Origin of the sequence: Bradyrhizobium sp. CSA112 (assembly GCF_029051645.1) — a bacterium.
Taxonomy (GTDB): domain Bacteria; phylum Pseudomonadota; class Alphaproteobacteria; order Rhizobiales; family Xanthobacteraceae; genus Bradyrhizobium.
On the sequence record NZ_JAACFS010000021.1, the window covers coordinates 1 to 57,671 of the forward strand.

Here is a 57,671-nt window from a genome sequence, read left to right on the forward strand (position 1 = left end):
CACGGGTGTTACCCAGGGGGTATCGGGCGACATCGCCGCGCGCTTTGGCCGGTGGCCACCGGCCAAAGCGCTCAGTCGCTTCCATCGCACATTTTGCTCAATGGGCAGATACAAGGGGGTACAGGTCCATCAACGGGCCGCAGCGCTCGCGGAGAGAGCCCCTCACCCCAACCCTCTCCCCGCAAGTGCGGGGCGAGGGAGAAGCCCTACCGCGCCCGCACCACCTTCGGCATCTTCACCACGCGGCCGCCTTCGCTTTCTTCCGCATAAGGCGCCAGAATATCCAGTAAATCGCGGCCACGCCGCGGCGCAGGGGCTACCAGCGCGCGGCTGGCCACCGAGTCCAGGTGGCTATGCATCAGGCTCATCACCTTGGCTTCGTCGCCCTTGACCAGCGCGGCGATGATCGCGCGGTGCTCGTTGATCGCGCATTCCGACGAATGCGGGCGGCTGTAAAGCGATAGCGTCAGGCAGCAACGATAGGCGACCTCGCTGACGTAACGCACCAGGATCGGGCTGTTCGTCATGTTGGCGAGCAGGATGTGGAATTCCGTCGCGAGCCTGATCGATACCGCATCCGAGCCGTCTCGGGCGTGGTCTTCGGCGTCGACATGGGCGTTCAGTTCGGCGACCTGGCTCTTGGTCAGCTTGCCGGCGAGCTGGCGCACCACCAGGCGTTCGAGCTCGATCCTGATATCGAAGGCATCGCGCGCTTCCTGCCAGCTCGGCGTCGCCACGACGGCAATCCGGTTGCGCCGAAGTTCGACGAGACCTTCCGCCGCCAGTTGTCCCAGCGCATGCCGCGCGATGGTGCGGCTGACGCCGAACCTCTCTCCAAGCGAATCCTCAGGCAGTTTGGCGCCGGGCTCCAGCGCCTGTTCGATGATGGCGCGGCGCAGCGCGCGGCAGATCACGCCGACCTTGTCGGACGGTACGGCTGACTTGCTGGCGGAGCGGGGCGCCATCGGCGAATCCTGGGGGAAGTGCTTCGGATGGCGTCTCTTATCACAATTGTGCACCGATTGAGCGCCTCAATTGCATGCAGTTTGACGGGCTAACTGCACAAAAGGAATCCGCGGATCTGGTGGGCTTGCCGCGATCCCATTGATTTAACAGGCGGGTTTTGCTGGCATCCGGCTTGCATGCACTTCCAGCCATGATGCGCATGCAACCATATTCCGAATTCCTGATATCGCCGGTTCCGGCTTCCGTCGCACCCATTGCCATCGAGCTCTCGGAGGCCTCGGTCACCTTCGGCCGCGGCCCCCGCGCGGTGCCGGCCCTTTCCACGACGACGCTGCGGATCGCCGACGGCGAGTTCGTCGCTCTTGTCGGGCCTTCCGGATGCGGCAAGTCCACCATCCTGCGGCTGGTCAGCGGCCTGGTGCAGCCGACATCGGGCGTGGTGATCGTCGGCGGACGGGAAGTGGCGGCGCGTGCATTGCGCGTCGGCATGGCGTTCCAGAATCCGACCATGCTGCCCTGGATGACGATCGAGCGGAACATCATGCTGCCGCTCAAGATCGTCGAACCGTTCCGCTCGCAATTCCGCAAGCTGCGCAAGAGCGAATTCCGCGACAAGGCCAATGCGCTGCTGGAGCAGGTCGGCCTCAAGGGGTTCGGCAACCGCTACCCCTGGCAGCTTTCCGGCGGCATGCTCCAGCGCGCCAATCTGTGCCGCGCGCTGATCCATGAGCCGCGCATGCTCTTGCTCGATGAGCCCTTCGGCGCGCTCGACCAGTTCACGCGGGAAGAGCTGTGGTCGATCCTGCAGGACCTCTGGATCGCCCACAAGCCGACCGTGCTGCTGGTGACGCACGACCTGCGCGAGGCGGCGTTTCTCGGCAGCCGCATCTGCGTGATGAGCGCGCGGCCCGGCCGCATCCTCGACGACAGCCGCGTCACCTTCGAGAGGCCGCGCACGGTCGCGATGACCTTCGAGCCGGATTTCGTGGCGCTCAATCAAAAACTGCGCGCGTTTATCGAGGATGCCCGAACAGCATCCAAGGACGCCTCGGCAGCACACGGAGCGGCCTGACATGCCCGAGCTCGATTATCGCCAAAAAGCCTGGTCGGCGGGACTGATCGTGCTGTTCTTCGTCGCCTGGGAATTGTTCTGCCTGATGACCGGGATGTCCGACCTGGTGTTGCCGCGCCCGTCACAGGTGTTCGTCACGCTGTTTGAGAAATTCCCGATCCTGTGGCCGCACATCCTGCAGACGCTGGCGACCACGATGATCGGTTTCGTGCTCGGGGTCGGCCTCGGCGTCGTGCTGGGCGCGGTGATCGGCGTTTCAAAGACAGCTTACGATACGGCCTATCCGTTGCTGGTGGGCTTTTCGTCGATCCCGAAAGTCGCCGTGGTGCCGATCTTCGTGCTGTGGTTCGGCTCCGGCACGGTGCCGGCGGTGCTGACTGCGCTGTCGATCTGCTTCTTCCCGATCGTGGTCAACATTGCGACCGGGCTCGCGACCACCGAACCCGAACTGGAGGACGTGCTGAAGGCGCTCGGCGCCAGCAAGCTCGACATCCTCTGGAACGTCGGGCTGCCCAGAACCATGCCGTTCTTCTTCGCCTCGCTGAAGGTCGCGATCTCCTACGCCTTTGTCGGTGCGGTGCTTTCAGAGACCGTGGCATCGAACCGCGGCATCGGCAACGTCATGATGACGGCGTCCTCGAATTTCAACGTGCCCTTGGTGTTCGCCGGCCTGTTTGTACTCGCAGGTCTTGGCGTCGCGCTCTACGTCGTTTTCTCAGCTATCGAGGGCCGCGTCACCGGCTGGGCCACCCGCAAGAACGACATGATCGCCACCTGAACGAAGATTTTTCCAACCGTCATTCAACCCTTATCGAGGAGACCCGCGATGTTAGCCAGAATAAGTGCCGCGCTGTTGGGAGCTGTCCTGTTTGCCGGCGCCGCCAACGCCCAGGAGACGACGATCAAGTTTACGCTGGGTTGGAAAACGCAAGGCAGCGATGCGGCGTTCTTCTATGCCAAGGACCACGGCTACTTCAAAGCGGAAGGCCTCAATGTGGTGATCGACCAGGGCGAGGGCTCGGGCGCGACCGTGACGCGCATCATGTCCGGCGCCTATGACGCGGGCTTCGGCGACGTCAACGCCATCATACAGAACGCTTCGACCAAGCCGCAGGACGCGCCGGTCATGGTCTACATGATCTGGAACCAGCCGCCGTTCGCGATCGTGACCAAGAAGACCAGCGGCATCAACACCATCAAGGATTTCGAGGGCCATACGCTCGGCGGCGCGCAGGGCACGCCGACGACGCGGCTGCTGCCGGTGTTTGCGCAAAAGAACAAGCTCGAGGGCGAGAAGATCAAGATTTCCAACATGGCGCCGAACCTGCAGGAGCCGATGCTGATCAAAGGCGATATCGACGCGGCGCTGGTGTTCAACATCACGAGCTACTTTAACCTCGTGCTGAACCGCCAGGATCCCGACAAGGATTACAAATGGTTCCAGTTCGGCGACTACGGGCTCGATCTTTATTCCAACGGCGTGATGGTCTCGCGCAAGCTATTGGCGTCCAATCCGAAGGCCGTCGCCGGTCTCGTCCGCGCCGTCAACAAGGGCATGATCGCGATCGCCAAGGATCAGAACGCCGGGATGAAGGCCGCGGTGAACTACGATAACCTGATTAACGTCGACGTCGAGAAGCGCCGTCTGCAATATTCCTTCGACAAGCTGATCGTCTCGCCCGAGATGAAGGAGATCGGCGTCGGCGACGTCAAGGACGAGCGCATGGCCCGCGCCATCGGTATCATCGTCGAAGGCTATCAGCTCGCCCGGGCGCCGACGCCGGCGGAGATTTTCTCGCGCGAGTTTTTGCCGCCGCGCACGGAAAGGGAGCTGGTGTATACGGCGAATTGAATGTTTCCGTCATTGCGAGCGAAGCGAAGCAATCCATTCTTTCTTTACGCTGCGGGATGGATTGCTTCGCTGCGCTCGCAATGACGGGGAGGGTGCGTCATGATCACGGACGTTGTTGCGTACAGCCTGTTCTCCGGCCCCGACCGCAGCCTGCTCGAAAACGTCGTGCTGCGGCACGACGGCGGAACCATAACCTCCATCTCCGCCGGAGTGCTTCCCGCCACAAGTCGGCGCTCCCTCATCCTTCCCGCCTTCGTCAATGCCCACGACCATGCGCGGCCGACCGCGTCATCGTTCGGCGCGGTCGGCATGCCGCTCGAAAGCTGGATCCTGCGCTCCGCGCTCGGTACGCCGGTCGATCCCTATCTGACCGCAGCTTCCGCGCTGGCGCGTTCGGCGCGCGCCGGCTGCGCTGCCATGATGATCCATTACACCCGCCCGAGCGGCACGATGCCGCTGGTGGAAGAGGCCGGCGCGATTGCGCGCGCGGCATCCGATGTCGGCATCCGCATTGCGTTTGCGCTCGCGGTCCGCGACCAGAATCCGGTCGTCTATGGCGATGAAGAACCCGTTCTCTCCGGCCTCTCCAAAGACGATCGCGGCACGATCGAGCAGATGTTCGTCCGCGCGCCGATGTCGCCGAAAGCCTATGTCGAGCTGACGGACGCGATCGCTACCGCCATCGCTGGTCCCAAGGTCGACGTGCAGCTCGGCCCGGCCGGCGTGCAGTGGTGCTCAAAGCCTCTGCTGGAGGCGGTCGCGGAGAATTCGGCACAGACCGGCCGGCGCATCCACATGCATCTGCTGGAGACCGTCTATCAGCGCGCCTGGGTGGACCGGCATTTTCCGGATGGTATCGTCCGTTATCTCCGTGATATCGGCTTCCTGTCGGAGCGGCTGACGCTGGCGCATTGCATCCATGCCCGCCCCGATGAAATCGAGATGATTGCCACTTCCGGCGCGCGCATCGTCACCAATTTCTCCTCCAATCTTCATTTGCGCTCCGGCCTCGCGCCGATCGCCGCCGCGCACCGATGCGGCTGCGCCATTGCGGTCGGCGTCGATGGGCTGGCGCTGGACGAGGACGACGACATATTGCGCGAGATGCGGCTGGTGCAGATGATGCACGGCGGCCTCGGCTTCCAGCGCACCTGGACCGCTTCCGAATTCCTCGCGCTCGCGATCGCCAACGGCCGGAAGGCGACCGGCGCGCCGGGAACGGGGGCGCTCATGTCAGGCGCGCCGGCCGATTTCGTCACCATCGATCTCGACGGGCTCGATCGCGACCAGATCATGCCGGTCGACCCCATCGATCTCCTGTTCGCGCGCGGCAATGCCTCTCTTCTGCGCGACGTGGTGGTGGATGGACGGCTGATCGCGAGGGACGGCCGCTGCACCGGCGTCGATCTCCCCGCGATCGAAACGGAGCTGCGCGGGATCTACCGCGCCGGCGCCAACAGGCTCTCCGGCTTTCAGCGTGTCTGGCCGCAGCTTTCGGGCTCGCTGCAAAGCTGGTTCGAAGCGCAACTGGACTGCCGGTAACGGTAGCGCGCCGCGCTGTCTGTGAATTCCGTAATGCGGGACGAAATTCCGCTTGCACAGAATCTCGGCAAGGGTTGTTGTCCAGCAACAAGAAACTGAGGCGGGCGGCCGCATCGTGCTGCCGATTGGGGTATGAGGAAGCAAGCGGGGCGAGGTGCGCCGATGGCCCATTCATTACGCTCTGACGTCCAAACGGAATCGTCCATGTCTTTCCACAAGCTGCTGATCGCCAACCGCGGCGAGATCGCCATCCGCATTGCGCGCGCGGCCGGAGATGCAGGCCTCGCCACCGTCGCGATCCATTCCGCCGACGATGCCCTTTCGCTGCATATCCGCGCCGCCGACGCGGCCCATGAAATTCCCGGGCGGGGCGCACGGGCCTATCTCGATATTGAGGCCGTGATATCGGCCGCCAAAGCGACCGGGTGCGACGCCGTGCATCCGGGCTATGGCTTCCTCAGCGAGAACGCCACGCTCGCCCGGCGCTGCATCGAGGAAAGCATCGTCTTTGTCGGGCCGTCGCCGGAAGCGCTCGACCTGTTCGGCGACAAGGCGCGGGCCAAGGCGCTGGCAAAACAGTGCGGCGTGCCTGTTATCGAGGGCACCAGCGGGCCGACCAGCCTGGAAGAGGCAAGGGCCTTCCTCGAATCGCTCGGCGAGCGCGGCGCCATCATGATCAAGGCCATCGCCGGCGGCGGCGGGCGCGGCATGCGCATCGTCGATGACGCGGGCAAGCTGGAGGAAGCCTATGCGCGCTGCCAGTCCGAGGCGATGGCGGCCTTCGGCAGCGACGGCGTCTATGTCGAGCGGCTGATCCGCAATGCCCGCCACATCGAGGTGCAGATCATCTGCGACCATTACGGCGCGATCAGCCATCTCTGGGAACGCGAATGCACCATCCAGCGCCGTAACCAGAAGCTGATCGAGATCGCACCGAGCCCGTCGCTGAACGACGCCTTGCGCGGGCGCATTATCGACGCCGCCAAGGAACTGGCTGCGGCTGCGAACTACGACAATCTCGGCACCTTCGAGTTTCTCGTCGATAACGACGCCAGGACGTCGGATAAGGCCTTTGCCTTCATCGAGGCCAATCCGCGGCTGCAGGTCGAACACACCGTCACCGAGCAGGTGCTCGGCCTTGATCTGGTGCAGTCGCAGCTTGCGGTCGCGGCCGGCGCCACGCTGGGCTCGCTCGGCCTCGCGCAAGGGTATATCCCCCGGCCGCGCGGCTTTGCGATGCAGCTCCGCGTCAACATGGAGGTGATGGACGAAACTGGTGCGACCCAGCCGACCGGCGGCTTACTCGCGATATTCGACCTGCCGTCCGGGCCCGGCGTTCGCGTCGATACGTTTGGATACTCCGGCTACCGGACCAGTGCCGCCTTCGATTCGCTGCTTGCCAAGGTCATTGTGCATTCGCCGGGCGGCAATTGGACCGACGTCGTGCACAAGGCCACGCGTACGCTGCGCGAGTTCCGGATCGGCGGCGTCGCCACCAACATCTCCTTCCTCGCGGCGATCCTGGCGCATCCGGATTTTGTCGAGAACCGCGTCAGCACGGGCTTCATAGAGGCTCATGTCGCTGATCTCGTCGGCGAAGCCAGGAGGACGGTCGAGGCGACCGCCGAGACGGCGTTGATCGAATCCGGCGCCGCGGCTGACGGCGGCGTGCCCACGGTCGAAGTTGAGACGGCCGGGCCTGAGGGTTCGGTCGCCGTGCCGGCGCCGCTGCAAGGCACGATCGTAGCTATTGACGTCAGGGAAGGGGACCTGGTCCGGCCCGGGCAGCAGATCGCCGTGCTCGAATCCATGAAGATGGAGCATCTGGTGGCCGCGCCTCATGGCGGCCGGGTGACGAAGGTCGCGGCTGAGGCCGGCGTGACGCTGATGCAGGACGAGGCGGTCCTCTATCTGGAGCCGGCCGAGATCGACGCCCATGATGTCGCCGAGGAAGAGGACGTCGATCTCGACCACATCCGCCCCGATCTGGCCGAGCTGATCGAGCGCCGCGCCATCACGCTGGATGAAAACCGCCCGGCTTCGGTCGAGCGCCGCCGCAAGACCAACCAGCGCACCGCGCGGGAGAACGTCGCCCATCTCGTCGATGACGGCTCGTTTGTCGAATACGGCTCGCTCGCCATCGCCGCCCAGCGCCGGCGGCGCACCGTCGATGACCTCATCCGCAACACGCCGGCCGACGGCCTGATCTCCGGCGTCGCTACCGTGAACGCCGAAAAATTCGGCGCGGAAGCCGCGCGCTGCATGGTGATCGCCTACGACTATACCGTGCTGGCCGGCACGCAAGGTCATATGAACCACAAGAAGATCGACCGCATGCTGAGCCTTGCCGAGCAATGGCGGCTGCCCCTGGTGTTCTATGCCGAAGGCGGCGGCGGCCGTCCCGGCGACACCGACCGGCTCGGCATGACCGGCCTCGACGGGCCGTCCTTCGTGCAGTTCGCAAAGCTCTCGGGGCTGGTGCCGGTCATCGGCGTCGTATCAGGCTATTGCTTTGCCGGTAACGCCGCGATGCTCGGCTGCTGCGACGTCATCATCGCTACCAGGAATGCCTCGATCGGCATGGGCGGCCCCGCCATGATCGAGGGGGGCGGCCTCGGCGTCTACCACCCGGCCGAAGTAGGCCCGGTGTCGTTCCAGTCGCCGAACGGCGTCATCGACATCCTGGTCGAGGACGAGGCGGAAGCGACGGCTGCGGCGCAGAAGTATCTGTCCTACTTCCAGGGCACGGTTGCCGACTGGAAAGCGCCGGACCAGCGGCTGCTGCGGCGGGCGATCCCGGAAAACCGCCTGCGGGTCTATGATATTCGAACCGTCATCGATCTTCTCGCGGACGAAGGCTCGGTTCTGGAGATACGTCGCGATTTCGGCGTCGGCATGATCACCGCCTTCATCCGCATCGAAGGAAAACCGTTTGGCCTGATCGCCAACAACCCAAAACACCTCGGCGGCGCGATCGATGCGCCGGCCGGCGACAAGGCCGCACGCTTCATGCAGCTCTGCGATGCCTTCGACATCCCGCTTCTGTCGCTGTGCGATACGCCGGGCTTCATGGTCGGCCCCGAAGCCGAAAAGACTGCGATCGTGCGCCATGTCGCGCGCATGTTCGTGACCGGTGCGAGCCTCACGGTGCCGCTGTTCGGCATCGTCCTGCGCAAGGGCTACGGCCTCGGCGCGCAGTCGATGATCGGCGGCGGCTTCCACGCCTCGTTCTTCACCGTGGCCTGGCCGACCGGCGAGTTCGGCGGCATGGGCCTGGAAGGCTATGTCCGGCTCGGCTTCCGCAAGGAGATGGAAGCGATCGAGGACCCGGACGAGCGCGAGGAGTACTACCAGGCCAAGGTCGCCGAACTCTACGCCAACGGCAAGGCGGTCTCGATCGCCTCGGTGCTGGAGATCGACGAGGTGATCGATCCCGCCGACACCCGGCACTGGATCATGTCCGGCCTGCGTTCGGTGCCGAAGCCGGAAGCCCGCACGACGAAGAAGCGGCCGTGTATCGATGCGTGGTAGTGAACTCTGGCCGTCATTCCGGGGCGCGCGAAGCGCGAACCCGGAATCCATTTCTCGACAAAGTATGCAGCACAATGGATTCCGGGCTCGATGCTGCGCATCGCCGCGGAATGACAGCGGCAAACTGCGACCAATTGGCACGACAGGCAAATCACCAAAAGCCTGTCCAGCCCCTTTTGCAAAAATATTCTGCTTTCGTTCTCACCCAAATCACCGGCATAACTCCGCCCGTCTCACGGCAGATGAGGGGCGCTCGCGATCGTCACGACCGTGCAGTGAGATGCAATGGACGCTGATGGCGCGCTAGACATACGCGCAGGAAGCGTACGGCGAAGTCGTGTGGTTCGGGCGCCGCGGTGCTGGCGCTAAGTCCTAGAGAAGCGAAGCTTCTCGGGGGCGACGGAGGCAAGAAAGCCGTTCTCCGGGAAGAGCACGAAGTAAGCCGTAAAGCCATTGCGCAGGGAAGGCCGGAATGCTCCAGCTGCCCTGTATGCTCGTGTGCATTTTTGTTTGCGCAAATCGCACGCGAGACCGCGGGTGCAGCAAGCACCCGGTCTTCCCTGCGCCCTCTGATTTCGAGGAGGGCAACGAAGATGCAAACCTCGGGCGAAATGCGCTGCGAGAACGAGAAGGCGCATCAGCTCTTTGAAGATTGAATCCGAAAGGTCTTCCGTCGTCCCTGCGAACGCAGGGACCCATAACCACCGGCCACAATTGCCTTGTGAGATCGTTGTTGTTTTGCCTTTTTCAACAACAAAAGCCGCGGAGTATGGGTCCCTGCGTTCGCAGGGACGACCGAGACAGTTCAAACCAGCCGCAACTCCGCATACCCCTTCGCCGCCACCTCGTCGCATCGCGCGCGGTACGCCGGTGCACTGCCGCTGTAGCGGGCGACGATACGGGTCTGCTTGCCTTCGACGTTGGAGTTGATGCCGGTCATCCAGGAATTGACCTCGTTGGACAGCAGTCCCTCGCCGAGCGCCTTGACGTGGTCGGTCCAGGATTTCATGCCCTCGGGCGTCGCCTCCAGCCGCGTCAGCTTGTTGTCTATCGCAAACCTGATAAGCCCGGTGACCCAGTCGACGCTGTACTCGATGCTGCGCGGAATGTTGCCGAGCGCGGTGTGCGGCCCCATCAGCATCAGCATGTTCGGAAATTCGTGGACCATGATGCCGAGATAGGTCTCCGGGCCGCTCTTCCATTTATCCTTGAGCCGCACACCGCCTGCGCCGCGAAAATCGATCTTGTCGAAGCTGCCGGTGATGGCATCGAAGCCGGTCGCATAGATGATGATGTCGAACGCGTATTCCCTGTCGCTGGTCCTGATGCCCCCAGGCGTGATCCGCTCGATCGGCGTTTCGTTGATATCGATCAGCTCGACATTGTCCCGGTTGTAGACCTCGTAATAGAAGGTCTCGAGCGGCAGCCGGCGGGTGCCAAAACCGTGATTTTTTGGGATCAGCTTCTCCGCCACCGCCTGATTCTTCACGCGCCCGCGGATCTTGCGCGCCACGAAGTCGGAAATCGTGGCGTTCGCCTTGCGATCGATCAGGATGTCGCGGAAATTGCCCTGCCAGATACCGAAGCCGCGCTCGGCATAGAGCTTTTCATAAAACGCCTCGCGCTCCTCGTCCGAAACCTCGAACGCGCCGCGCGGGTCCGGCGTATGCAGGAAGCAGGCAAAGGTCTCCTTGCAGCGGGCAAACATCTCGGGATAGCCCGCCTTGATCTTCACTTGCGTCGCGGCGTCTATCTTGCCGTTGTGCAGCGGTGCGCACCAGTTCGGCGTGCGCTGAAACACGGTGAGATGGCCGACCTGTCCCGCAATGGTCTGGATGGTCTGCACGCCGGTCGCGCCGGTGCCGATCACGGCGACGCGCTTGCCGGCGAAGTCGACGGGCTCCTTTGGCCATCGCGCAGTGTGGAAGGAAGCGCCCCTGAAATCGTCGCGTCCCTCGATCCTCGGCAGCGTCGGCGTCGAGAGAGGTCCGATCGCGGTGATCAGGAAACGCGTGTCGAAGCGGCTGCCGTCTTCGATCGTGATGGTCCAGCCTCGCAAGTCCTCGTCGTAGGCCGCGGCCGTCACCCGGCTGCGAAACTGGATATCGCGGCGCAGGTCGAACTTGTCGGCGACGTAATTGAGATAGCGCAGCGTTTCCGGCTGGCCGGCGAAATGCTCCGACCACTCCCATTCCTCCAGCACCTCCTTCGAAAACGAATAGCCGTAGGAATAGCTCTCGGAATCGAAGCGCGCGCCCGGATAGCGGTTCCAGTACCAGGTGCCGCCGACATCGGTTGCTGCCTCAAACACCCGCACGCGAAAACCCTGTTCGCGCAGCCGGTAGAGTTGGTACAGGCCCGACATGCCCGCGCCGACGATGATGGCGTCGAAATCCGGAATTGGCGTCGCTCCCAAGCGCATGTTTGGGAGCAAGGCTATCCCGTCTCGTGCCGGCGAACAAACCTGTATCAAGGCGCGGCAGGGTTGCAGGTTTGTCCCACCAAGCCCGCCTCGCTCAGCTTTACTGCGGGCCGCATCTGCCCCTATCGTGGAACACAGACCGCCCTTAAGGCGACGATAGTTCAGGGAGCGAAGCGAACCACAATGAACGATCCCGTTGACGTCCTGATCATCGGCGCCGGCGCGTCCGGCGCGGCGGTGGCATGGAGCCTGGCCGAAACCAAGATGCACATTCTCTGTCTCGACCAGGGCGGCTGGATGAAGCCGTCGGAATATCCGAGCACCGGGCGCGACTGGGAGGCCAAGTTCTACGGCGAGTGGTCGACCAGTCCGAACATCCGCGGCCGGCCCGAGGACTATCCGATCAACGACGATAATTCGCCGATCAAGGTCGTAAACTTCAACGGCGTCGGCGGCTCGACCGTGATGTACACCGCGCATTGGCCGCGGCTGCACCCCTCCGATTTCAAGGTGAAGACGCTCGATGGCGTCGCTGACGACTGGCCGATCGATTACGATGCACTGACCCCGTTCTTCGAAGAGAACGACCGGATCATGGGCGTCTCGGGCCTGTCGGGCGATCCGCTGTCGCCGCTGACGCATCCGCCAATGCCGCCGCAGCCGCTCGGACTCTCCGGCCCGCTGATCGGCAAGGCCATGAACAAGCTCGGCTGGCACTGGTGGCCGTCGGACACCACGGTCGCGACGATGGATTACGAGGGCCGGGCGCGCTGCATCAATCTCGGCCATTGCACGCCGGCCTGCGCGCAAGGCGCAAAGGCCTCGACGGATATTACCTATTGGCCGCAGGCAATCCGCGCCGGCGTCGAGCTCAAGACGCATTGCCGCGTGCGCGAGATACTGACCAACGAGCACGGCATGGCCTCCGGCGTCGTCTATTACGACAAGGATGGCGTCGAGCAGTTCCAGCCGGCCGAAGTCGTCATCATCGCCTGCAACGGCGTCGGCACGCCGCGGCTGCTCTTGAACTCGGTTTCCGGCCGCTTCCCGAATGGCCTGGCCAATTCATCAGGCCTGATCGGCAAGAACCTGATGTTCCATCCCTACGCGCAGATCTACGGCTTCGTGAAGGAGCCGACCGATAGTAACCGTGCGCCGCCGACCTGCCTCTGGAGCAAGGAATTCTACGACACTGATCTGTCGCGCGGTTTCGTCCGCGGTTACGGCATCCAGTTCGGCCGCGGCGCCGGGCCGGTGTTCGAAGCTGTCGCGAGCGAGCAGAAAGGCATTTTGCCGTGGGGCGCGGATCATCACCGCGTGTTCCGCAGGCTCAATGGTCATCGCCTTGCGGTCTCCGCGATCTGCGAGGATCTGCCCGAGGAGCACAACCGCGTCACGCTCGATCCGGTGCTGAAGGACAGCCATGGCATACCCGCGCCGAAGGTCGACTACACGATCAGCGAGAACAGCCGGAAGATGATGGAGCATGGACTGGCGCGCGGCCGCGAGATTCTCGAAACCGCCGGCGCGACCGACATCTGCATCAACAACCCTATACCCTGGGGCGGCTGGCATCTGCTCGGCACCGCGCGGATGGGCACTGACCCTGCGCGCTCCGTGGTCAACGAATGGGGCCGCTCGCACGACGTGAAGAATCTCTTCATCGTCGACGGCAGCGTGTTCGTGACCTCGGGCGGCGTGAACCCGACCTCGACCATCCAGGCGATCGCGCTCTACGTCGCCGACCAGATCAAGCAACGCCTTGCCAACCTCTTCGACTGAGACCGCCATGTCCGCAGCCAATGAACTGACTTCAGCCCAGCGCGACGATCTCCGCATCGTCGCGGCGATGATCATTCCCGCCAGCGACGAGTACAAGGTGCCCGGCGCGGACGATCCTGCGATCCAGGCCGACATGCTGGCGACGCTCGGCCGCGACGCCGCGCTGGTGGCGCAGGCGCTCGATCATCTCGCGCGTCTGGCCGGCAAGCCGCTGGCCGAACTCGATGCGGCCAAACGCGATGCGATCGCGAAGAAGTTCCGTGCGACAGGCGGCGTCGCGGCGGCCACACTCGTCCGCGTCGTCCTGCAATGCTACTACCGCGACGACCGCGTGCTGCGCTCGCTCGGGCTCGAGCTGCGCGCGCCGTTCCCGAAAGGCTATGCGCTGGAGCAGGGCGACTGGTCGCTGCTCGATCCCGTCAAGGCGCGGCCGGCGAAGCTCCGCCGGGCGCCGTAGTTCTATTGCATCATGGCCGTTCAAACCCTCATCCTGAGGAGCCCGCGGAGCGGGCGTCTCGAAGGATGTAGGCCACAGACGGGCCTCATGGTTCGAGACGCGCTGCGCGCTCCTCACCATGAGGGGCTTCTATCGCAGTACGACTGGCGGGCCGGCCCTGCGCCGGATACGGGCATCTTGCGCAGGCGGTTCCCGGTCACCATCTGATGAGACCGAAGGAATCTCGCCATGTTGGATTTTGCCTCAGATATCGCCGATGACGACCTGTCATCGCGAACGGCCGAGCCTGCCCGGGACAATGACCAGGTTTTGCTCGATGCTTACTCCAATGCCGTGATCGACGTGACCGAACGCGTCGGTCCCGCGGTCGTGCGCGTCGAAACCGGACCGAAGGTGCGTACCGTGCGCGAGCGCGGCGGACTCGGCTCTGGCATCGTCATCTCGCCCGATGGTCTCGTGCTGACCAACAGTCACGTAGTCGGCTCATCGAAAGAGATCAGGCTGCGTGACATCGAAGGGTTTGTCACCGACGCCCATGTCCTCGGCGTCGATCCCGACACCGACCTCGCATTGTTGCGGGCCGACGGCGCGCGCGATCTGCACTACGCCTCGCTCGGCAATTCGAAGAGCCTGCGCCGCGGCCAACTCGTGGTCGCGATCGGCAACCCGCTCGGCTTCGAATCGACCGTGACCGCCGGCGTGGTGTCGGCGCTCGGCCGTTCGATCCGCTCGGTGAGCGGACGGACCATCGAGGACGTGATTCAGACCGACGCCGCGCTCAATCCTGGCAATTCCGGCGGACCGCTGGTGTCATCGGCCGCTGAAGTGATCGGCATCAATACCGCCATCATCAGCGGCGCGCAGGGCATCTGCTTTGCGGTCGCCAGCAACACCGCGCAGTTCGTGCTGTCCGAGATCATCCGCCACGGCTATGTCCGCCGAGCCTATATCGGCGTCGCCGGACAGACCGCGCCAATCCCGCGGCGGCATGCTGTGGTCGCCGGCGTCGACAACAAGTTGGGCGCGCTGCTGGCGCAGATCGAGCCGGACAGCCCGGCGGCAAAGGCCGGCCTGTTGCCGGGTGACGTCGTGATCAAGCTCGACGGCGTCGAGATCAACGGTGTCGACGATCTGATCCGCGCCCTCGACCGCGACCGCATCGGCCGCACGCTTTCGATGGACGTGCTGCGGATGGGCCGCCTGCGCGCGATCGACATTCATCCGGTGGAAAGGAAGCCCGCCGCGCGGCAGTGACGATTGCGGCGCCGAGCGCTGCTCACCCTCTCCCCTTGTGGGAGAGGGTGGATCGACGCCGCGTAGCGGCGGCGAGACGGGTGAGGGGTCTGTCTCTGCGGATGCAGACCCCTCATCCGGCGCTTCGCGCCACCTTCTCCCACAAGGGGAGAAGGAAGAGACGGAGCTCGATGCTACTGCCGCAGCGCCGCCAGCAGTTCGTCGGGCGCTTCGACCATCATCATGTGGCCGGCGCCCGGCAGCACCACGGTGCGGGCGTTCGGTGTTGCCGCCGCCAGCGTCTTGCCGGCCTTGGCGGGCGTCATCATGTCGCGCTCGCCGAGAATGAAGGTCGCGGGCACCTTGACCTGGGCCGCTGCCGCGAGCGCGTTCTGATAGGAGTTGCAGGCGTTGAGATCGTTGTAGAGCACGCCAGGACGCGTCTGCTGCAGCACGCGCTGTGCGCCCTGATGCATCCAAAGTCCCGGCGCGAGGCTGCCGCCGAGTTCGGCCTTGAAGCCAAGGCCCCAGATCGAGACCATGTTGATGGCATCGGGATTGTTGACCTCGGCGGCCTTGAGCAGATCCGGCCCGACGGTCATCGTGGCGGCGGTGCCGATCAAACTGAGACCGGAGACCTTGCCGGGATGCCGCGCGGAAGTCTCGAGCGCGATCAGCGATCCCATGGAATGACCGACCAGCTTGGCCTTGGCCGCGCCGGCGGCATCGAGCAGCGCGGCAGTCCAGTCGGCCATGTCGGCGACGGTCGGCAGCGGTGCGCCGGAAGAGCGGCCGTGTGCCGGCAGGTCTGGCGCCAGCACGGAATAGCCGTGATGCGCAAACCATCGGCTGTGCAGCGCCCAGGTCGAATGATCGAATCCGGCGCCGTGCAGCATCACCACCGCGGGCAGCGACGGATCGAACGGACGGCCGCCGGTGGCGACAAAGACATCAGCACCATTGACGGAGAGCCGCATGGTTCAAACCTTCTGCGATGCGCGGAGCGCCTGGCCGAGATCGTCGATGATGTCGGAGACGGTTTCGATGCCGACCGACAGCCGCACCAGCTCCTCGCCGACCCCTGCCGCCTTCAATTGTGCTGCGTCCATCTGCTGATGCGTGGTGCTGGCGGGATGAATCACTAGCGTCTTGGCGTCGCCGACATTGGCGAGATGGCTGATCATTCGCAACGATTCGATGAATTTTTTGCCCGCCGCGCGGCCGCCCTTGATGCCAAAAGAGACGATCGATCCGGCGCCGCGCGGCAGCAGCCGCTTCGCGAGCTGATGATCTAATTGATTCTCAAGCGCCGGGTGCAGCACCCAGTCGACGGCCTTGTTGGCGGTGAGCGCCTCAAGCACCGCGAGCGTGTTGCTCATGTGGCGTTCCATGCGAACGCCCAGCGTCTCGACGCCCTGCAGCAATTGGAAAGCGTTGGTCGGCGACAGGCACGCGCCGAAGTCGCGCAGGCCTTCGGTGCGCGCGCGCATGATGAAGGCGGCCTTGCCGAATTGCTCGTCGAAGACGATGCCGTGATAACCGGCATAAGGCTCGGTAAGCTGAGGAAATTTGCCGGAAGCATGCCAGTCGAACCGCCCGCCGTCGACGATGACGCCGCCGATCGCAATGCCGTGGCCGCCGATCCATTTGGTCGCGGAATTCATCACGAGATCGGCGCCGAGCTCGATCGGCCGGCTCAGGAACGGCGTCGCAAAGGTATTGTCGATCAGAAGCGGAATCTTGGCGTCATGCGCGATCTGGGCGACCGCCGGAATATCCAGCACTTCCATCCCGGGATTGCCGATGGTCTCGCCGATCACGAGCCGCGTATTCGGCTTGATGGCGGCGCGGAATTCATCGAGCGCACGCGGCTTGACGAAGGTCGTCGTGATGCCGAAGCGCGGCAGCGTGTGCGCCAGCAGGTTGATGGTGCCGCCATAGAGTGAAGCGGAGGCCACGATGTGATCGCCGGCGTTCAGGATCGTTGCGATCGCCAGATGCATCGCGGCCATGCCGCTCGCGGTGCAGATCGCGCCGACGCCGGCTTCGAGCGCGGCGAGCCGCTCCTCGAGCACCGCCGTCGTGGGGTTGGAAATGCGGGTGTAGATGTGCCCGGCGCGCTCGAGGTTGAACAGCGCCGCGGCGTGATCGGAATCCTGGAACACGTAGGACGTGGTCTGGTAGATCGGAACCGCGCGGGCGCCGGTTGCGGGATCCGGGCGCTGGCCGGCATGCAGGCTGAGGGTTTCGAAAGCAGGCGGCTTGGGTGCGGGCATGCGGGGCTCGTCAAATCAACGGGTGGCGGGAAGGTATTTGATAGCTCAGACGTGCACGGCGGTGCGGACGCGTCCGGCATTGCCGAACACGCGCAAGTAACGTTCGATCTCGGATGGCGTGCCGGTCGCCTTCTCGGGATTATCAGACAGCTTGACCGCCGGCCGACCGTCAACCGACGTCACCTTGCAGACCAGCGAAATCGGATCGAGATCGGCAGATCCATCCGGTGCGCAACCGACGAAATCATTGGTGAGATTGGTGCCCCAGCCGAACGAGATGCGGACGCGTCCGGCGAAGTGCCGATAGGTCTCCTCGATCGAGTCGACATCCATGCCGTCGGAGAACACCAGCAGCTTCTCCCGGGGATCGCGGCCCTTCTGCTTCCACCATTTGATGATCTCTTCGCCTGCCGTGATCGGCGGCGCGCTGTCCGGGCGAAAGCCGGTCCAGTCAGCGACCCAGTCCGGCGCGTCGCGCAAAAACACCTTGGTGCCGAAGGCGTCGGGCAGGGCGATCAGGAGGTTGCCACCGTAGGTGTGACGCCACTGGTCGAGAATGCGATAGGGCGCCCAGCGCAATTCCTCGTCTGAGTTCGCCAGTGCCGCTGCGACCATCGGCAGTTCATGCGCGTTGGTTCCGATCGCTTCGAGATCGTTGTCCATGGCGAGCAGCACGTTGGAGGTGCCGGTGAAGGAGGGACCGAGGCCCTCCTTGACCGCCTCGACGCACCAGCGCTGCCACAGATGGCCGTGGCGGCGGCGCGTGCCGAAGTCCGACAGGCGCAAGCCTTCAAGCTTGCGCAGGCGTTCGACCTTGGACCACAGCTTGGCCTTGGCGCGCGCGTAGAGCACGTCGAGCACGAAGCGTCCCTGTCCTTTGGTCGCCTGGCGCGAGCGCAGCTCGTTCATGATCGCGAGCGCCGGGATCTCCCACATCGTGGTGTGGGTCCACGGTCCGTGGAAGTGCAGTTCGTATTGGCCGTCGACCTTGTTGAGCTCGTATTCGGGCAGGCGGAAGTTGGCGAGCCAGTGGATGAAGTCGGGCGAGAACATCTGGGTCTTGCCGTAGAACGTATTACCGGCGAGCCAGATCAGTTCCTTCTTGGTGAAGCGAATGGTCCGCGCATGGTCGAGCTGCGCACGCAACTCGCCCTCGTCGATGATCTCGGCCAGGCGGACCTGCTTGGTGCGATTGATCACCGAAAAGGTGACGCGCTGATCCGGATAAAACTCGCGGATCATCTGCAGCATCAGGAGCTTGTAAAAATCGGTATCGAGCAGGCTGCGCACGATCGGATCGAGCCGCCAGCCATGGTTATAGGTTCGGGACGCAATGTCGGTAACTGCCATGGCGGAACTCTACCGTGCCGGGGGCCGCCCAACCAGTGGGTTTTGGCGGCGGCATGGCTGGTCAGCGCGCTATTCCTGCCGGATACGGCTAATCGCAGCCTGGACATCGGTCCAGGCCGGCTTGTCCGGGGCAAATTGCCGGCGGAGATAGGTGGCCAGTTCCGCGATCTGGCTGTCGGTCAGGCTGTCCTTGAAGGCCGGCATATAGCCGAGGTCGGTTGTCGCCGGCTTCGCGATGCCGTGCAGGATGACCTGGATCAGATTGTCAGGTGCAGTGCTGTGCAGATTGCTGTTCAGCGCCAGCGACGGGCGGCTGCCGAACAGCGGCGCGCCGCCGACCTCGTGGCATACCGCGCAGGCTCCCTGATAGATCCGGGCGCCGACGCCTGTGGCCACCGAGGCGCGCGTGCCCGTCGAGGATTCCAGTCTCGCGGCGAGCGCTTCCTGCGCCGCTCGGTCCATGGAAATCTCGTTAAACGAAGCGAGATAGACCGCCATCGCGCGGATGTCGGAATCCGGAAGCGCAGCAAGCTCCTTCACCACGGGCGCCATCGGCCCGGCGGCGACGCCGTGAAAGCGCGACTCGCCGGTTCGCAAATAAGCGTAAAGCTCGTCCTCGCTCCACGGAATCGGCGCTTGCGACAGCGATGTCAACGCCGGCGCTTCCCAGCCTTCCGCGAATCCGCCGGCGAGGTAGGCGTTCGCCTTCTCTGCGCCGAGCGCATTGCGCGGCGAGTGACAGGCGCTGCAATGGCCGAGGCCTTCGACCAGATAGGCGCCGCGATTCCATGTTTCGGATTTGGCCGGATCGGGCTGAAAGACAGCGGGCTGGTGGAACAGCGCGTTCCACCCTGCCATCAGCGGGCGAAGGTTGAACGGAAACGCTATCACGTTCTGCGGCGTCCCCGCGCGCACTGGCGCCTGCGCCATCAGATAGGCATAGAGCGCCTGCATGTCGGCGTCGCTCGCCTTGGCGAAATGCGGATAGGGAAATGCCGGATAGAGATGCCGGCCGTCGCGATGAATGCCCTCGCGCATCGCGCGCTCGAAGGCGGGATAGGACCATGCGCCGATTCCAGTTTCGACATCCGGCGTGATGTTGGTCGCGTAGATCGTTCCGAACGGCGTTTGTAGCGGACGCCCGCCGGCGTTGAGCAGGCCGTTCGCTGAGGTGTGGCAGACCGCACAGTCGCCGAGCGCAGCGAGTTGCTGACCGCGAGCGATGGTCGCAGCGGAATAGACCGAGGCATCGGGCCGTGCGATCGGCGCGATAGCGCGCCACGGCAGCACGGCCGCGCCGATGCCGATCGCGGCGGCGCAGAGCGCGGCGGCGGTGGCAAACACGCCGCGCCGTCCGGCAAAAGGATTCTGCCATCTGCTTAAGTCGGGCCGCGATTCCGGCGGCGGCAACGCCTCCGGTGCTGCTAGTTCCTCGCCGCGTAATCCCCGAAGGATGCGTTCCGGCGTGAACGGCAATTCGCGAAAGCGCACACCGGTCGCATCAAAGATCGCGTTGGCGATCGCGGCCGCGCTGGGGACCGAGGCAGACTCGCCGACGCCGAGCGGCGGCTGATCCTGGCGCGGCAGCATCAAGACATCGATGTCCGGCACTTCTGGAAACTTGATAATGGGGTAGGCGCCCCATTCCCGCGCTGTCACCGAGGTGCGGTCGAACGAGACTTCCTCCATCAGCGCGCGGCTGGTCGACTGGATGACGTTGCCATGGATCTGGTGGCGGACGCCGTCCGGGTTGATCATCAGGCCGGAGTCCTGACCCGCCACGACACGCGTGACGCTGACATCGCCGGTTGCCTTGTTGACGGCGACGTCGGCGATCCACGCGGACCACGCCGCGCCATAGCCCGGAAACTTGCTGTGCACATAAAGCGCATAGGCAAAACCGCGCCCGCGCACGATATCGCCTTCGGCCTCTTTCTCCTGCCGCACCGGTCGCGGCTTCCAGCCGGCGCGCTCGGCCACCGCATTGACGAGATCGACGGCGCGCGTGTCCTTCAGATAGCGCAGACGGTATTCGATTGGATCGATGCCGGCCTCGCTAGCGCATTCGTCGATCCAGGATTCATGCGCAAACGTGTTCGGCAGCGCCGAGACGCCGCGGAGCCACGAGGCACGCGCGATGGGCGGCATGTCGTTCGCCACCACGCGCAGATTCTCGTAGTCGTAGGGCGGGATTGCGGTGCGGTCTCCCATCTCGAAGATGGCCGGCGTATGCGGGACGGCGCCGGTCAGCAGCAACGCCAGCGTCGGCGCGCCGTTCGATGGATAACGCGTCGCGAAATCATAGCCGGCTACGCTGCCGTCGGCGTTCAGCCCGCCATCGACGTCCATCAACTGCGCGGTACCCTTCGGCTCCCACGCATGCTCCTGCTCCCGCGTCAACTGCACGCGCACCGGGCGGCCGACGGCACGCGACAGCAGCACCGCGTCGGCGGAAACGTCATCGGCGCAATTGCGGCCGTAGCAGCCGGCAGCTTCCAGCCGGATCACTTCGATTTCAGCTTCGCGCCGGTGGATCAGCCGCGCCAGATCGGTGCGCAGATGATGCGGGTTCTGCGTGCCGGACCAGACCCTGGTGTGATCGTCCTGATAATCAGCGACCGCGCAGGACGGGCCGATCGAGGCGTGCATCTGGTACGGCCAGACATAGGTTCGCGGCATCGGCTTGGCGGCACCGGCAATCGCGGCATCGACGTCGCCCTTGTTGATCAGCGTGCGCGGCGTCGACGGATTGGCGCGCAGCGCGGTCTCGATGTCCTTCAGGTCGGGCAGCGTCGGCACCGGCTTCCAGCTCACCTTGAGATGGGCGGCAGCCTTGATCGCATTCTCCTCACGCTCGGCGACGACGCCGACGAAGTCGCCGATCCTGACGACGGCGACGAGACCGGGGATGTCGCGCACCGAGGCCTCATCCACCGCGATCAGACTGTTGCCGATGAAGTCACCGACATCGACGCCGGCATAGGGCGGTCGCACCACGCGGCCGTGCAGCATGCCTGATACCCGCACGTCGTGAACGTAGACCAGTTCACCCGTTGCCTTCGCCGGCAGGTCGACGCGCGGAATGGATTGACCGACAATACTGTAGGCGCTCACGTCCTTCACCGGAACGTCGTCGGCGAGTTCCAGGCGAATGGTCTCGCCCGCTATCAGTTCGCCATAGCTGACACTGCGATTGTCCTTGCCGCGGATCAAGCCGTCCTCAATGACGAAATCTTCGACCGGAAGCTCGAGCCGCTCCGCCGCGCGCGCGACCAGAAATTGCCGCGCCTGCGCTGCTGCCTTGCGCAGCGGCACGGCGGTGATCTGGATGGTCTCGCTCGCAATCGTCGCGCCCTGATTGGGTACGAGCGCCGTATCGCCGAGCACGACGACGACGCGGGCAAAGGATACGTCGAGCTCCTCAGCGACGATCTGGCCGAGCGCGGTGCGGATGCCGGTGCCGAGATCGACGTGACCGTTATAGGCGGTGACCGTTCCGTCGGCCGTGATCTTGATGAAGGTTTCGAACTTGACGGCCTCGACCGGTGAGGCCGGACGAACGACAGACAGCGATCCCTGCAACCGTTCGCGATGCTCGGTCGTATCAGGCCCAGTCATCACGTCTGCGCCTCAACCACATGACCTGCAGCCCGCATCGCCGCGCGCATGATTTCGATATGCGCGCCGCAGCGGCACAGGTGATGGCGCAGCGCTTCCAGCACCTCGTCCTCGGTAGGGTGAGGGGAGCGCAGCAATAGCGCTTTGGTCGTGATGATCATGCCGTTGAGGCAGTAGCCGCATTGAGCGGCTTGCTCGCTAATGAAGGCTTGCTGCACGGGATCGGGATGCTCGCGCGTACCGAGACCTTCGAGCGTCACAATGTCGCGCCCGGCGCAGCCTTCGATCGGGATCACGCAGGAACGCGCGGCGACGCCGTCGATCAGCACTGCGCAGGCGCCGCATTCGCCGAGACCGCAGCCATACTTCGGTCCATTCAAAACGAGGTCGTTGCGCAGGACATAAAGCAATGCAGTGTCGGGAGCCGCGTCGACATCGTACGCTTTGCCGTTGACGGTCAGGCGCATCGTGTTCTGCGTCATGCTCCCTCAAGCCCTCGCTGCGTTGCAACACTCTGCGCTGGATGTCCTGCGAAAGATACCGTTTGTGTACAAACGTGCAAGCGCGCCATCCCGCGCTGCAGCGCGCTGCCCGCTTTATGAACAGAGATGCGAGGCAAATGAGGTATTATGCGGCAAGCGAGGCTTTTGCCTTCTGGCCCCGCTTGACAGCGTTCAAGTCCGCGCGCAACATCATTCGTATACGAACAAAGTGATCGGGCAGCGAGGAAGCAGCTCCGATCGGCGCCTTCTCGACTGCAGGCTTGTTCATGACCGATGCGACCGTCGCCGGTGGCGACAAGATCCGCTGCGATGCCTGTCCGGTGATGTGCTACATCAAGCCGGGCGCGGCAGGCGCGTGCGATCGTTACGCCAACCACAACGGCGAGCTGGTGCGCGTCGATCCGCATATCGTGCTGGAGCGAACGGTATCGCATGGCGGGCGGCTGGTGCCGTTCCAGGCCGGCGGCGGCGATTGGGACGGCAAGATCGTCCACGAGCCCAATGTCTTCGTCACCGCAATCGGCGCCGGAACAACTTATCCCGACTACAAGCCGGCGCCCTTCATCGTGTCGTCGGAAGTCGATGGCGTCGACATGGTCACGGTCGTGACCGAAGGCATTTTCAGCTATTGCGGCGTCAAGGTGAAGATCGACACCGACCGCTATCTCGGCCCCGAGACGGCAACGGTCCGCGCGGAAGGGGAAGCGATCGGCCATGTGACGACCAGCGAATACGGCTCGCAGATGCTGTCGCTCGGCGGCGTGCATCATCTGACCGGCGGCTCCAAGAAGGAAGGCCGCGTCACCTGCGACGCGCTGATGGATCTCTCCAACTGCAAGCCGGTGGAACTGACGATCGACGGCGGCGCCACGGTCGTGGTGCAGGCCGGCCATCCGCCCATCGTCAACGGCGTCGCCGAAGAGCGCATGCGCGTGGGCTGCGGCTCCGCGACGATCGGCATGTTCGCCAAGCAATGGCACGGCAAGGTCGACGAAGTCGTTGTCGTGGACGATCACATCACCGGCGTGCTCTCGGAGCATCAGGCCGGCAAGCTGCTCGATATTCCCGATACCGGGATCAAGATGAAGGGGCGGCGCTCGACGCCGGGCCGTTATTTCCAGGTCGCCGATCCCGGCACCGGCTGGGGCGGCACCAACATTTCCGATCCGCTGTCGGTGCTGGGACCGTTCAATCCAAAGGAGGCGCGACCTGGGCTGACCATGCTGATGGTTTCAACCACCGGAGAGCATGCGGCCTATTACGAACTCGACGAAGCGCTGCGGCCGGTCGAGAAGCAGATGCCGCCCGATCTGAAGTTCTCGGTCGAGCGCATCCAGGAAAATTGCGAACCGGCGCTGTGCACGGTGCTGTTCATGGGCGGCGCCGGCGGCTCGCTGCGTGCGGGCGTCACCGACAATCCGGTGCGGCTGACGCGCTCGGTCAAGGTCGCGCTGACGCGGGTCACCAGCGGCGGCGCGCCGGTTTATGTCTGGCCCGGCGGCGGCATCACTTTCATGGTCGATGTCACGCAGATGCCGGCAGGCGCGTTCGGCTATGTGCCGACGCCGGCGCTGGTAGCGCCGATCGAGTTCACGCTGAAACTGTCTGATTACGCTGCGCTCGGCGGCCACATGGATCACGTGCGTCCGCTGGCTTCCTTGCGCGATAACAGCGAAATCCGTCCGATGCCCTACATGCCGGGACGGCGCGCATGAAACGGCTGCCGCAAATCGCGCTTCTTCCTGACGGCAAGCGGCTGCATTTGCAGGACGGTCCGATCGATCTGATTATCGAAGCCAGTGGCGAGGTGGCCGATGTGCGTGCCGCCTATCAGGCGGCGGCAAACCGCTTTACCGGTCTGCTCGATGAGCTCTGCGCGGAACTCGTGGAATTACGCCTCGCCGCCGATCCGGTGCGATGCAAGCTGGAAGGTGTTGTCGCGCGCCGCATGCATGCGGCGGTGGCGCCGTTTGCTGCCGAGCACTTCATCACGCCGATGGCGGCGGTCGCGGGCAGCGTCGCGGAAGAGATCCTTGGTGCGATGCTCGGTGCGGCGCGGCTCGACCGCGCCTATGTCAATAATGGCGGCGACATCGCGCTGCATTTGACTGGTGGTGCGCAGTTCACCATCGGGCTGATCGACCGGCCGGACCATCATGGAGTGATGCAAACCATCAACATCGAATCCGGCGATGGGGCGCGGGGCATTGCGACCAGCGGCCGGCATGGCCGCAGCTTTTCACTCGGAATCGCCGATGCAGTGACCGTGCTGGCGCGCACTGCGTCGCAGGCCGATGCCGCCGCCACCATCATCGCCAACGCCGTCGACTTGCCCGGTCATCCCGCCATCGCCCGTTGTCCGGCGAATGAATTGCAGCCGGACAGCGATCTCGGCGCTCGTCCGGTCACCCGCGACGTCGGCGCGATCAGAGGAAGCGAGATTGACGAGGCGTTGAGGGCGGGGGTGAGCCGGGCGCAGCAATTGCTTGCGGCGGGGTTGATCGAAGGTTCGGCCTTGCGTCTACTAGGCGAGACTGTCTTGGTGGGTGCAACAGGGATCAAGGCAGGCGTGTTGCCGGCGTTTCACGCAAGCGCACTAGAAAGAATAGCGCATGTTTGATCGAGAGCGAGGCTGATAATGAGCGCGATCATTCGCAAGATCGTCACGGTGGTCGAGGAAACCCATCTCGAGATGGGACAAAAGGTTGCGCCGGCGACACGGCGCGCCGCGGCGATCGCCGTCATCGAGAACCCCTTTGCAGGCCGGTATGTGGAGGATCTCTCGCCCCTGATCGAAATCGGTGAGGAGCTTGGCGATCTGCTTTCGAAAAAGGCAGTGGCGGCGCTCGGCATCGACGGCGCAAAGGCCCACAGCTACGGCAAGGCCGCAGCCGTCGGCGAAAACGGCGAACTGGAACACGCCGCAGCGATCCTGCATCCGAAGATGGGCGCGCCGGTGCGCAAGGTCCTGGGCAAGGGCGCAGCATTGATCCCGTCGTCGAAGAAGCGCAGCGGCCCCGGGACGACGCTGGATATACCGCTCGGCCACAAGGACGCTGCGTTCGTGCGCAGTCATTTCGACGGCATGGAAGTGCAGATCAATGACGCGCCGCGCGCGAACGAGATCATGGTGGCGGTGGCCGTCACCGATAGTGGCAGGCCATTGCCGCGCGTCGGTGGGCTGACGGTTTCGGAAGTCAAAGGCGAAGACGGTTTGAGATAGTTTCACAGTACATTGGAGGTAGGGATGCGACGTAGACACGTACTTGGAGCAGGCTTGGCGATCGCGGTCGCGGGCATGGCGGGCAGCGCCATGGCGCAGAGCGAAATCAAGATCGGCGAAATCAACAGCTACTCGCTGTTGCCTGCCTTCACCGAGCCCTACCGCAAGGGCTGGCAGCTCGCGGTCGAGGAAGTCAACGCGGCGGGCGGTATCAACGGCAAGAAGCTCGTCGTCATCTCCAAGGATGACGGCGGCAAGCCGGCGGACGCGCAGACCGCGGCCAACGAGCTGGTGTCGAGCGAGAACGTCGCGATGCTGGCCGGCACGTTCCTGTCCAACATCGGTCTCGCAGTCTCTGACTTCGCCAATCAGAAGAAAGTGTTCTTCCTGGCGGCAGAACCCCTGACCGACGCCATCACCTGGTCGAAGGGCAATCGCTACACCTTCCGCTTGCGTCCTTCCAACTACATGCAGGCGGCGATGCTGGTGGAGGAAGCCGCAAAACTGCCGGCCAAGCGCTGGGCGACGATTGCGCCGAACTATGAATACGGCCAGTCGGCGGTCGCGGTGTTCAAGAAGCTGATGTCGGAGAAACGTCCTGACATCCAGTGGGTCGACGAACAGTGGCCGCCGCAGGGCAAGATCGACGCCGGTCCGGTGGTGCAGGCGGTTGCCGCCGCCAATCCCGAGGCGATCCTCAACGTTACCTTCGGCGCGGATCTGGTAAAGCTCGTGCGCGAGGGCAACACCCGCGGCCTGTTCAAGGGCCGCTCGGTGGTCTCGTTCCTCACCGGCGAGCCGGAATATCTCGATCCCTTGAAGGACGAGACGCCGGAGGGTTGGATCGTGACGGGATACCCCTGGTACGACATCAAGACGCCGGACCATGACAAGTTCCTGAAGGCGTATCAGGCCAAATACAACGACTATCCGCGCCTCGGCTCGATCGTCGGCTACCAGACCATCAAGGCGGCGGCGGCGATCCTTGCCAAAGCCAATTCGACCGATCCGGAGAAGCTTATTGCCGCGACTGAAGGCCTGTCGATGCCGTCGCCGTTCGGCGAGATCACGTTCCGCAAGATCGATCACCAGTCGACGCTCGGGGCCTATGTCGGCAAGACCGCGCTGAAGGACGGCAAGGGCGTGATGGTGAACTCGGTCTATCGCAAGGGCGCGGATTATCTTCCTGGTGATGCCGAGGTCGCCAAGCTGCGTCCGAAGGAGTGAGCCGCTCGCTTCTTCCTCGCCCCGTTGTTGCGGGGGCGAGACGAGCGAAGCTCGCTCTTAGAGGGTCGGGGTGAGGGGCTGTCTCTCCGAATCGAACTCGCAGAGACCGTCGCTCACCGCTATCGAGGCCTTCATGGTTCGAGACGCGCGGCGTTGCCGCGCTCCTCACCATGAGGGATTACCAGACCTCATCCTGAGGAGGCGCGAAGCGCCGTCTCGAAGGATGAAGGCCCCGCTCTGACGACTGCCCTAACCCGGACCGCCAATGGCCTTTTACTTCGTTCAGTTCCTGACCGGTCTCGCCAGCGCGGCGTCGCTGTTCCTGGTCGCGTCAGGGCTGTCGATCATCTTTGGCGTGACGCGGATCGTGAATTTTGCTCATGGCGCGTTCTACATGCTCGGCGCCTATATGGCGTTCACGCTGACCGAGCGCTTCTCCGGCGCGCTCGGCTTCTGGGGCGGCATCGTCGTCGCGGCCTTGATTGTCGCCGCCATCGGCGTGCTGGTCGAGATGGTGCTGTTGCGGCGGATCTATCACGCGCCGGAACTGTTCCAGTTGCTGGCAACCTTCGGCCTCACGCTAATGGTCCAGGATATCGTCGTGCTGATCTGGGGGCCGGACGATCTGCTCGGCCGCCGCGCGCCGGGCTTCAGGGGCGCGGTCGATTTCTTCGGCCAGAACATCCCGAGCTATGACCTGTTCCTGATCGCGCTCAGTCCGGTCGTGCTCGGCGTGCTCTGGCTGTTGTTCCAGCGCACGCGCTGGGGCGTGCTGGTGCGCGCGGCGACGCAGGACCGCGACATGGTGGCGGCGCTCGGCGTCAATCAGAAATGGCTGTTCACCAGCGTGTTCGCGCTCGGCGTTTTTCTCGCAGCGCTCGGCGGCGCGCTGCAGATTCCGCGCGATGCCGTGCACCACGCGCTGGACCTGCGTATCATCGTCGAGGTGTTCGTGGTGGTGGTGATCGGCGGGCTCGGCAGCATCATCGGCGCCTTCGTCGCCGCCGTGCTGGTGTCCGAGCTCAACGCCTTCGGCATTCTCATTTTCCCGAAGATATCCATCATCCTGGTGTTCCTTGTGATGGCTGTGGTGCTGATCGTGCGGCCATGGGGCCTGTTCGGCAAACCGGAAGCCGCCGCGCGTCGCACGCCCGGCCTGACCGTCAATCCGTGGCGGCCGCTGACATCAGGCGAGCGGCTGATGTCGCTCGGCGCGCTGGTCCTTGCAGCGATGCTGCCGCTGTTCGCTGGTAACTATGCGCTCACGGTTGGGTCGGAGATCGCGATCTACGTGATCTTTGCGGCGAGCCTGCATTTCCTGATGTCGGTCGGGGGGCTCGCCTCGTTCGGCCACGCCGCCTATTTCGGGCTCGGCGCCTATGGCGTCGCGTTCCTTGCCAAGGCGGCGGGGCTGCCGATGATCGTTTCGCTGCTGCTCGGCCCGCTTCTCGGCCTGCTTGGTGCCGCGGTGTTCGGCTTCTTCGCCGTTCAGCTATCCGGCGTCTATTTCGCGATGCTGACGCTGGCGTTTGCGCAGATCGTCTGGTCGATCGCGTTCCAGTGGGTGGCGGTGACCGGCGGCGACAACGGCATTTTGGGCGTCTGGCCGGACAAGTGGGCCGCCGGCCCGGCCAGTTTTTACTGGCTGTCGCTCGCGATAGCCGCGCTCGCGGTCACGGTATTGCGCGTGATCGTGTTCTCACCGTTCGGTTTCGCGCTGCGCGCGACGCGCGACTCGCCGCTGCGCAGCGAGGCGATCGGCATCAACGGCAAGCGCGTGCAGTGGACGGCGTTCGTCATATCGGGCACGGTCGCAGGGATCGGCGGCGCCTTGTTCGCCTATCTGAAGGGCAGCGTCTTCCCCGACAGCCTCGGCATCTCGCTGTCGGTCGATGCGCTGGTCATGGTGCTGCTCGGCGGCGTCGAGACGGTTTCCGGCGCGGTCATCGGCGCCATCGTGTTCAAGGCGGCCAATATCTGGCTGGTCAGCCAGACCGATCTCTCCAAGCTGGTGCTAGGGGGCTTCATCGTGCTGATGGTGGTCGCCTTCCCGAAAGGCATCGTTGGCACGCTGGAGACGATCAGGAATCGTTGGCGATCTCCTGATACGAAATCCGCGCTGCTCGCCTCCCGGATCGAGACTGCCGAATGAGCATGGCCCCCACATTGCTGTCAGTCGAAGCCTTAAGCAAATCCTATGGCGGCGTGCATGCCGTGCGCAGCGTGTCGTTTGAGCTCCGGGCCGGCGAAATCCTGGCGTTGATCGGGCCCAACGGAGCCGGGAAAAGCACCTGCTTCGACATGCTCAACGGCCAGAACATCCCGGACAGCGGCCGGATTACTCTGCTCGGGGAGGATACGGTGGGGCGGAAGCCGCGCGCGATCTGGCGGCTCGGCGTCGGGCGCACGTTCCAGATCACCGCGACGTTCCCGACCATGACGGTGCGCGAGAACGTGCAGGTTGCACTGGTGTCCTATGGTAGGCAGTTGTTCAATCTCTGGGGCTCGACCGCGCAGTTTGCGCGCGACGAGGCGGGACGGCTGCTCGATCTCGTCGGTATGGGCGCCTATGCCGGGCGGCCCTGCGGCGAGTTGGCTTACGGCGACCTCAAGCGGCTCGAGCTTGCGATCGCGCTCGCCAACCAGCCCAAACTGTTACTGATGGACGAGCCGACCGCCGGCATGGCGCCGCGCGAGCGGATCGAGCTGATGCGGCTGACCGCGCGCATCGCCCGCGAGCAGTCGATCGGCGTGCTCTTCACCGAGCACGACATGGATGTGGTGTTCGAACATGCCGATCGCATCCTCGTGCTCAACCGCGGCAGCCTGATCGCCGAAGGCTCGCCCGAGGAAGTCCGCGGCAACCCGCAGGTACGTGCGATCTATCTCGGCGAGGGCCTGGTCTACGACGCGCGGCATCGCGAGGGAGCCGGCGCATGAAGCTGCAGGTCGCCGATCTCAACAGCTTTTACGGCCCGGCGCATATCCTGTTCGATATTGCGCTCGAAGTCGGCGAGGGCGAAGTGGTGGCGCTGCTCGGCCGCAACGGCGCCGGCAAGTCGACGACTTTCCGTTCCATCGTCGGCCTGGTCGAGAACAGGTCCGGGCGCATCGTGTTCGAGGGCAGGGACGTGTCGGCCCAGCCGACGCATGCGATCGTGCGCGGCGGGCTCGGCTACGTGCCGGAGGAGCGACGCATCTTCACGGACCTGACAGTCGATGAAAACCTCGAAGTCGGCCGCCAGCCCAAGCGGCCGAACGCACCGTACTGGACCCGCGAAAAGCTCTTCACGCTGTTTCCCAATCTCGGCGAAATGCGCAACCGCCCCGGCGGGCGAATGAGCGGCGGCGAACAACAGATGTTGACCATCGCGCGGACGCTGATGGGTAACCCGTCGCTGGTGCTGCTCGACGAGCCCTCGGAAGGACTGTCGCCGAAGATCGTCGAGCAGATGGTCGAAGCTATCCTTGCGATGAAGAGAGAAGGCGTCAGTATCGTGGTATCCGAGCAGAACCTGCATTTCGCACGGCTGATTTCGGACCGCGCCTACATCATCGAGCGTGGCAAGATCTGCTTCGGCGGCACGATGGCCGAACTCGACGCGCGGCCGGACATCCGGGATGCGCATCTGTCACTGTGATCGGCAAAGGGGAAGGGCGGGGAGCGCAGATGGGAAGGAGTGTTTCGCCGAAACGAAGCGTCAAGCCGGCGCGGCCGTCCTACATCCTCGACGAGCAGATCGGCTTCATCCTGCGCCAAGTCTGGCAGCGCCATGCCACCATCTTCGCCCGCGAGATTGGCATCAACCTGACGCCGACGCAATGGGCTGCGCTCGCCAAACTGACCGAGACCGGGCCGTGCTCGCAAAACCTGCTCGGACGGCTGACGGCGATGGATGTCGCGACCATCAAGGGTGTGATCGACCGCCTCACGGCGCGTGGCCTGACAGAGACGAGCCCGGACCCTGAGGACGGCCGCCGCCTGCTGGTGAGCCTGACCCGCGCCGGCCAGCAACTGGCGGAGAAGGCCGCGCCGAACGCGCTCGCGATCACGCGGGAGACGCTGGCGCCGCTGGATGCGAAGGAGCGCGAGACGCTGATCGCGTTACTCGACAAGTTGCGCTGAATGCCGGCCGCGGCTTCCGCGTCAGCTCAGGTTGAATGCCAGTGCGACCGCGCCGACCAGGATGAGGCTGACGGCCCAGGTCGTGTCCAGGTTGAACCAGCTTTGCGATATGAATTTGAGGCCGAGATAGCGGTAGGCGAGCCACGCGCAACATCCACCGGCGGCGACCATCGCGGCGGCATGGATGGTAGCGACCAGCACGGCCATGCTGAGATTGGCGTTGATGAGCGTGCCGGCGGCAGCATGGCCGCTGTCGAGATCGGCTTCCTGGCAGAGCCCGAGATAGATCGGCACCAGCATCAGTGCGGCGCCGTGGGCAAGCGCCACGGCGAACGACCAAAGCCCCAGTTGCGCCGGTGATATCCGCGCCAGCACTCTCGGATGGCGCCTGTTGGCAAGCCGGAACAAACCGAAGGCGATGACGAGGAGGCTGGCGCCAATCTGTATCGTGCGCTGCCATTCGACGACGGCAACGAGCAGCGCGAAGGGCAAGATCACGAGAAGCATCGCGAGCAGATGGCCGGCCGTGAGCGGCCAGAGCGCGGCCACCAGCGCCCTCGGGCTCCTTTCCATCAATCCAGCCGAAACGGCGAGCGGCCACCCCATGCCCGGGTTGACGCCGTGGTAGAGGCCGCTCGCGATGACAGCCAGCCAGAGCCAGGCCGGTGTCCAGTCGGCTGCGCTCAAATTCAGACCGACGGATAGCAGAACGAATCCGTCGAACAGTCACCGCCGTCGAGCCGGACTTGGTGCGCGCGGTATCCGTCGGGGAAGTTGACCCAGTAGTCTCTTGCCAGCTCGAGGCCACCGTCCGGCTTCGTATTGGCCATCACCATGGCGCCCGGGACGCCGTCGGGATAGAACTGATCGTCCCACGTCGAGTAGAGCGAGTTGGTCCAGTACACCCGCTTGCCGTCGCGGCTGATCTCGACCATCTGCGGACCGCCTGCAAAGGCCTTGCCGTTAGGGTGCGGGGTATGGCGTGCGATGCCGCCGATGCGCACCGAGCCGGCAAGCTTCGGCCTTCGCGGTTCGCTGACATTGTATTGACGCATCTCGCCGGTACCCCAGCAGGCGACGTAGAGGAATTTGTCATCCATCGACAGGTCGATGTCCGTCACCAGCGGCGGCACTGCGCCAAAGCCCTGCAGCAGCGGCGGCAATTGCTCCTTCGGCGCCGCCTCGGGCGAGATCGTCGCCGTCTTCTCGACGTGAAACTTGCCGCCCTCGCGCCACCAGGTCCAGATCGAGCCTTCGAGATTTGTGGTGTCGACCACGGTGCCCAGAAAGCCGTACTCGCGAACCGGATCGTGCGCGGGACGCACTTCCAGCCCCATCTGATGATTGGCCCCGAGATCAATCGTCTGCACGTTTCGCCGGGCCCGCAGATCCCAGAAGTGAATATGGTGACCGTACTTGTTCGAGAGCAGATCCTCCGGCACGATTCCGTTTTCGAACTGCGGCGGCAACCCCCACTCGCTCGTCACCATGTAGTCGCGTGGCAGGTTCCACCAGAAATCATAGTGCATTGTCTGGGGGCCGCGATCGATCTCCCACCGTCCGAGCACCTCGAAGGTTTCGCAATCCATGATGAAGACGCCGGGCGGTCCGTCGGTGCCATCCTTGCCGCCGCCGCCGAGCGTAGAGACGTAGATGCCTTCCGGCCCGCAATGAACGGTGTGGGGCCGCGAGTATCCGGTCTTCCTGAAGATTTCCTCCGGCTCGATGATCTTGTGTATCGCCGCCTTGGTGGGATCGGGCTTGGTATCGACGATGTAGATGCGGGATGACCGCATGCCGGGAATGATCAGATAGCGGCGCTCGAGGAAGGCATGTCCGGTGAGCGGCGATAGCGCCGACGAGCAGGCGTTCCAGCCGAAATGGTGAAACTCGTCGCCCTTGTTCGGCATCGTCACCGTGTGAACGATCTGACTGTAGGTCTGGGAATTCGGATTGACGTCGATCACCGCCAGCGCATCCGGCTTTGAGGCGTCCGGGCTGAGCAGTACGGTATAGGCGAAGCTCTCCGGCGGAGCTTCCATGGCAAGCTTTGGCGAAGCGTGAAACGTGGGATCGGGCCGAATGTTCATCGTACTGCCTCCCTGTTTGCCTCGATGTACAGCGACACGGCTCAGCGGCATGCAGCAGCAAGACATCACCCGGCGCGTTGAGTTCCTCTTGCGAGCGCCGCCGGCCGGGGTTTGCCGACCGACCATACACCGCAATACGGCGGGCGAAAATAACGATGGTGCTACTGATCCGCTGCGCGACGCAAAGGGCGCGGAAGCCTGCTGATGATTGCGCTTGCCGGTTTGGGCGGCGTCGCGAACGCGTCAACGCAGGTTCGATCATCGCCATTCGCTCGCGACCATTTGCAGGGAGAGGCGCCCTGCGTCCTATGCACGCTTTCTCCGTGCAATCGATCGAGCGTTGGCTTGGCCAGATTGGCGGGGCTCCGTGAAACCATTGTTACCGTTGACGTCACGTCAAACTATTTGATAACATTGTTATCATGAGCAAGCCCGCAATCTCTGCAAAGGACTGGTCGGACGTCGTGAAGGGGGCGAAGCGCGAGCTTCTCCTGCGCGCGGCGCGCGATGAATTCGCCGAGCAGGGGCTCGAAGGCGCGACCATGCGTGGCATCGCGGTTCGCGCCGGCTGCACGACCGGCGCGATCTATCCGCTGTTCGACAGCAAGGAAGCGATCTATGCCGAGCTGCTGAAACAGTCGTTGACGGCGCTCGATGCCTATGTCGCGGAGGCCGTGGCTGCCGCACGGACGCCGGAGGCGCAGGTCGAAGCGGCCTGTGGAGCCTTCCTGAATTACTATCTCGATCACCGCTTTGAGATAAATCTGGGCCTCTACGCTTTTCGCGGCTTCAAGCGGCTGGGCGTAGGCAAGCCGTCGGATGAGGAACTCAACCAGGCGCTATGGAAGGTGCTTGAACGCATCGCGCTGCCGCTGACCGAGGTGCGGGGCCTCAAGCCGGCCGAGGTTCGTCCCTGGGTCGCACTGCTGACCAGCCAGATGATCGGCGCTCTCGTGCTGCAGATTGCGGGCCGTCTGGATTTTCTGGAAACCGGCGCACAGACGCTGCTTCGCATGATGCTGGCGCAATGCCTTGCCCCGACGAGGGCGAAGAACATGAAGGCCGCACGCAAATCAAGACAGTAAGGGAGTAGGCGCAATGGTTCGGATCGAAAAGCAGGGCGCGGTATGGACTGTCATTCACAGCCGGTTTGCGGAAGCCCGCAACGCGATGGACCCCGACAGCGCGGAAGCAATCGTGGCGGCCTTCAAGGAATTCGATGCGGATGATTCCGCTAGCGTCGCCGTGCTTTGGGGCGAGGGCGGCGCGTTCTGTGCCGGCTGGGACCTTAAATTCGCCAGCACGCTCAGTGATCGCGACGCCTTCCAGCGTCATGTCGTCGATGGCCTGGCGTTCCCCACCGGTGCAAACCCCGCGCCGCGCGGCCCGCTCGGACCGACGCGACTGGAATTGTCGAAGCCGGTAATTGCCGCGGTAGAAGGACCGGCAGTGGCCGGCGGCATGGAGCTTGCGCTGTGGTGCGATATCCGCGTGATGGCCGAGAGCGCCTATTTTGGTGTCTAATTCCGGCGCTGGGGAATCCCGCTGTTGGATGGCGGCAGCGTTCGTCTGGCCCGTCTGGTCGGGCAGGGACAGGCGATGGAAATCATCCTCACGGGCCGCAAGGTTCCGGCGGACGAAGCGCTGCGCATCGGCATGTGCGAACAGGTGGTCGAGACCGGTGGCGCGCGTGCCGCGGCCGAGACAATGGCGCGGGAGATCGCGCGGTTTCCGCAAGCGGCCGTGCGGGCCGATCGCCGCTCGGTGGTGGAAACCTACGGTCTGCCGGTCCGTGAAGCGTTGCGGCAGGAGTGGACCAACGGCGTTGAAGCCATCTTCAAGGAAGGCGTCAGCGGCGCCGCGCGCTTTGCCGCCGGCAAGGGCCGCCACGGCGATTATGCCAAGATCTGAATTCCTCTATCCAGGGAGGCTCTCATGGCCAAAGTCCTTTATGAACGCGACGGTCGCATCGCGCGCATCACGCTGAACCGGCCAGAAGTCATGAATGCGATCGACGACGAGTTGCCGGGCGCGCTTGCGGAGGCGGTGGCGCGCGCCGATAACGATCCGGGGGCGCATGTCATTGTGCTGGCGGGCGCCGGCCGCGCCTTCTGCGCCGGATACGACCTGACTGCCTACGCCTCCGGCGACAGGGCCAACCGCTACACCCAGGAGATGCCGTGGGATCCGATGAAGGATTACGCGGCCATGTCCGACAACACCAACAAGTTCATGAGCCTGTTTCGCTCGAAACGTCCCGTGATCTGCAAGGTGCAGGGTTTTGCAGTCGCCGGCGGCTCCGACATTGCGTTGTGCTCGGACATGATCGTCATGGCGGAAGATGCGCGCATCGGCTATCCGCCGGTTCGGGTCTGGGGTTGTCCGACCACGGCGATGTGGGTCTATCGGCTCGGCGCCGAAAAAGCCAAGCGCATGCTGTTCACCGGCGACAAGATCACCGGCGTTGAAGCGGCGGCGCTCGGCCTCGTGCTGAAAGCCGTTCCGGCCGACAGGCTGGATGAGGAGGTCGACGCGCTTGCACACCGCATCGCCACCGTACCGCAGAACCAGCTCATGATGCAGAAGCTGATGGTCAACCAGGCGCTCTACAATATGGGCCTGATGGGCACGCAGATGATCGCAACCGTGTTCGACGGTATCACCCGGCATTCTCCCGAGGGGCTGAACTTCAAGCGGCGGTCGGAGGAGATGGGGTGGAAACACGCCGTCGACGAACGCGACCAGGGTACCTTCGACTGGACGACCAACCAGCCGATCACGCAAAACAGGTAATTCGAAGCGCAAGGATTCAGGGCAGGTGGAGAAGAGTTTCGCTCTATTTGACCGTGATGGTAATTTTCTGCGAGACCACCGGAGGAACGTGCGGGAAGTGTTCGGCATCGCCGAGCACGAGCTGAAGCGTGTGCTTGCCGGGTGGAAGTTCGATCCGGGCTTCGGTCTGACCCGCCCCAAAATGAAGATGTGACTTGTCTTGCGGGATCGGTTCGTTCGGATTGAGCGGGTCGTTCACATTGATCAGAAGGTGATGATGGCCGCTGTTTGGATAATTATCGCCGGCGTGCGTTACGCCCATGTTGCGCAGACCAAAGCGGCACCAGAATGCGCCTTTGATGGTGGCGCCGTTCTGCGGCCACACGAAATAAAGAAGCGCATCCTTCGCAGCGGGCTTTCCTTGAGCGCACGCGGCGAACGGCAGGCAAGTGAGCGCTGCAGACAGAGCGATCCACTGCATAAACTTCATGACTGTCTCTCAACGCTTCCTAGAACATGATCCGGAAAAGTGGTGCCGGTTTTCTGAAAAGATCATGCTCGAATAAAGAGATAGAGCGGGACGACTTTTCGAAGGAAAGTTATCCCGCTCTAGGGGGAAAGTGCGACGCGGAACCCGTGGGTGGGATATCGCACGTTGGTGTCATAGCTGCCGCGGTTTGACGTCCGGGCATATTGCGAGTCTTTCCTCCAGGAGCCGGAACGGATGACATGCGAGGGACATCCATTCTCGACCCACGCTGACCCGTCCGCCGGCGCGCCTTGATAATTTCTGTGCCAGCAGTCTTCCACCCATTGGTCAACGCCGCCGCCCATATCGAATAGCCCAAAAGGATTTGGCTTGAGGCTGCCAACCTTCACCGGCTGGTCGATGGCTGGAATGTCACTGCAGTTCTTGCAATTGACCATGCCGGGCTGAAACTGATCGCCCCACCAGTATCGGGTCTGCGTGCCGCCGCGCGCTGCATATTCCCATTCGGCCTCGCTCGGCAGTCGATACGGCTTGCGGGTGGTTTCCGCCAGCCACGCGGCATATTGCTTGGCGTCGCTCCAGCTCACGTTTGTAACAGGCGCATCGTCCTTTCCGCTCGCTGTGAATCCGCATGCTTTTGCGGCAGCGCATGCGTTCCATTCTCCCACGGAGACAGGAAATTTCCCCATCGCAAACGGCTTGACGGTTACCTGACGGACCGGCTTTTCCGAAACGTCTTCGTTGCTGCCCATGGCGAAGCTGCCACCCCGAAGCGAGACCATCTCGGGTTCTCGAACCGAGGCGGGCGCCTGCGTGGTTGGTTGACCAGCGGGTGCGGCGGACGGCGGTAGCGGCGCGGCCTGTTTGGAAGCTGGAGACAGCTCTGGCTGAGGCATCGCCTGCTGCTGAGTTGGGGCCGTCGGCGCAGGCTGGGCGGGCGGCGCTGGTGGCTTCGCGGCGGGTGCCTTCTGCACTTCAGCCGGAGGTGAAACGGGGGCCGAAACCAGATTTAGCAGCTTGCCGGTTGGCAAGAGCGTCCAGAGAGCGCCGCCCGCAATGAGCAGCAGCGCAAGGATCAGCAAGGAGACCAGAATGCCCTCGCGCCGCTTCCGGCTTTGCAGAAGCGCAGCCGGATCGGAAAGCACACGATAGACCCGCACCGGGTCGGTGATGTTCTTGACGTGGCGGTCACCGAGCGATTCGTATCCGCAAACCAGCTTATGCTTTATCTGTTCGTAGATGCCGCCGGAGATATAGACTTCGCCGGGCTGGGCTATGCCTTCAAGCCGCGTGGCAATGTTGACGCCGTCGCCGTAAACGTCGTCCGTTTCGATGATGACATCGCCAAGATTGACGCCAATTCGATACTCGATCCAATGGTGCTTCGGCAGTGCCGCGTTGCGTCCCACCAGATTCTGCTGAATCACGATGCTGCAGCGGACAGCTTCGACGGGACTATCGAAAATCGCAATGAACCCGTCGCCGGTGGTTTTAACGAGCCTGCCGTGATGTTCTATGATGCTGGGTTCGATGAGATCGCGCTCGATGCGCTTGACACGGTTGTGCGTGCCCTCTTCGTCGATTTGCATCAGGCGGCTGTAACCGGAGATATCGCCTGCCACGATGGCCGCAAGGCGGCGCGGTGCCGGTTCGCGCGTCGGCGCGCCAACTCGGCCTGTCTTGATGTCACGAATCTGAGCCATGGCTTGGATTGGCTCCCAACTGTCAATACAGTGTGAGGCAGGCAATCTTTCCAGCACCTACAGCGTACCATGGTGGCTGTTCACCGCAAGCAGCCGTGCGCGGGTTCCACGCGGCTCCTAAGGGCTACTCCTAAGGGCTAAGTGTGAGTGAGCTCACAAAAATGAGGCCTGACCGGCAATTCGGTCATCGCGTTCGAGGGTATGGTCGCCCGGCGCACTCGCAGGTCCACCGGCATCAATGCCCGATGAGGATCTCCGGCACCTTCCCCGCGGGCGGCGTGTTGCGGCTGCGCTGGGTGCGGACGATGCCGTCGATGATGGTCATGCCGATGCCGGGGAGGTCGCCGAGCTGGACGCTTTCAAGGATGTTCTTGCCGGGCGAATGCTGGGCCTTGTCCATCAGCACGAAATCGGCAGAGCGGCCGACTTCAATTAGCCCGCAATCGAGCTCGCGCATGCGGGCGGTGTTGCCGGTTGCAAGGCAAAAGGCGAGTTCGGCGGGCAGGTCGCCGAGCGAGGACAGCATCGAGACCATGCGCAAAATGCCGAGCGGCTGCACGCCGGAACCGGCCGGCGCATCGGTGCCGAGGATGACGCGGTGCAGGTCGCCCATCTCGCGCGCGGTGCGCAACGTGAACAGCGCCGAGCGCTCATTGCCGTTGTGAACCAGCTCCAGCCCGCGCTTGCAGCCCTCGCAGATGCAGCGGATCTGGTCGTCGGGCAGCGCGGTGTGGCCACCATTGATATGTCCGACCACGTCGGTGTCGGCTTCCAGCACCACGTCCTTGTCGATCAGGCCGGAGCCGGGGATCGAGGGACCGCCGGTATGGATCGTGCTCTGGATGCCGTATTTACGCGCCCAGCCGACCATCTTGCGCGCGGTCGGACCGTCCTTGACGCCGCCGAGACCGACTTCGCCGAGCAGCTTGACGCCGGCCGCGGCCAATTCCTTGAAATCGTCCTCGACCATCTCGCATTCGATAACGGGCGCGCCGGCGTGAACCTTCACGCCGCCCGGACGCAGCGTCCAGAACGCGCGCTGCGCAAAGATCGCCATCGCCTTCAGGCCGACGACGTCGCGTGGACGGCCGGGCATGTGGACTTCGCCGGCCGAGATCATGGTGGTGACGCCGCCATGGAGATAGCTGTCGATCCAGTTGATCTGGTTCTGCCGTGGCGTCCAATCGCCGGCGACGGGGTGGACATGGCTGTCGATCAGACCGGGCGCGACGGTGGTGCCATTGGCGTCGACGACCGTGGTGGCGCCCTCGGTGTTGACGTCCTTGAAACGGCCGATCGCGGATATCTTGCCGTTCTCGGCCACGATCGTATCGCCGTCCAGGATCGGCTTCTCCAGGGCCCCCGACAGCAGCAGCCCGATGTTGCGGATCACCAGCTTGCTGGGACCGGTCGCCTGGGGTGCATCGTGGGCCATGGTTTTTCCTTTTGGTTCAATGCCTTCGCTGCGCATTCTGCCCGGCTTGACGATCGGATCAAGCTGGATTATTCGTTTGTATACGAACGATCGTATACGAATGATTTCACCGGTCAATCCGGCTTGCAGGTCAGGGAACGGCAAGATGAGCAATTTCAACCAGGAAAGCGTCCTCAGCGTCCATCACTGGACCGACACGCTGTTCAGCTTCACCACCACGCGCGATCCCTCGTTCCGCTTCCGCAACGGCGAGTTCACCATGATCGGGCTGAAGGTCGGCGAGAAGCCGCTGCTCCGGGCCTACTCGGTCGCCAGCGCCAATTACGAGGACCGGCTGGAATTCTTCTCGATCAAGGTGCCGGACGGGCCGCTGACCTCGCGCCTCCAGCACTTGAAGCAGGGCGACGAGATCATCGTCAGCCGCAAGGCCACGGGCACGCTGGTCATCGACAACCTCGAGGACGGCCGCAATCTCTATCTGATCGGCACCGGCACGGGCTTGGCCCCGTTTCTTTCCGTGATCAAGGATCCCGAGACCTATGAGCGGTTCGAGAAGGTCGTGCTGCTGCACGGCTGCCGCCGCGTCGCCGAGCTCGCCTATGGCGAGATGATCACCGAAAAGCTGCCGAACGACGAACTGATCGGCGAATATGTCCGCAACCAGTTGATCTATTACCCGACCGTGACTCGAGACCCGTTCCGCAACCGCGGCCGCATCACCGACCTGATCAACTCAGGAAAATTGTTCGGCGATATCGGTTTGGCCTCGCTCGATCCCGCGCTTGACCGCGTCATGATCTGCGGCAGCCCGGCGCTGGTGGCGGACACGCGCACGCTGCTCAACGGCAAGGGGTTTGTCGAAGGCAATCACGGCGAGCCGGCCCAGTTCGTGGTGGAAAAGGCGTTTGCGGAGCGGTGATCTGTCGCCCCTCATGGTGAGGAGCGCGCAGCGCGTCTCGAACCATGAGGCTACAGTGGGGCCTGCCTTCGAGACGCCGCTGGCGCGGCTCCTCAGGATGAGGGGATACATACTGGCTAGCCGTATCGCTAAGGCCTAACCCCTGGCGCTTCCATCGCCATCCCGCGCGCCCGTGACATCAGATACAGTTCAAGTTCGACCAGTTCCGGCGCGCCGTAGTCATAGGCCTGCGCGCGGATGCCGGTGATGCAGGCGCGCAGGCGCCGCTGCAGCGATCCCAGCGACTGCCATTCCAGCCGGTAGAGCGGGTAGCCGGTCGGGTGTCCCTGCGTGATCGCGGAGCCGACGAGCTTCTTGTCCCAATTGTCGTCATGGCAATTGGCGCAAGCGAGATTGAGCTGCCCCTGCCGCTGCATGTAACGCTCGCCGCCCCTGGCGATAAACGGCGCGAGTTGTGGGTCGGCGCCGGTTTCGATCGGCGTGCCCTGCGACTGCCGTGAGACAAAGGCCGTAAGCGCCAGCAGTTCGCGGCTCTCGAAGGGCAGCGGCGTCGCCTGCTGGTGGTTGCTGCGGCACGAATTGATGCGCTGCTCCAGATCGATCGGACGGCCGGCTGCCTTGTCGAAGGCGGGGTAACGGGCGGCTATCCCTTTCATGCTGGTGCGCGCATCGCCGTGGCAATCGGCGCAGGCCTTGTTGGCGGCACCTAGCTTGCGCTTCCATAGCGCTTCGCCGTCGAGCACCCAGAGCATGCCCGGATTGGCGGTATCCTCGTCCTGCATCGCCTTGGTGTCGGCCTTCATGAAACTGTAGCCGGAGCGGCGGTCGGCTTGGGGGATTTCGGCGGCGCAAACCGCGCTTGCGGTCAACAGCGCGGCGGCTATGGCGCCAAAAGGTCTCATTCGACCGTGATCGAGGCGGACGCGGTTTCGGAAAAGCCCTTGTCGCCGGTCCATTCGAACTCGAACTTGCCGCTCTCTGCGGCGGTCGTGAAAAAAGTGATGAAGGGATTGGCGGCGATCGCCGGAAACAGATCGGCGCGGAAAATCTCGTTTCCGTTGAAGCGGCACGTAAAGCTCGTGATGATGTTGCGCGGAACGGCTTCGCCTGTAGTCGTATGGCGATAGCCGGTTTCCATGATGTGCGACATCAGCGTCTTGATCTCGATAATGTCGCCGCGTTTGGCTTTCGCCGGAACGTTGATGAGCGCGGAAGCCATCAGATTACCTCCTCGGTGCAGGCTGCGAGCGTCACCACGACGTCGACGCTGGCCGACCAGAACGAGCCATCCGAGAGTTTTGCGATCGCGACGATCTTCTGGCTGTCGGCGAGACGGATGCGGGTCGAAACCTGCGCGCGACCGCTATGCGGGCCAAGATAGAAATTGGCGATGTTGGGCTGCGGATTCTTCTCATTGAAGACGTGAATGCTCCGGACGTGATCCTCCGGGGCCATCGGGTGGGCGACGGTGACCATCATCGGTACGGTGTTGCCGTTCTCCACCAGCGGCGGGATGTCGAGCTTGACCTTGCCGGTGTGCACCACCGCGCCGGCGGTGACATTCTGGATGGCGGAAGCAAGCATCGCGGGCGTCGCCTCCGCGGGCCGAACGGTAATGACGGGGATTGCGCCGAGCGCGGCTGCGCCGCCGGCGAGGCCGAGGAACTGGCGGCGTGATGAATTTGGTGGTTGCTGCATCGTCCCTTCCTATTCTCGCAGCGTCATAAGGTACGCCACGATGTCCTCGATCTGTTCGGCCGACAGGATCGGCTTGCCGCGCCACAGCGTCCCGACGCGATCGAGGCCGTCCACGCGATAATAGGACGGCATGATGGTCGCGGCATTGAGGCGGGACGCATCCACCAGCCGGAGCCGAAGCTGGCCCTCGGACGAACGGCTGCCGGAACCGGCAAGATCAGGCGCCAGATCGCCCTGGAATTTCTGCTCGGGAAATGGGCCGCTGTGACAGAGGATGCAAGTGCTGGAACGTTCGACGACGAGGGCGCGCCCACGCGCTGCATCGCCTCGCGCATTCGTGAGCGGCTCCGGAATGGCATCGCCGACGACGGAATAGCTGCGAAGTTCCTGCGCGGCGGTGCCGCCGGGCAGGGCAAGGAGCGCTCCGACCAGGATCGGCGCCGACATGCGAAATCCGAATCTAGCCAAAGACTTCCGCCGTAATGGTCGCGAACCAGGATTGCGCATAGTCGGCCTCGCGCGCGCGGACGTCGCGCGGCGCCTCCAGCGGGCTAACGCCGCCGGCGCCTTCGACATCGGCCAGCAATCCGTTCTTCGGTTGGTATACGCCGGCAATCGAGATGCCATAATCGGGCGCCGCCAGGCTATAGCAGGTGTTGATCAGTTTCGGCGCGGCGGGCGATCCGCCTGATAGCAGCGTGGCAATCGCGCGCGCGCAAGTCTTGGCCTGCGCATTCGCCGAGAATGCCGATTTTGGCATGCCGCCGGCGATACAGGCGTCACCGATGACATGGATGTTCGGCGCCGATTTGGACTCGAAGGTAACGGGATCGATCGCGCACCAGCCGGTACGGTCGGTCGCGCCTGCGATCGTGGCGATGCGGCCGGCCCGCTGTGGCGGAATGACGTTGGCCACCTTGGCGGTGTGGTTGCCGAAATCGGTGATCAGGGTATTGGTCGCTGGATCCACCGCGTTCACCTTGCCGCCCTGCGACAGCGACACCCATTCGACCATTCCCGGATAGAGCTCCTTCCACGCGTTCTGGAACAGACGCTGCTTGGAGAAGGTGTCCTTGGCGTCGAGGATGATCAGCTTGGAACGCGGCTTTTTGGTTTTCAGGTAATACGCAATCAGGCAGGCGCGTTCGTATGGCCCCGGCGGACAGCGGAAGGGATTAGCGGGGGCAGCGATCACCACCAGACCGCCGTCGTCCATGGCCTCGAGCTGCTTGCGCAGCAACAGCGTTTGCTCGCCCGCCTTCCAGGCATGCGGCATCTTCGCGGCGGCCGCTTCGTCATAACCCTGCAGCGCGTCGAAACGCAGATCGACGCCGGGTGACAGCACCAGCCGGTCATAGCCGAGCGAGGTACCATCGGCGAGGCCGACGGTCCGCGCCGCCGCATCGATCGCCGTTGCCGCCTGCGCCACCACCGTCACGCCGCCGGCGGCGATCTTGTCGTAGTCGAATTGCTGCTCCTCGATCGAACGCAGTCCGGCGATAACATTGTTGCTGAACGGGCAGGCGATAAAGGTCTTGTTCGGTTCGACCAGCGTGACCTGCAATTTCGGGTCGATCTGCTTCAGCGCCCGCGCACAGCTCACGCCGCCGAAGCCGCCGCCGATCACGACCACACGTGCCGCCGATTGCGCAAACGCGGGTAGCGGAAACGCCGCCGTCGCTGCGGCGCCCGCACCAACGCGGCAGAACTCCCGGCGGCTGATGCGATGCCTGATAGCCATGCCGGCAGCCCTTAGTTTTGTGCCGCGAGCCACACCGCAATCGCGCGCGACTCATCGTCGGTGAAACCCTTGGCAATCCGGTTCATGACCGTGGCGGGAAGCGAGCCGTCGCGAAATCCGGCCATGGCTTTCACGATGTCGGCGGCGTCGCGGCCGTACAGCCGCGAAATCGGCGAGGCCGTTGCTCCAGCGGGATGGCAGCCGGAGCAGGATGCTGCGCCGGGCGGGGGATCGGAAGCCGCAAGCGACGGCTGATACCACACCGCGACCGCGGCAAGCGCGATGGCGACACGCAACGCTTTCATCAGCAATCTCTCAATGGGAAAACGGCGGCCCCGGGGTGAGGCCGCCGTCCACTGTTGTCAGGCGAACGTGATGTTCTGGTCCTTCAGCGGCACCGAACGGATGCGTTTGCCGGTCGCCGCGAAGTAGGCGTTGAGCACCGCAGGCGCAGCGACGCCGATGGTCGGCTCACCGACGCCGCCCCAGAAGCCGCCGCTCGGCACCATCACGCATTCCACCTTCGGCATCTCGGCGATGCGCATGGAATTGTAGGTGTCGAAGTTGGTCTGCTCCATCTTGCCGTCCTTCACCGTGCAGCCGCCATAGAACAGGGCGGACAGGCCATAGACAAAGGAGCCCGCGATCTGCCGCTCGACCTGCGCCGGGTTGACGATGTAACCCGGATCGGTCGAGGCGACGATGCGGTGCACCTTGATCTTGCTGCCCTCGGTCACGGAGATTTCGGCTGCGCCCGCGACATAGCTGCCGTAGCCCATCACCTGCGCAATCCCGCGATAGACGCCTTGCGGCGCCGGCTTGCCCCAGCCGATTTTCTCGGCCACGGCGTTGAGCACGGCGAGATGTTTCGGGTGCTTGCTCATCAGCTTGCGGCGGAATTCCACCGGATCCTGGCCCACCGAATGCGCCAGCTCATCCATGAAGCATTCCATGTAGATCGCGTTCTGGTTCACGTTCACGCCGCGCCAGAAGCCGGGCGGAACGTGCGGGTTGCGCATCGAATGCTCGACCAGCAGATTCGGCACAGAGTAGCCGATCGCCGCATCGCCGGAGGGACTGAGGCCCTGGAACGCAGCCGTATCCATGCCGTTCACCAGCGCCGCCGGACGCACCGTGTACAGGATCGATTGGCCGGACAATCTGACGTGCAGCGCGGTCAGATTGTTGTCGGCATCGAATGCTCCGGTCAGCTTGCATTGCGTGACCGGATGAAACTTGCCTTGCGCCATGTCCTCTTCACGCGACCACAGCAGCTTGACCGGCGTGCCGGGCATCTGCTTGGCTATCAGAACCGCTTGCCTGACGTAATCGGTCATGCCGCGACGGCCGAAGCCGCCACCGAGGATGAGCTTGTGTACCTCGCATTTTTCGGCCGGCAGCCCTGCGGCTTCCATGGTGGCGGCGAACGCTGCTTCGCCGTTCTGGGTACCGCACCAGACCTCGCATTTGTCCGGCGTATAGAGCGCCGTTGCGTTCATCGGCTCCATAGTGACGTGGTTTTGGTAGGGATAGTTGTAGACCGCCTCGACCTTCTTGGCGGCGCTTGCAATCGTGGCTTTGGCGTCGCCGTTCTGGTTGCCGATATAGGCTGGCTGGGAATTGTCGAGGCCTTCGGCCAGCCATTTGGCGATCGACTCGCTGGAGACCTTGGCGTTCTCGCCTTCGTCCCAGACGATCGGTAGCGCATCGAGCGCGGTCTTGGCGTGCCACCAGGTATCGGCGACGACGGCGACTGCGCTGTCGCCGACTTTCACCACCTTCTTGACGCCCTTCATGCCGGTGATCTTGGCTTCATCAAAGCTCTTCAGCTTGCCGCCGAAGACGGGACAATCCTTGATCGCCGCATTGAGCATGCCCGGCAGCTTGACGTCGGCGCCATAGATCATCGCGCCCGTCGTCTTATCGACCGTATCGAGCCGCTTCAGGCCCTTGCCGGCGATCTTCCAGTCCTTGGGGTCTTTCAGCTTCACGTCCGCCGGCGGCTCGAGCTTCGCGGCGGCTTCGACCACCTTGCCGTAGGTCGTGGTCTTGCCCGACGGCGTATGGGTGATGACGCTGTTGGTCGCGGTGCATTCCGAGGCCGGCACCTTCCAATCGTTGGCGGCCGCCTGGATCAGCATCACCCGCGCGGTGGCGCCGCCCTTGCGGACATATTCCTGGCTGGAGCGGATGCCGCGGCTGCCGCCGGTTGAGAAATCGCCCCAGGCGCGCTTGCGTGCGACACTTTGACCGGGCGTCGGATATTCGGTGATGACCTTTGACCAGTCGCATTCGAGTTCTTCGGCGACGAGTTGGGCGAGGCCGGTGAGAGTACCCTGACCCATCTCCGAGCGGGCAATGCGAATCACAGTCGTGTTATCGGGGCGGATCACCACCCAGACATTGACCTCGGGCGAGCCGTCGGCGGCGCGAACGACCGTGGGTCCGCCGAAGGGAATGTCGAGGCCGATTGCGAGGCCCGCGCCAGCGGCAGCGGTGCCAATGACGAAGGCGCGACGATTAAGTTTGGGCATGACGTGCTGATTCATGACATCCCCCTCAGGCGCTCGCGGCGGCGTGGATCGCCTCGCGGACCTGCTGGAAGGTTCCGCATCGGCAGATGTTGGTGATGGCCTCGTTGATGTCCTCGTCGGTCGGCTTTGGCTTCTCCTTGAGAAGGGCCGCAACCGCCATGATCATGCCGCTCTGGCAATAGCCGCATTGCGGGACGTCGTTCGCCACCCAGGCCTGCTGCACCTTATGCAGCGCGCCATTGCTGGCGAGTCCTTCGATCGTGGTGATCTGCTTGCCGACGGCTTCGCTGACCGTCATGCCGCAGGAGCGCATCGCGACCCCATCGACGTGGACGGTGCAGGCGCCGCATAGTGCGATGCCGCACCCGTACTTGGTGCCGGTGAGGCCAACGTTCTCCCTGATCGCCCAAAGTAGTGGCGTGTCGTCTTCGACGTCCACATTGATTGTTTTGCCGTTAATGGTGAGGTTTGCCATCGCGTATCCCCTTTTCGTCTGACCCATCGGTCGAGACCCGGCGCAATCTGGCCTGCAACCTGGAATCGTTCAAATCACGAAAATGCGTGGTTACGGTGGGGAAGAAGACCGATCCGCTGGTGTTGCGTGGGCACGCGCCCGTCGCATGGCTGTCATATCCGTTCTGCATCCACGGCCAGACGCAGGAAACTCATCAGGCTCCCAAGCGCGGCAAATCCGGCCCCGAGCATCAGCGCCACCGTCGCACCGTGGTGACCGGCGAGGGCAAAGCACAGGGCCGCCACCAGTGCGGCGCCGCAATCTCGAAATCGCTGGCGCTGTCGTCCAGGCCGCTATGGTTTGCCGGCCTTGAAGGCATCGAGAATCTCGGCGCAGACGGGCCCCGACCGGGTGCACCAGGCGCGCTGCGCTGCTGCCGCTCCCGTTCGCAGCGCTGCAACGATCGACGGCTCGGGATTTGAATCGATCGTGACGCCGTTCTGGCGCATGCGTTGATAGTTCTCCTCCAACCGGGTCGACAGAGCGAGCCACAATTCGCTCTCGGTTTGACGGCTAGCGGCATCGACCGCGGCTCGCGTATCCGGGCTCAAACCGTCATAGGCCGCCTGATTGACGCTCGCGATCGAAAGCGGCAGCGAATAGGTGATTTCACTGAAACGGGGCAGATACTCCCAAAGCTTGCGGCCGGCGCCGCCGTCTCCCGACGACAACACCGCGTTGATGCTGCCGTCGACCAGTTTCGGCATCGTGTCCGCGAAACTGATCGATGTGGCTTTGGCGCCGACGCTCAGGAATACTTCGGTTGAGGTCCTGTCATAGGTGCGAATGGAAAGCCCGGCGAGGTCGGGCGGTGACGTCAGTGGCGTCTTGGACCAAATGCCTGAAGGCGGCCAAGGCGTCAGATAAAGCAGCCGCAGGCCTTTCTTCTGCAGCGCCGCCGCAAGATGCGGCCGCGCGATGTCGGCAAGGCGTTTGGCGTCGGCGGTCGACGTCACCAGAAATGGTAGCGAGGGTAGCGCAAAGATCGAGTCTTCGGCCTCAAGCGCGCCGGCGAAGGCATCGCCGGCCTGCACCCGGCCTTCCGCAATCGCGGCGAGCATGCCGGCCGATTTGATGCCGGCCTTGGCATCGAAGCTCGGCTTGATCTCGAGTTTGCCTCCGCTGGATTGCGCGACGTGTTTTGTGAAGGCCGTCAGGCCAACGCCCGGCATCGCGTTTTGTGGATATTCCGTTGGCATGTCCCAGACGGTCTGGGCCTGAAGGGCGGCCGGAAACAGCAGGAGACACGCGCCGGCCAGCATACTGAGAAGTCGCAACTTCGTCCTCCAAATCGATCCCGTCGGCCCGATCGCCGCCGGGCGATGACAGTCATGTACTACGCGGAGCACCCACGGCCAGACGCAGGAAACTCATCACGCTGCCGAGCGCAGCAAACCCGGCGCCGAGTGCTAATGCAAGTGTCGCGCCATCATGGCCGGCGAGGGCAAAACACAGGGCTGCCAGCGCTGCACCGAGTGTTTGTCCGGTGAGGCGGGCGGTCGCGACGATGCCGCTCGCGCTGCCACTGCGGTGCGGCGGCGCGCTCGACATCAGCGCCCGCAGATTGGGCGTCTGAAAAAAGCCGAATCCGATCCCGCAAATCACGGTGCGCCAGACGATGTTGGCAATGCCGGGATCCGGTGGCAGCGTTGCCAGCAGCGCCATGCCGATGCCGAGCAGCACCAGCCCGAGGCCACCAAGGATGCCGACGGGATAGCGGTCGGAAAGCCGGCCCCCGATCGGCGCCATGATCGCCACCACCAGCGGCCAGGGCGTCATGAAGAAACCGGTCTCCACCTGCGACCGGTGCAGCACGTCCACGAAGTAGAAGGGCAGCGAGACGAACGCCATTCCCTGCACTGCGAATGCACAGACCGACGTGGCTGCCGACAGCGCAAACATCGGCCGCCGAAACAGGTCGATCGGCAGCATCGGCGCCGGATGGTCCGCATCTCTGCGGGTCATGATCCAGCCGAGCAGCAATGCAGCGCCAAGCGCCAGGCCGACCAGGACGGGCGGGGCTTGATGCGCCGCGCTGCCTATTCCGACAATGAAGAGCCCCAGGCAGCTTACGGTCAGCGCCGCGCTCGCAAAATCGAACGCGTGCTTCGCGCGCGGCGTTTTCGGCAAGGTCTTCAGGCCGATCCAGATCGCGATCACGCCGAAGGGGATGTTGATCGCGAACAGCCACGGCCATGTTCCAATCGCAAGGATCGCTGAAGCGATCGTCGGACCGAACGTGAATGCCGTTCCGACCACGAGCGCGTTGTGGCCGAAGCCACGGCCCAGCATGTGGGTCGGATAGACGAAGCGGACCAGCGCCGCGTTCACGCTCATGATGCCGCTGGCGCCTAATCCTTGCAGCGCCCGGGCAGCCGTCAGGCTGGGCAGCGACCATGCCAAGGCGCAGCCGAGCGAGGCCAGCGTGAACAGCACGAGGCCGCCGATATAGATGCGTTCGTGACCCACGATTTCGCCGAGGGCGCCGAGCGGCAGCAGCGTCGCAACGAGCGCGATCTGATAGATGTTGACTACCCAGACCACGTCGGCCGGGCTGACATGGAGGTCGGCAGCAATCGCCGGAAGGGCCACATTGGCGATCGCCGTATCCAGCGAAGCCATCGCCAGCGCCGTAAAGATCGCCGCGACCGCCCAGCGCCGGAGTTCCGGAGGCAGGCCGTCGATTGGCGCGGGGGCGCGCGGCTTTGCGGTTGTATTCAGTGCCATTAATCGGGCTCTCCGCGCGGGGGGCGGAAGCGCCCTCCGCGGCGTGTACTACGGACACGAGACGAGCCACAGGCGCTTCCTTGCATGATGCGTATGCGAAATGACGGCCGGCTTAGAAAAAGCGTCTCCGCGCCATATCCGCGCGCCGACGTTCGGATGGCTTTCCGCGCGCCGCGCGATCGACTAGGCTTTCCGCACATCGCGACCGCAATTCCATAAAAAAGACGGTCTCCGGCGAGAGGAAGCGCTTTGAACGGACAGGTGAGCCGGCACAGCGAAGGCGTGCGTAGCGCGGGTGAAGGCAGGCGTGGGCGCGTATCGGCCAGCTTGTGGATTTCGCTCCTGCTGGCGATCCTCGGCTTTCTGGTCATCTATCCGATCCTGATGTTGTTGCTCGGCGCGCTCACCGACACCAATCCGGTGGTCGAGGGCATCTCGCTCAGTCACCTCTCAATCACGAACTTCCTCACCGTACTGGTAAACCCGAATGTCGCGGAGGCGCTGGCGAATACGCTGATCGCTTGCGGCGGCGGCACTTTGATCGCGGTTGTGATCGGATTGTTGTTCTCCTGGATCGTCGTCCGCACCAATACGCCGTTCAAGGGGTTCATCGCGGCAGCCAGCATCCTGCCGCTATTTGCGCCGCCGCTGGTGGCGGGCGTTGCATGGGCCATTTTGGGCTCGCCAAAGACCGGCCTGATCAACACCATGTTCAAATGGATGGGGCTGGACTGGCGCGTCGATTTCTATTCGATGTGGGGCCTGGTGTTCGTGTTCGGCATCTACTACGCGCCGTATGTCTACATGTTCACCGCTTCGGCGCTGCGCAATATGGATCCGAGCCTGGAGGAGGCCGCCGAGATTTCCGGCGCCAGCGCGTTCGCGACACTGTTCACGGTGACGTTTCCGCTGATCATGCCGGCGATCGTCTCTGGCATGCTATTGTCGTTCATCGTCATGCTCGGCATCTACGGCATTCCGGCGGTGCTGGGCGCGCCCACCAATCTTGCGGTGTTGACTACCTACATATTCAAGCTCACGAACTGGTCGCCGCCGCTTTACAATACGGCGGCCGCGGTTGCCATCATCCTGATGGTCGTCACCGGCCTGCTCGTGTTCCTGCAGCAGAAGGTGCTGAGCGGCCGCAGCTATACCACCGTCGCCGGCAAGGCATTCCGTCCGCGCAGCCTCGATCTCGGGCGCTGGCGCTGGTTCACCTTTGGCCTCGGCATCGTTTATCTCGTGGTCGTGGTGGTGCTGCCGTTGTTCGCGCTGATCGTCGCCGCGTTTCGCAAGTTCATGTTCATCCGCGACGTCAGCAGCCTGTTCGATGCCAGGCAGTATTCCCTGATGCATTTCTACAGCATCTTCGACAATCCGCTGACCATGCGCTCGATCTACAATGCGGTCGAGGTCGGGCTGATCACCGCCGTGGTCGGCGGCGCGCTCGCCTTCGCCATCGGCTACACCATTCACCGTACCCAGGTGATGGGCCGGCGCTGGATCGACGTGATCTCGACCCTGCCGGTCGCGATCCCCGGCCTCGTGGTCGGCGTCGCTTATCTCTGGGCATGGATCGGCATTCCGGGCGGTCTCTACGGCACGATCTGGATCCTGGCGCTGGCGTTCATCGCCCGCTTCATGCCGGACACGGTCAAGTCGCTGTCAACCTCGTTCCTGCAGATTCATCGCGAGCTTGAGGAAGCCGCCTGGGTCTGCGGCAAGGGCATGCTCGGCACGATCAGGACGATCGTGCTGCCGCTGGCGCGGCCGGGCGTGATCGCGTCGATGACGCTGCTGTTCGTGCTCGCGATCCGCGAGCTCGGCTCCTCGCTGTTTCTCTACACCAGCGACACCATGGTGATGTCGGTGCTGTTGCTCGACTATTACGAAGGCGGAAACCTTGGAAAGACCGCCGCGTTCAGTTTGGTGCAAACCGTTTTGCTCGGCGTTCTCATCGGCGGCGCCAACTGGCTGTCGCGCGGCGCGGCGCAGGGCAGTGTCGCCCGAACCGGATAACAAAACGAAGGGGAGGATTGGCTATGACTGGAAGGATCTTCACCAACATTGCCGCAATCACTGGTATTGCTGGTCTTGCGCTGACATGGAGCGCGGCGGCGCAGGCGCAGGAGTTTGGTTCGCCCGAGTTGATTGCGGCGGCGAAGGCCGAGGGCAGACTGGTGTACTACACCGCGAACTTCGCCGAGGTCGAACAGCAGGTCATCAAGGCGTTCAACAAGCGCTTCCCCGAGATCAAGGTCGAGATGGTCCGTGCGCCGGGCGGCCAGCTCATCACCCGTGTGAAGACCGAGGCCGCGGCCGGCAAATTGATCGCCGACGTAGTCGATCATTCCGACCGTGCGCTGATGCAGCCGCTGGCGGACATGTTCCAGGATTACGCGCCGCCGAACGCGGCCGACTACAATCCCGACGCGCAGATCGCGCCCCAGCTCTGGCCGCGCGCCACGCTGGTGTGGTCGATCGCCTACAATACCGAGCTGGTCAAGAACCCGCCCAAGACCTGGAAGGATCTCACCAAGCCCGAGTATGACAAGCTGATCGGGCAGGTTATCGGCCCGTCGGGCGGCACCACATGGACCCGGATCATGTTCGAACGGCAAGTGCTTGGCGAGGACTACTGGGCCAAGCAGGCGGCGACCCATCCAGTGCTTTACCCGTCAGGCGCGCCAATGTCGGATTCGCTGGTGCGCGGCGAGATCGCCATGGGACCGTTGCTCTACAACGCGATTTATCCGAAGCAGAAGGACGGCGCGCCGATCCAGATCTTCTTTCCGCCGGAGGGCGCACCGGTCAATCCGTATGCCACTGGCATTCCGAAAACCGCTGCGCATCCCAATGCGGCAAAACTGTTTCTGAACTGGTGCCTGTCGAAAGAAGGGCAGACCTTCATGATCAAGGAACTCGGCAACCTGACGTCACTGAAGGTGCCGCCTGCGTATCCGGAAGGCTTCGATCCCAAAGTGGTCAAGGTCTGGTTCCCCAGGTTCGACGAGTATGTGAAATTGCACGCGGCCTGGGTTGCCGAATGGAACAAGACCTACGGGTACGGGCAATGATGATCGCATCACGGAAACCATCGACCCCATGACGGCGACGCTCGAAGTTACCGACCTGCGCAAGCAGTTTGCGATCGGCCGGCCGGCGATCGATGGAGTCAGTCTTGGCGTGCCGGCCGGCGAGATCGTGGTTCTGCTCGGCCCCTCCGGCTGCGGCAAGACCACGACGCTGCGCTGCGTGGCGGGGCTGGAGCACCCGACGTCAGGCGAAATCAGTATTGCCGGCAGGGTCGTATCGTCGCCTGAACGCGGGATCCTGGTGCCGCCGCGCTTGCGCGATCTCGGCATGGTGTTTCAGTCCTATGCGGTGTGGCCGCACATGACGGTGCGCCAGAATGTGGTCTATCCGCTCAAGCACCGAAAACTTTCGCGCAACGACGCCCGCGGCAAGGTCGACGAGACGCTCGAGTTGGTCGGGTTATCGGAATACGCCGACCGACCAGTGGTCGCATTGTCCGGCGGCCAGATGCAGCGCGTGGCGCTGGCGCGCAGCATCGTCTACCGGCCGCAATTGCTGCTGCTCGACGAGCCCTTGTCGAACCTCGATGCCAAGCTGCGCCTGCGGCTGCGCGACGACCTTCGCGCGATCCTCAAGCAGACCGGAATGACCGCGCTGTATGTCACTCACGACCAGGCCGAAGCGGTGGTGCTCGGCGATCGCATCGGCGTGATGCGGGACGGCAAGTTGCTGCAGATGGATACGCCCGATGCGATCTATAATCGCCCGGCCGATCTGTTTGTCGCCAATTTCACCGGCGCGACCAATGAGCTTCCGGGCACGCTGGTGTCGCGCAACGGCGCGTTTGGCACGGTCGATTTCGGCGAAGGGCGGCGGGGCGAGGTGGCATTGCTGCATTCACTCGGCCCGGATGAGAAAGTGCGGATTGCGCTGCGGCCGGAGAACATCTCGATCGGCAAACATGACGGCGCCAATGTCTTTCCTGCCCGCGTCCTCGACCGCCGCTATCAGGGCACGCAGACGGCTTACGGCATCGAGCTGTTCGGCCGGCGGCTGGAGGTGGTCGAACTCGGCACCGCGGCCCGGCATCAGGTGGGTGTCGAGACCCAGGTTTCGCTGCCGAAGGAGAGTTGCTGGGCCTATCGCGATACCGGGCCTGTGGCGTATGAGTAGCGGTCCGTCATTGCGAGCCAACGGGTCGCGCGAATGCGCGCCTGATGACAGGCTCCGCGAAGCAATCCATGGCGCGGCACACGGATGGGTGGATTGCTTCGTCGCTTCGGGCCTCGCAATGACGGTGGACTTTACCCGCTCGGACTCAATCCCAGGCTCGCATAAATTCGCCGCGCATAAGCGCCGAATTCGTCCGTGGTCTTGATCGGCAACGCGCGCGGGAATGGCAGATCGATCGGGAAGTACTCCGCCATCCGCGCCGGACCGGCAGTGAGCACGGCGCAATGCGAGGCGAGAAACACCGCTTCCTGGATGCTGTGCGTCACGAACAGGATAGTCTTGCCGCTCTCGCGCCAGATCCGCAGCATTTCGAGGTTCATCTGCTCGCGGGTGAGCGCATCGAGCGCGCCGAACGGCTCGTCCATCAGGATCAGCTTGGGATCATGGATGAAGGCGCGCGCGATCGCGGTACGCTGCTGCATGCCGCCGGACAATTGCTGCGGATATTTGTCTTCGTGACCGGCGAGGCCGACCAGGTTGAGCAGGTCACGGGCGCGCGCCCGCGCGGCCTTCATCGGCAGGCCGACGATCTCGGCCGGCAGCAGCACGTTGTCCAAAATGGTTCGCCATTTCAGCAGCAACGCCTGCTGGAACACCATGCCGATATCGCGTGCGGGGTCGAACGGTGTTGTCGAACTGCCGATTTTGATGGTGCCGCCGTCGGCCTCATGCAGCCCGGCCAGGATCTTCAGCACGGTAGTCTTGCCGCAGCCGGACGGGCCGACCAGCGAAACCAGCTCGCCTTCCTTCACGTCCATGGTGACGTCGGAGACGGCGAGGAATTCCGCGCCCTTGGACCGATAGATCTTGCGGACGTTCTTCAGGCTGATGAAAGGCTCGTTGGCGCTCATGCCAGCCATTTCTGCAAGTTCGCCTTCACGAAGGCGTCGTCCGAGAGATCGGCATGTTCGCGGCAGACGCGGTCGATCTGTTGCATCTGGCCCGGGCTGAGCCCTTCAGCAGGATCGAGGCACCAGAGCCCCTGCATCAAACCTTGCCGCCGCAGGATCTCGTGACAGCCCGCGATGCAGCCGTGAAAATTGTTGGCGACATCGAAGAACGCGCTGTTGCAGTCGGTGACGCGGGCGTCGAGCGCCAGCAGGTCCGCCGGCACGGTGTCCTTGCCGCGGGCCGCCTTGCACATCTCGAACTGCTTGATGGCGCTCGCGGTCCAGACCGACCAGTGCCCGAGCAGGCCGCCTTTGAGGTAGGCGCGGGTGGTGACGCCCTTGTCGCGCAGGTCGAACGGCAAAGTGAGATCGAGCAGGATGTGATCGTCATTGCCGGTATAGAGCGCAACGCGGTCGAGCGCGCCTGCAGCGGCCACTCCGCGCAGAACGTCAAGCGTCCGATAGCGGCTGAACGGCGCGATCTTGATGGCGATAACATTGTCGATGGCGGCAAAGCGGCGCCAGAAATCGGCGCTGAGGATGACGCCGCCGACGGCCGGCTGCAGATAGAAGCCGACCAACGGAATCTCGCGCGCCACCGCCTCGCAATGCGCGATGATCTCGCCTTCGGTGGCTGACTTCATCGCCGCGAGACTGAGCAGGCCGGCATGGTAGCCAATGCCAACAGCGGTTTGGGCTTCCGCAACGGCTTGCTGGGTCGGACCGGCGAGACCCGCGACCATCGCGACCGGCCGCTTGGTCCATGAAGCGGCGGTCTCCGCCGCCAGCTCCAGCACCGGCCGGTACAGACCGACGTCGCGGATGGCGAATTGCGTGGTGTGAACGCCGACGGCCAATCCGCCGGCGCCTGCATCGAGATAATAGCGCGTCAGCGCGCGCTGATGCCTGACATCGAGCTTTCGGTCCGCGTCGAGCGCGAGCGGATGCGCCGGGAGCACCGTGCCGTCGGCGATCAGCTTGCGAACCTCGGCCTTGATTTCGCTATGGTGCATGACGGATGTTCCTATCCAAATTCCGGGCCGGCGACGGCGAACGGCAGTTCTCCCGCCAAGACGGTCGCGGGACCGAAGCGCATGCGCTGAAATGGCCGCTCGATGTTCCAGCCTGCGCGGATGAGCCCGTCGAGAAACTCACCTTGCGAGAAGACGGCGTCGATCAACCAGGGGCCGGTTTCGGACCGGACAATCGCATCTATCAACGCCAGTGCTTGATCGGCGTGGTCGGCCAGGAGCGGACCGATGTGCCGCGCGGTGCGTCCATCGCGGACGAGAGTTATTGCTCCGGCCTCCGACACAATGCGAGAACCCGGCCGCGCTGCAAATTCTGACAGCAATGGACGACGGTCGAATCCCATGGCGTCGCAATCGCGCGCAATCAACGCTTCGGGGCTGCTGGCCGATAGTGGCCGCGTAACGGTTGTGTCCATCGGCGTCTCCAGCCGCAGCCGCCGCAATTGCAGGGTCGGGGTGAAACCGAGCGGACCGTAGACGGCGGCGCCGGCCGGCGTCGCATCTAGCCAGGTGGTGAGGCCGCGCTGTGTCGCTGCAGCGAGACAGGCATCGACCAGCCGGGTCGCGATGCCGCGGCGGCGCCAGCTTGGCGTCACCAGCACCATGCTGATCCAGGCATTGCCCGCCGAGTAGGACAGCAGTGCAGTGCTTGCGACCAACCGGTCGCCCTCACGCAGGCCGAATACGATTCCTTGGGCGAGGAAAAACCGCCAGTCTGCCTCGTTCTGGTTCCAGCCCGCCTCGGCCGACAGCACGAGCGCGGCCTGCGCATCGCCAACGCCGAGCTCGACGATGTCGATAGGTTCAGTAGCGGCCATCGCGCACCTCGTATTTGGTGGGCTTGCCGAGGCTCGGCATCGATCGCGACACCCAGTCGGCGGTCCAACTGATGAGCTGCTCGGTATCGACGATCGGCAGGCCGAATAACTTTACCGCCTGCGAGGTGTCGGTGAGCCACGCCGTCGGCTCCTCCGTGCCGACGATCACGGGCGCGCGGCCAAAACGCTGGCCGAATTTTGCGGCGAGGTCGCGCACCGCGAGAATTTCATGGCCGCTGACATTGATCGGCGAGGTCGGTGTCTCGCAATGTGCCAGACAACGCAGCGCCTGCGAGGACGCGTCGCCCTGCCAGATGAAATTGACATGGCCGAGGCTGACGTCGATCGGCTTGCCCTGCAGCACCTTACTGGCAATATCGTGCAGCACGCCGTAGCGCATGTCGATCGCATAATTCAGCCGGAACAGCCGTCCGGGCGTCGAATACTTCCGCGAGAAATACTCGAACATGCGCTCGCGCCCGACGCAGGATTGCGCGTATTCGCCGGGCGGATCGGGCGCCATATCCTCGCCCGAGCCTTTGCCGCTCACCGGCACGAACGGATAGACGCAGCCGGTCGAGAACGCGACGATGCGTGACCTCGCAAAGGCCTGTGCGACCAGGGCGGGGACGTGTGAATTCATCGCCCAGGTCAGCGACAGATCGCCCTCCGCGCCGAATTTGCGTCCGGCCATGAAAATGATGTTCGGTATCTTCGGAAGCGCCTTGATGGCGGCCTCATCGAGCAGGTCGCAATTGATGGTCTCGACGCCGCGCTCCTGCAGCCAGTCTTTGATGGCGGGATCACTGAAGCGGGCGACGCCGATCACGCGGCGATCCGGCGCGGCGGCCTTGGCAAGT

The 57,671-nt window shown here is 63.8% G+C and carries 48 protein-coding genes and 1 pseudogene (1 of these 49 running past the window's edge); 23 read left to right on the top strand and 26 right to left on the bottom strand.

What is annotated here, in order from left to right; genetic code table 11:
- Window positions 1-206: 206 nt before the first annotated feature.
- On the bottom strand, window positions 207-965 hold the full coding sequence (locus tag GWE18_RS27290) for a GntR family transcriptional regulator (protein ID WP_275188778.1): 759 nt from the start codon (window positions 963-965) through the stop codon (window positions 207-209).
- 200 nt (window positions 966-1,165) lie between these two features.
- On the opposite strand from GWE18_RS27290, the gene GWE18_RS27295 reads away from it, so the two are divergent.
- From GWE18_RS27295 to GWE18_RS27315, 5 genes are all read left to right on the top strand, one after another.
- Window positions 1,166-2,038 carry an ABC transporter ATP-binding protein gene (locus GWE18_RS27295; RefSeq protein WP_275188779.1) on the top strand — a complete coding sequence of 291 codons (873 nt, stop codon included), beginning with the start codon at window positions 1,166-1,168 and terminating at the stop codon, window positions 2,036-2,038.
- A gap of 1 nt (window position 2,039) precedes the next feature.
- Window positions 2,040-2,816 carry an ABC transporter permease gene (locus GWE18_RS27300; protein ID WP_275188780.1) on the top strand — a complete coding sequence of 259 codons (777 nt, stop codon included), beginning with the start codon at window positions 2,040-2,042 and terminating at the stop codon, window positions 2,814-2,816.
- A 48-nt stretch (window positions 2,817-2,864) separates the two neighbouring features.
- Window positions 2,865-3,890 carry an ABC transporter substrate-binding protein gene (locus GWE18_RS27305; protein ID WP_275188781.1) on the top strand — a complete coding sequence of 342 codons (1,026 nt, stop codon included), beginning with the start codon at window positions 2,865-2,867 and terminating at the stop codon, window positions 3,888-3,890.
- 99 nt (window positions 3,891-3,989) lie between these two features.
- Entirely contained in the window at window positions 3,990-5,432 is a 1,443-nt protein-coding gene (locus tag GWE18_RS27310; protein WP_275188782.1) for an amidohydrolase family protein, read from the top strand.
- 204 nt (window positions 5,433-5,636) lie between these two features.
- Window positions 5,637-8,963 (top strand): carboxyl transferase domain-containing protein, encoded by a 3,327-nt coding sequence (locus GWE18_RS27315; protein WP_275188783.1) that lies wholly within the window; start codon window positions 5,637-5,639, stop codon window positions 8,961-8,963.
- A gap of 805 nt (window positions 8,964-9,768) precedes the next feature.
- Here GWE18_RS27315 and GWE18_RS27320 read toward each other — a convergent pair.
- The gene (locus tag GWE18_RS27320; protein WP_275188784.1) at window positions 9,769-11,397 is read right to left on the bottom strand and encodes an NAD(P)/FAD-dependent oxidoreductase; all 1,629 of its coding nucleotides are present in this window, start codon (window positions 11,395-11,397) and stop codon (window positions 9,769-9,771) included.
- Between the two features lie 171 nt (window positions 11,398-11,568).
- Here GWE18_RS27320 and GWE18_RS27325 point away from each other — a divergent pair, with 171 nt between their 5' ends.
- From GWE18_RS27325 to GWE18_RS27335, 3 genes are all read left to right on the top strand, one after another.
- Window positions 11,569-13,167 carry a GMC family oxidoreductase gene (locus tag GWE18_RS27325; RefSeq protein WP_275188785.1) on the top strand — a complete coding sequence of 533 codons (1,599 nt, stop codon included), beginning with the start codon at window positions 11,569-11,571 and terminating at the stop codon, window positions 13,165-13,167.
- 7 nt (window positions 13,168-13,174) lie between these two features.
- The gene (locus GWE18_RS27330; RefSeq protein WP_275188786.1) at window positions 13,175-13,624 is read left to right on the top strand and encodes a hypothetical protein; all 450 of its coding nucleotides are present in this window, start codon (window positions 13,175-13,177) and stop codon (window positions 13,622-13,624) included.
- Between the two features lie 228 nt (window positions 13,625-13,852).
- Window positions 13,853-14,878, top strand: coding sequence for a trypsin-like peptidase domain-containing protein (locus GWE18_RS27335; protein WP_275188787.1), 1,026 nt, complete (start codon window positions 13,853-13,855; stop codon window positions 14,876-14,878).
- 173 nt (window positions 14,879-15,051) lie between these two features.
- On the opposite strand, the gene GWE18_RS27340 is transcribed toward GWE18_RS27335, so the two are convergent.
- The 5 genes from GWE18_RS27340 to GWE18_RS27360 all read right to left on the bottom strand — a co-directional run bounded on the left by GWE18_RS27340 (window position 15,052) and on the right by GWE18_RS27360 (window position 22,583).
- Window positions 15,052-15,834, bottom strand: a complete 783-nt coding sequence (locus GWE18_RS27340; protein WP_275188788.1) for an alpha/beta hydrolase — start codon at window positions 15,832-15,834, stop codon at window positions 15,052-15,054.
- A gap of 3 nt (window positions 15,835-15,837) precedes the next feature.
- A complete protein-coding gene (locus tag GWE18_RS27345; RefSeq protein ID WP_275188789.1) occupies window positions 15,838-17,133 on the bottom strand; it encodes an O-acetylhomoserine aminocarboxypropyltransferase in 1,296 nt (431 codons plus the stop codon).
- A gap of 45 nt (window positions 17,134-17,178) precedes the next feature.
- Complete coding sequence (pncB, locus tag GWE18_RS27350; protein ID WP_275188790.1) at window positions 17,179-18,483, bottom strand: nicotinate phosphoribosyltransferase; 1,305 nt, start codon at window positions 18,481-18,483, stop codon at window positions 17,179-17,181.
- A 69-nt stretch (window positions 18,484-18,552) separates the two neighbouring features.
- Entirely contained in the window at window positions 18,553-22,101 is a 3,549-nt protein-coding gene (locus tag GWE18_RS27355) for a molybdopterin cofactor-binding domain-containing protein (protein ID WP_275188791.1), read from the bottom strand.
- Window positions 22,101-22,583: a (2Fe-2S)-binding protein gene (locus GWE18_RS27360; protein ID WP_057851675.1), complete on the bottom strand. Its 483-nt coding sequence runs from the start codon at window positions 22,581-22,583 to the stop codon at window positions 22,101-22,103. Before GWE18_RS27360 ends, GWE18_RS27355 begins: the two co-directional genes overlap by 1 nt.
- A 287-nt stretch (window positions 22,584-22,870) precedes the next feature.
- Here GWE18_RS27360 and GWE18_RS27365 point away from each other — a divergent pair, with 287 nt between their 5' ends.
- The 8 genes from GWE18_RS27365 (at window position 22,871) to GWE18_RS27400 (ending at window position 31,180) form a co-directional block, all read left to right on the top strand.
- Window positions 22,871-24,319 carry a 6-hydroxynicotinate reductase gene (locus tag GWE18_RS27365; protein WP_275188792.1) on the top strand — a complete coding sequence of 483 codons (1,449 nt, stop codon included), beginning with the start codon at window positions 22,871-22,873 and terminating at the stop codon, window positions 24,317-24,319.
- Entirely contained in the window at window positions 24,316-25,224 is a 909-nt protein-coding gene (locus GWE18_RS27370; RefSeq protein ID WP_275188793.1) for a UPF0280 family protein, read from the top strand. Before GWE18_RS27365 ends, GWE18_RS27370 begins: the two co-directional genes overlap by 4 nt.
- Window positions 25,225-25,242: 18 nt before the next feature.
- Entirely contained in the window at window positions 25,243-25,827 is a 585-nt protein-coding gene (locus GWE18_RS27375; RefSeq protein ID WP_275188794.1) for an amino acid synthesis family protein, read from the top strand.
- A gap of 24 nt (window positions 25,828-25,851) precedes the next feature.
- Window positions 25,852-27,054 carry an ABC transporter substrate-binding protein gene (locus GWE18_RS27380; protein ID WP_275188795.1) on the top strand — a complete coding sequence of 401 codons (1,203 nt, stop codon included), beginning with the start codon at window positions 25,852-25,854 and terminating at the stop codon, window positions 27,052-27,054.
- Between the two features lie 265 nt (window positions 27,055-27,319).
- Window positions 27,320-29,206, top strand: a complete 1,887-nt coding sequence (locus GWE18_RS27385) for an ABC transporter permease (protein WP_275188796.1) — start codon at window positions 27,320-27,322, stop codon at window positions 29,204-29,206.
- Window positions 29,203-29,994, top strand: coding sequence for an ABC transporter ATP-binding protein (locus GWE18_RS27390; protein ID WP_275188797.1), 792 nt, complete (start codon window positions 29,203-29,205; stop codon window positions 29,992-29,994). The genes GWE18_RS27385 and GWE18_RS27390 overlap by 4 nt, the downstream gene beginning before the upstream one ends.
- Window positions 29,991-30,695 carry an ABC transporter ATP-binding protein gene (locus GWE18_RS27395; protein WP_275188798.1) on the top strand — a complete coding sequence of 235 codons (705 nt, stop codon included), beginning with the start codon at window positions 29,991-29,993 and terminating at the stop codon, window positions 30,693-30,695. Before GWE18_RS27390 ends, GWE18_RS27395 begins: the two co-directional genes overlap by 4 nt.
- A 29-nt stretch (window positions 30,696-30,724) precedes the next feature.
- Window positions 30,725-31,180, top strand: coding sequence for a MarR family winged helix-turn-helix transcriptional regulator (locus GWE18_RS27400; RefSeq protein WP_275188799.1), 456 nt, complete (start codon window positions 30,725-30,727; stop codon window positions 31,178-31,180).
- Between the two features lie 21 nt (window positions 31,181-31,201).
- On the opposite strand, the gene GWE18_RS27405 is transcribed toward GWE18_RS27400, so the two are convergent.
- Window positions 31,202-31,867 (bottom strand): hypothetical protein, encoded by a 666-nt coding sequence (locus tag GWE18_RS27405; RefSeq protein ID WP_275188800.1) that lies wholly within the window; start codon window positions 31,865-31,867, stop codon window positions 31,202-31,204.
- A gap of 2 nt (window positions 31,868-31,869) precedes the next feature.
- Window positions 31,870-33,270 carry a selenium-binding protein SBP56-related protein gene (locus GWE18_RS27410; protein WP_275188801.1) on the bottom strand — a complete coding sequence of 467 codons (1,401 nt, stop codon included), beginning with the start codon at window positions 33,268-33,270 and terminating at the stop codon, window positions 31,870-31,872.
- A 422-nt stretch (window positions 33,271-33,692) separates the two neighbouring features.
- Between GWE18_RS27410 and GWE18_RS27415 the strand changes: the two genes are divergently transcribed.
- The 3 genes and pseudogenes from GWE18_RS27415 to GWE18_RS27425 all read left to right on the top strand — a co-directional run bounded on the left by GWE18_RS27415 (window position 33,693) and on the right by GWE18_RS27425 (window position 36,063).
- Window positions 33,693-34,355: a TetR/AcrR family transcriptional regulator gene (locus GWE18_RS27415; protein ID WP_275188802.1), complete on the top strand. Its 663-nt coding sequence runs from the start codon at window positions 33,693-33,695 to the stop codon at window positions 34,353-34,355.
- Window positions 34,356-34,368: 13 nt separating this feature from the next.
- A pseudogene (locus GWE18_RS27420) lies at window positions 34,369-35,181 on the top strand (crotonase/enoyl-CoA hydratase family protein).
- Window positions 35,182-35,205: 24 nt separating this feature from the next.
- Entirely contained in the window at window positions 35,206-36,063 is an 858-nt protein-coding gene (locus tag GWE18_RS27425; protein ID WP_275188803.1) for a crotonase/enoyl-CoA hydratase family protein, read from the top strand.
- A 43-nt stretch (window positions 36,064-36,106) separates the two neighbouring features.
- On the opposite strand, the gene GWE18_RS27430 is transcribed toward GWE18_RS27425, so the two are convergent.
- The 3 genes from GWE18_RS27430 to GWE18_RS27440 all read right to left on the bottom strand — a co-directional run bounded on the left by GWE18_RS27430 (window position 36,107) and on the right by GWE18_RS27440 (window position 39,670).
- On the bottom strand, window positions 36,107-36,532 hold the full coding sequence (locus tag GWE18_RS27430) for a DUF4399 domain-containing protein (protein WP_275188804.1): 426 nt from the start codon (window positions 36,530-36,532) through the stop codon (window positions 36,107-36,109).
- Between the two features lie 119 nt (window positions 36,533-36,651).
- Window positions 36,652-38,235, bottom strand: a complete 1,584-nt coding sequence (locus GWE18_RS27435) for an SUMF1/EgtB/PvdO family nonheme iron enzyme (RefSeq protein ID WP_275188805.1) — start codon at window positions 38,233-38,235, stop codon at window positions 36,652-36,654.
- Window positions 38,236-38,470: 235 nt separating this feature from the next.
- The gene (locus GWE18_RS27440) at window positions 38,471-39,670 is read right to left on the bottom strand and encodes an amidohydrolase family protein (RefSeq protein WP_275188806.1); all 1,200 of its coding nucleotides are present in this window, start codon (window positions 39,668-39,670) and stop codon (window positions 38,471-38,473) included.
- 145 nt (window positions 39,671-39,815) lie between these two features.
- Here GWE18_RS27440 and GWE18_RS27445 point away from each other — a divergent pair, with 145 nt between their 5' ends.
- A complete protein-coding gene (locus GWE18_RS27445; RefSeq protein WP_275188807.1) occupies window positions 39,816-40,589 on the top strand; it encodes a ferredoxin--NADP reductase in 774 nt (257 codons plus the stop codon).
- Between the two features lie 128 nt (window positions 40,590-40,717).
- Here GWE18_RS27445 and soxA read toward each other — a convergent pair whose 3' ends face one another.
- From soxA to GWE18_RS27495, 10 genes are all read right to left on the bottom strand, one after another.
- Complete coding sequence (gene soxA / locus GWE18_RS27450; protein ID WP_275188808.1) at window positions 40,718-41,491, bottom strand: sulfur oxidation c-type cytochrome SoxA; 774 nt, start codon at window positions 41,489-41,491, stop codon at window positions 40,718-40,720.
- Complete coding sequence (soxZ, locus tag GWE18_RS27455) at window positions 41,488-41,808, bottom strand: thiosulfate oxidation carrier complex protein SoxZ (protein ID WP_275188809.1); 321 nt, start codon at window positions 41,806-41,808, stop codon at window positions 41,488-41,490. Before soxZ ends, soxA begins: the two co-directional genes overlap by 4 nt.
- Window positions 41,808-42,287, bottom strand: a complete 480-nt coding sequence (locus tag GWE18_RS27460; RefSeq protein WP_275188810.1) for a SoxY-related AACIE arm protein — start codon at window positions 42,285-42,287, stop codon at window positions 41,808-41,810. Before GWE18_RS27460 ends, soxZ begins: the two co-directional genes overlap by 1 nt.
- Before the next feature lie 9 nt (window positions 42,288-42,296).
- On the bottom strand, window positions 42,297-42,734 hold the full coding sequence (gene soxX / locus GWE18_RS27465) for a sulfur oxidation c-type cytochrome SoxX (protein ID WP_275188811.1): 438 nt from the start codon (window positions 42,732-42,734) through the stop codon (window positions 42,297-42,299).
- A gap of 13 nt (window positions 42,735-42,747) precedes the next feature.
- A complete protein-coding gene (locus GWE18_RS27470; RefSeq protein ID WP_275188812.1) occupies window positions 42,748-44,028 on the bottom strand; it encodes an NAD(P)/FAD-dependent oxidoreductase in 1,281 nt (426 codons plus the stop codon).
- Between the two features lie 11 nt (window positions 44,029-44,039).
- A complete protein-coding gene (locus tag GWE18_RS27475) occupies window positions 44,040-44,333 on the bottom strand; it encodes a cytochrome C (protein WP_275188813.1) in 294 nt (97 codons plus the stop codon).
- 57 nt (window positions 44,334-44,390) lie between these two features.
- Window positions 44,391-46,577 carry a molybdopterin cofactor-binding domain-containing protein gene (locus GWE18_RS27480; protein WP_275188814.1) on the bottom strand — a complete coding sequence of 729 codons (2,187 nt, stop codon included), beginning with the start codon at window positions 46,575-46,577 and terminating at the stop codon, window positions 44,391-44,393.
- A 10-nt stretch (window positions 46,578-46,587) separates the two neighbouring features.
- A complete protein-coding gene (locus GWE18_RS27485) occupies window positions 46,588-47,037 on the bottom strand; it encodes a (2Fe-2S)-binding protein (protein ID WP_275188815.1) in 450 nt (149 codons plus the stop codon).
- A gap of 332 nt (window positions 47,038-47,369) precedes the next feature.
- Window positions 47,370-48,353, bottom strand: coding sequence for a TRAP transporter substrate-binding protein (locus GWE18_RS27490; RefSeq protein ID WP_275188816.1), 984 nt, complete (start codon window positions 48,351-48,353; stop codon window positions 47,370-47,372).
- 52 nt (window positions 48,354-48,405) lie between these two features.
- On the bottom strand, window positions 48,406-49,803 hold the full coding sequence (locus tag GWE18_RS27495) for an MFS transporter (RefSeq protein ID WP_275188817.1): 1,398 nt from the start codon (window positions 49,801-49,803) through the stop codon (window positions 48,406-48,408).
- 249 nt (window positions 49,804-50,052) lie between these two features.
- Here GWE18_RS27495 and GWE18_RS27500 point away from each other — a divergent pair, with 249 nt between their 5' ends.
- The 3 genes from GWE18_RS27500 to GWE18_RS27510 are packed head-to-tail and all read left to right on the top strand — an operon-like array spanning window position 50,053 to window position 54,012.
- Window positions 50,053-51,822 carry an iron ABC transporter permease gene (locus GWE18_RS27500; RefSeq protein ID WP_275188818.1) on the top strand — a complete coding sequence of 590 codons (1,770 nt, stop codon included), beginning with the start codon at window positions 50,053-50,055 and terminating at the stop codon, window positions 51,820-51,822.
- A gap of 23 nt (window positions 51,823-51,845) precedes the next feature.
- A complete protein-coding gene (locus tag GWE18_RS27505) occupies window positions 51,846-52,880 on the top strand; it encodes an extracellular solute-binding protein (RefSeq protein ID WP_275188819.1) in 1,035 nt (344 codons plus the stop codon).
- Between the two features lie 28 nt (window positions 52,881-52,908).
- Window positions 52,909-54,012, top strand: a complete 1,104-nt coding sequence (locus tag GWE18_RS27510) for an ABC transporter ATP-binding protein (RefSeq protein WP_275188820.1) — start codon at window positions 52,909-52,911, stop codon at window positions 54,010-54,012.
- A 131-nt stretch (window positions 54,013-54,143) separates the two neighbouring features.
- On the opposite strand, the gene GWE18_RS27515 is transcribed toward GWE18_RS27510, so the two are convergent.
- The 4 genes in view from GWE18_RS27515 to GWE18_RS27530 are tightly spaced (at most 11 nt apart) and all read right to left on the bottom strand, a layout consistent with a single transcriptional unit that may run on beyond the window.
- Window positions 54,144-54,932, bottom strand: a complete 789-nt coding sequence (locus GWE18_RS27515; protein WP_275188821.1) for an ABC transporter ATP-binding protein — start codon at window positions 54,930-54,932, stop codon at window positions 54,144-54,146.
- Entirely contained in the window at window positions 54,920-55,975 is a 1,056-nt protein-coding gene (locus tag GWE18_RS27520; protein ID WP_275188822.1) for a dihydrodipicolinate synthase family protein, read from the bottom strand. Before GWE18_RS27520 ends, GWE18_RS27515 begins: the two co-directional genes overlap by 13 nt.
- Before the next feature lie 11 nt (window positions 55,976-55,986).
- Entirely contained in the window at window positions 55,987-56,811 is an 825-nt protein-coding gene (locus tag GWE18_RS27525) for a GNAT family N-acetyltransferase (protein WP_275188823.1), read from the bottom strand.
- Window positions 56,798-57,671, bottom strand: the 3' portion of a protein-coding gene (locus tag GWE18_RS27530) for an NAD(P)-dependent oxidoreductase (protein ID WP_342804301.1). Its footprint extends 164 nt past the window's final position; only the last 874 of its 1,038 coding nucleotides appear in the window; its start codon lies off the right edge, out of view; it ends in the stop codon at window positions 56,798-56,800. Before GWE18_RS27530 ends, GWE18_RS27525 begins: the two co-directional genes overlap by 14 nt.

Bases quoted from the DNA above. Each gene is read 5' to 3' on its own strand.
- GWE18_RS27290 (WP_275188778.1), bottom strand. From the start codon at position 965: ATGGCGCCCCGCTCCGCCAGCAAGTCAGCCGTACCGTCCGACAAGGTC.
- GWE18_RS27295 (WP_275188779.1), top strand. From the start codon at position 1,166: ATGCAACCATATTCCGAATTCCTGATATCGCCGGTTCCGGCTTCCGTC.
- GWE18_RS27300 (WP_275188780.1), top strand. From the start codon at position 2,040: ATGCCCGAGCTCGATTATCGCCAAAAAGCCTGGTCGGCGGGACTGATC.
- GWE18_RS27305 (WP_275188781.1), top strand. From the start codon at position 2,865: ATGTTAGCCAGAATAAGTGCCGCGCTGTTGGGAGCTGTCCTGTTTGCC.
- GWE18_RS27310 (WP_275188782.1), top strand. From the start codon at position 3,990: ATGATCACGGACGTTGTTGCGTACAGCCTGTTCTCCGGCCCCGACCGC.
- GWE18_RS27315 (WP_275188783.1), top strand. From the start codon at position 5,637: ATGTCTTTCCACAAGCTGCTGATCGCCAACCGCGGCGAGATCGCCATC.
- GWE18_RS27325 (WP_275188785.1), top strand. From the start codon at position 11,569: ATGAACGATCCCGTTGACGTCCTGATCATCGGCGCCGGCGCGTCCGGC.
- GWE18_RS27330 (WP_275188786.1), top strand. From the start codon at position 13,175: ATGTCCGCAGCCAATGAACTGACTTCAGCCCAGCGCGACGATCTCCGC.
- GWE18_RS27335 (WP_275188787.1), top strand. From the start codon at position 13,853: ATGTTGGATTTTGCCTCAGATATCGCCGATGACGACCTGTCATCGCGA.
- GWE18_RS27340 (WP_275188788.1), bottom strand. From the start codon at position 15,834: ATGCGGCTCTCCGTCAATGGTGCTGATGTCTTTGTCGCCACCGGCGGC.
- GWE18_RS27345 (WP_275188789.1), bottom strand. From the start codon at position 17,133: ATGCCCGCACCCAAGCCGCCTGCTTTCGAAACCCTCAGCCTGCATGCC.
- pncB (WP_275188790.1), bottom strand. From the start codon at position 18,483: ATGGCAGTTACCGACATTGCGTCCCGAACCTATAACCATGGCTGGCGG.
- GWE18_RS27355 (WP_275188791.1), bottom strand. From the start codon at position 22,101: ATGACTGGGCCTGATACGACCGAGCATCGCGAACGGTTGCAGGGATCG.
- GWE18_RS27360 (WP_057851675.1), bottom strand. From the start codon at position 22,583: ATGACGCAGAACACGATGCGCCTGACCGTCAACGGCAAAGCGTACGAT.
- GWE18_RS27365 (WP_275188792.1), top strand. From the start codon at position 22,871: ATGACCGATGCGACCGTCGCCGGTGGCGACAAGATCCGCTGCGATGCC.
- GWE18_RS27370 (WP_275188793.1), top strand. From the start codon at position 24,316: ATGAAACGGCTGCCGCAAATCGCGCTTCTTCCTGACGGCAAGCGGCTG.
- GWE18_RS27375 (WP_275188794.1), top strand. From the start codon at position 25,243: ATGAGCGCGATCATTCGCAAGATCGTCACGGTGGTCGAGGAAACCCAT.
- GWE18_RS27380 (WP_275188795.1), top strand. From the start codon at position 25,852: ATGCGACGTAGACACGTACTTGGAGCAGGCTTGGCGATCGCGGTCGCG.
- GWE18_RS27385 (WP_275188796.1), top strand. From the start codon at position 27,320: ATGGCCTTTTACTTCGTTCAGTTCCTGACCGGTCTCGCCAGCGCGGCG.
- GWE18_RS27390 (WP_275188797.1), top strand. From the start codon at position 29,203: ATGAGCATGGCCCCCACATTGCTGTCAGTCGAAGCCTTAAGCAAATCC.
- GWE18_RS27395 (WP_275188798.1), top strand. From the start codon at position 29,991: ATGAAGCTGCAGGTCGCCGATCTCAACAGCTTTTACGGCCCGGCGCAT.
- GWE18_RS27400 (WP_275188799.1), top strand. From the start codon at position 30,725: ATGGGAAGGAGTGTTTCGCCGAAACGAAGCGTCAAGCCGGCGCGGCCG.
- GWE18_RS27410 (WP_275188801.1), bottom strand. From the start codon at position 33,270: ATGAACATTCGGCCCGATCCCACGTTTCACGCTTCGCCAAAGCTTGCC.
- GWE18_RS27415 (WP_275188802.1), top strand. From the start codon at position 33,693: ATGAGCAAGCCCGCAATCTCTGCAAAGGACTGGTCGGACGTCGTGAAG.
- GWE18_RS27425 (WP_275188803.1), top strand. From the start codon at position 35,206: ATGGCCAAAGTCCTTTATGAACGCGACGGTCGCATCGCGCGCATCACG.
- GWE18_RS27430 (WP_275188804.1), bottom strand. From the start codon at position 36,532: ATGAAGTTTATGCAGTGGATCGCTCTGTCTGCAGCGCTCACTTGCCTG.
- GWE18_RS27435 (WP_275188805.1), bottom strand. From the start codon at position 38,235: ATGGCTCAGATTCGTGACATCAAGACAGGCCGAGTTGGCGCGCCGACG.
- GWE18_RS27440 (WP_275188806.1), bottom strand. From the start codon at position 39,670: ATGGCCCACGATGCACCCCAGGCGACCGGTCCCAGCAAGCTGGTGATC.
- GWE18_RS27445 (WP_275188807.1), top strand. From the start codon at position 39,816: ATGAGCAATTTCAACCAGGAAAGCGTCCTCAGCGTCCATCACTGGACC.
- soxA (WP_275188808.1), bottom strand. From the start codon at position 41,491: ATGAGACCTTTTGGCGCCATAGCCGCCGCGCTGTTGACCGCAAGCGCG.
- soxZ (WP_275188809.1), bottom strand. From the start codon at position 41,808: ATGGCTTCCGCGCTCATCAACGTTCCGGCGAAAGCCAAACGCGGCGAC.
- GWE18_RS27460 (WP_275188810.1), bottom strand. From the start codon at position 42,287: ATGCAGCAACCACCAAATTCATCACGCCGCCAGTTCCTCGGCCTCGCC.
- soxX (WP_275188811.1), bottom strand. From the start codon at position 42,734: ATGTCGGCGCCGATCCTGGTCGGAGCGCTCCTTGCCCTGCCCGGCGGC.
- GWE18_RS27470 (WP_275188812.1), bottom strand. From the start codon at position 44,028: ATGGCTATCAGGCATCGCATCAGCCGCCGGGAGTTCTGCCGCGTTGGT.
- GWE18_RS27475 (WP_275188813.1), bottom strand. From the start codon at position 44,333: ATGAAAGCGTTGCGTGTCGCCATCGCGCTTGCCGCGGTCGCGGTGTGG.
- GWE18_RS27480 (WP_275188814.1), bottom strand. From the start codon at position 46,577: ATGAATCAGCACGTCATGCCCAAACTTAATCGTCGCGCCTTCGTCATT.
- GWE18_RS27485 (WP_275188815.1), bottom strand. From the start codon at position 47,037: ATGGCAAACCTCACCATTAACGGCAAAACAATCAATGTGGACGTCGAA.
- GWE18_RS27495 (WP_275188817.1), bottom strand. From the start codon at position 49,803: ATGGCACTGAATACAACCGCAAAGCCGCGCGCCCCCGCGCCAATCGAC.
- GWE18_RS27505 (WP_275188819.1), top strand. From the start codon at position 51,846: ATGACTGGAAGGATCTTCACCAACATTGCCGCAATCACTGGTATTGCT.
- GWE18_RS27510 (WP_275188820.1), top strand. From the start codon at position 52,909: ATGACGGCGACGCTCGAAGTTACCGACCTGCGCAAGCAGTTTGCGATC.
- GWE18_RS27515 (WP_275188821.1), bottom strand. From the start codon at position 54,932: ATGGCTGGCATGAGCGCCAACGAGCCTTTCATCAGCCTGAAGAACGTC.
- GWE18_RS27520 (WP_275188822.1), bottom strand. From the start codon at position 55,975: ATGCACCATAGCGAAATCAAGGCCGAGGTTCGCAAGCTGATCGCCGAC.
- GWE18_RS27525 (WP_275188823.1), bottom strand. From the start codon at position 56,811: ATGGCCGCTACTGAACCTATCGACATCGTCGAGCTCGGCGTTGGCGAT.